General features: G+C 64.5%; 45 protein-coding genes and 9 pseudogenes (1 of these 54 cut by a window edge). 18 read left to right on the plus strand and 36 right to left on the minus strand.

Going from position 1 to position 57671, the window contains the following annotated elements; all coding sequences use genetic code 11:
- Positions 1–212: 212 nt before the first annotated feature.
- From ACF0H6_RS15265 to ACF0H6_RS15275, 3 genes are all read left to right on the plus strand, one after another.
- Positions 213–938, plus strand: a complete 726-nt coding sequence (locus ACF0H6_RS15265; RefSeq protein WP_395250436.1) for a M23 family metallopeptidase — start codon at positions 213–215, stop codon at positions 936–938.
- Positions 939–1252: 314 nt separating this feature from the next.
- Positions 1253–1447: a hypothetical protein gene (locus ACF0H6_RS15270; RefSeq protein WP_395250437.1), complete on the plus strand. Its 195-nt coding sequence runs from the start codon at positions 1253–1255 to the stop codon at positions 1445–1447.
- Positions 1448–1536: 89 nt separating this feature from the next.
- Positions 1537–2034 carry a glutathione peroxidase gene (locus ACF0H6_RS15275; protein ID WP_395250438.1) on the plus strand — a complete coding sequence of 166 codons (498 nt, stop codon included), beginning with the start codon at positions 1537–1539 and terminating at the stop codon, positions 2032–2034.
- On the opposite strand, the gene ACF0H6_RS15280 is transcribed toward ACF0H6_RS15275, so the two are convergent.
- Genes ACF0H6_RS15280 through ACF0H6_RS15290 form a run of 3 tightly spaced genes read right to left on the minus strand, consistent with a single transcriptional unit; the run spans position 2031 to position 5894 of the window.
- Positions 2031–3716, minus strand: a complete 1686-nt coding sequence (locus ACF0H6_RS15280; protein WP_395250439.1) for an amidohydrolase — start codon at positions 3714–3716, stop codon at positions 2031–2033. The genes ACF0H6_RS15275 and ACF0H6_RS15280 overlap by 4 nt on opposite strands.
- A gap of 47 nt (positions 3717–3763) precedes the next feature.
- Complete coding sequence (locus ACF0H6_RS15285; RefSeq protein WP_395250440.1) at positions 3764–4399, minus strand: TetR/AcrR family transcriptional regulator; 636 nt, start codon at positions 4397–4399, stop codon at positions 3764–3766.
- A 22-nt stretch (positions 4400–4421) separates the two neighbouring features.
- The gene (locus ACF0H6_RS15290) at positions 4422–5894 is read right to left on the minus strand and encodes an APC family permease (RefSeq protein WP_395250441.1); all 1473 of its coding nucleotides are present in this window, start codon (positions 5892–5894) and stop codon (positions 4422–4424) included.
- A 225-nt stretch (positions 5895–6119) separates the two neighbouring features.
- On the opposite strand from ACF0H6_RS15290, the pseudogene ACF0H6_RS15295 reads away from it, so the two are divergent.
- A pseudogene (locus tag ACF0H6_RS15295) lies at positions 6120–7062 on the plus strand (phosphodiesterase).
- 31 nt (positions 7063–7093) lie between these two features.
- Here the strand turns inward: ACF0H6_RS15295 and ACF0H6_RS15300 are convergent.
- Positions 7094–8677, minus strand: coding sequence for a stealth family protein (locus ACF0H6_RS15300; RefSeq protein WP_395250442.1), 1584 nt, complete (start codon positions 8675–8677; stop codon positions 7094–7096).
- 42 nt (positions 8678–8719) lie between these two features.
- On the minus strand, positions 8720–9631 hold the full coding sequence (locus ACF0H6_RS15305) for a hypothetical protein (protein WP_395250443.1): 912 nt from the start codon (positions 9629–9631) through the stop codon (positions 8720–8722).
- Positions 9632–9801: 170 nt separating this feature from the next.
- Here ACF0H6_RS15305 and ACF0H6_RS15310 point away from each other — a divergent pair, with 170 nt between their 5' ends.
- Both ACF0H6_RS15310 and ACF0H6_RS15315 read left to right on the plus strand, forming a co-directional pair.
- Positions 9802–10101, plus strand: coding sequence for a type II toxin-antitoxin system VapB family antitoxin (locus tag ACF0H6_RS15310; protein ID WP_395250444.1), 300 nt, complete (start codon positions 9802–9804; stop codon positions 10099–10101).
- A complete protein-coding gene (locus ACF0H6_RS15315; RefSeq protein ID WP_395250445.1) occupies positions 10094–10822 on the plus strand; it encodes a LytR C-terminal domain-containing protein in 729 nt (242 codons plus the stop codon). Before ACF0H6_RS15310 ends, ACF0H6_RS15315 begins: the two co-directional genes overlap by 8 nt.
- A gap of 50 nt (positions 10823–10872) precedes the next feature.
- Here ACF0H6_RS15315 and ACF0H6_RS15320 read toward each other — a convergent pair whose 3' ends face one another.
- The 16 genes and pseudogenes from ACF0H6_RS15320 to ACF0H6_RS15395 all read right to left on the minus strand — a co-directional run bounded on the left by ACF0H6_RS15320 (position 10873) and on the right by ACF0H6_RS15395 (position 25049).
- Positions 10873–11514 carry a TetR/AcrR family transcriptional regulator gene (locus ACF0H6_RS15320; RefSeq protein WP_395250446.1) on the minus strand — a complete coding sequence of 214 codons (642 nt, stop codon included), beginning with the start codon at positions 11512–11514 and terminating at the stop codon, positions 10873–10875.
- 114 nt (positions 11515–11628) lie between these two features.
- Entirely contained in the window at positions 11629–12327 is a 699-nt protein-coding gene (locus ACF0H6_RS15325; protein ID WP_395250447.1) for a DsbA family protein, read from the minus strand.
- A 240-nt stretch (positions 12328–12567) separates the two neighbouring features.
- Positions 12568–13098: a GNAT family N-acetyltransferase gene (locus ACF0H6_RS15330; protein ID WP_395250448.1), complete on the minus strand. Its 531-nt coding sequence runs from the start codon at positions 13096–13098 to the stop codon at positions 12568–12570.
- Between the two features lie 95 nt (positions 13099–13193).
- Positions 13194–13928: a sugar phosphate isomerase/epimerase family protein gene (locus tag ACF0H6_RS15335; protein WP_395250449.1), complete on the minus strand. Its 735-nt coding sequence runs from the start codon at positions 13926–13928 to the stop codon at positions 13194–13196.
- A 13-nt stretch (positions 13929–13941) separates the two neighbouring features.
- Entirely contained in the window at positions 13942–14079 is a 138-nt protein-coding gene (locus ACF0H6_RS15340) for a hypothetical protein (RefSeq protein ID WP_395250450.1), read from the minus strand.
- 16 nt (positions 14080–14095) lie between these two features.
- The gene (locus tag ACF0H6_RS15345) at positions 14096–14830 is read right to left on the minus strand and encodes a TolB family protein (protein ID WP_395250451.1); all 735 of its coding nucleotides are present in this window, start codon (positions 14828–14830) and stop codon (positions 14096–14098) included.
- Positions 14831–14845: 15 nt separating this feature from the next.
- Positions 14846–15631 (minus strand): polyphosphate--glucose phosphotransferase, encoded by a 786-nt coding sequence (gene ppgK, locus ACF0H6_RS15350; protein ID WP_395251323.1) that lies wholly within the window; start codon positions 15629–15631, stop codon positions 14846–14848.
- Between the two features lie 128 nt (positions 15632–15759).
- Positions 15760–16758, minus strand: a pseudogene (locus ACF0H6_RS15355) (sugar phosphate isomerase/epimerase family protein).
- 31 nt (positions 16759–16789) lie between these two features.
- A pseudogene (locus tag ACF0H6_RS15360) lies at positions 16790–17968 on the minus strand (Gfo/Idh/MocA family protein); the annotation flags it as partial.
- A gap of 9 nt (positions 17969–17977) precedes the next feature.
- On the minus strand, positions 17978–19114 hold the full coding sequence (locus tag ACF0H6_RS15365) for a Gfo/Idh/MocA family protein (RefSeq protein ID WP_395250452.1): 1137 nt from the start codon (positions 19112–19114) through the stop codon (positions 17978–17980).
- A pseudogene (locus tag ACF0H6_RS15370) lies at positions 19111–19873 on the minus strand (sugar phosphate isomerase/epimerase family protein). Before ACF0H6_RS15370 ends, ACF0H6_RS15365 begins: the two are co-directional and overlap by 4 nt.
- A gap of 45 nt (positions 19874–19918) precedes the next feature.
- Positions 19919–20812: a carbohydrate ABC transporter permease gene (locus tag ACF0H6_RS15375; protein ID WP_395250453.1), complete on the minus strand. Its 894-nt coding sequence runs from the start codon at positions 20810–20812 to the stop codon at positions 19919–19921.
- Positions 20812–21774: a carbohydrate ABC transporter permease gene (locus tag ACF0H6_RS15380; RefSeq protein WP_395250454.1), complete on the minus strand. Its 963-nt coding sequence runs from the start codon at positions 21772–21774 to the stop codon at positions 20812–20814. Before ACF0H6_RS15380 ends, ACF0H6_RS15375 begins: the two co-directional genes overlap by 1 nt.
- A 104-nt stretch (positions 21775–21878) precedes the next feature.
- On the minus strand, positions 21879–23096 hold the full coding sequence (locus tag ACF0H6_RS15385) for an ABC transporter substrate-binding protein (RefSeq protein ID WP_395250455.1): 1218 nt from the start codon (positions 23094–23096) through the stop codon (positions 21879–21881).
- A gap of 106 nt (positions 23097–23202) precedes the next feature.
- Positions 23203–24003, minus strand: a complete 801-nt coding sequence (locus tag ACF0H6_RS15390; protein WP_395250456.1) for a hypothetical protein — start codon at positions 24001–24003, stop codon at positions 23203–23205.
- Positions 24000–25049, minus strand: coding sequence for a Gfo/Idh/MocA family protein (locus ACF0H6_RS15395; RefSeq protein WP_395250457.1), 1050 nt, complete (start codon positions 25047–25049; stop codon positions 24000–24002). Before ACF0H6_RS15395 ends, ACF0H6_RS15390 begins: the two co-directional genes overlap by 4 nt.
- Before the next feature lie 225 nt (positions 25050–25274).
- On the opposite strand from ACF0H6_RS15395, the gene ACF0H6_RS15400 reads away from it, so the two are divergent.
- A complete protein-coding gene (locus ACF0H6_RS15400; RefSeq protein WP_395250458.1) occupies positions 25275–26495 on the plus strand; it encodes an ROK family protein in 1221 nt (406 codons plus the stop codon).
- Positions 26496–26618: 123 nt separating this feature from the next.
- Positions 26619–27815, plus strand: coding sequence for a CynX/NimT family MFS transporter (locus tag ACF0H6_RS15405; protein ID WP_395250459.1), 1197 nt, complete (start codon positions 26619–26621; stop codon positions 27813–27815).
- 227 nt (positions 27816–28042) lie between these two features.
- Here the strand turns inward: ACF0H6_RS15405 and aceB are convergent.
- Together aceB and aceA are read right to left on the minus strand one after the other, a co-directional pair.
- Positions 28043–29695, minus strand: a pseudogene (gene aceB, locus ACF0H6_RS15410) (malate synthase A).
- A gap of 234 nt (positions 29696–29929) precedes the next feature.
- Positions 29930–31259, minus strand: a pseudogene (aceA, locus tag ACF0H6_RS15415) (isocitrate lyase).
- 156 nt (positions 31260–31415) lie between these two features.
- Here aceA and ACF0H6_RS15420 point away from each other — a divergent pair.
- Positions 31416–32927, plus strand: a complete 1512-nt coding sequence (locus tag ACF0H6_RS15420; protein WP_395250460.1) for a helix-turn-helix domain-containing protein — start codon at positions 31416–31418, stop codon at positions 32925–32927.
- Between the two features lie 33 nt (positions 32928–32960).
- Here the strand turns inward: ACF0H6_RS15420 and ACF0H6_RS15425 are convergent, their stop codons facing one another.
- Positions 32961–33326, minus strand: coding sequence for an iron chaperone (locus ACF0H6_RS15425; protein WP_395250461.1), 366 nt, complete (start codon positions 33324–33326; stop codon positions 32961–32963).
- A gap of 293 nt (positions 33327–33619) precedes the next feature.
- Between ACF0H6_RS15425 and ACF0H6_RS15430 the strand changes: the two genes are divergently transcribed.
- Genes ACF0H6_RS15430 through ACF0H6_RS15440 form a run of 3 tightly spaced genes read left to right on the plus strand, consistent with a single transcriptional unit; the run spans position 33620 to position 36529 of the window.
- Positions 33620–34321, plus strand: coding sequence for a queuosine precursor transporter (locus ACF0H6_RS15430; RefSeq protein ID WP_395250462.1), 702 nt, complete (start codon positions 33620–33622; stop codon positions 34319–34321).
- 43 nt (positions 34322–34364) lie between these two features.
- Complete coding sequence (locus tag ACF0H6_RS15435) at positions 34365–35051, plus strand: ATP-binding cassette domain-containing protein (RefSeq protein ID WP_395250463.1); 687 nt, start codon at positions 34365–34367, stop codon at positions 35049–35051.
- A gap of 2 nt (positions 35052–35053) precedes the next feature.
- Complete coding sequence (locus ACF0H6_RS15440) at positions 35054–36529, plus strand: DUF6297 family protein (protein WP_395251324.1); 1476 nt, start codon at positions 35054–35056, stop codon at positions 36527–36529.
- Positions 36530–36706: 177 nt separating this feature from the next.
- On the opposite strand, the gene ACF0H6_RS15445 is transcribed toward ACF0H6_RS15440, so the two are convergent.
- From ACF0H6_RS15445 to ACF0H6_RS15465, 5 genes are all read right to left on the minus strand, one after another.
- Positions 36707–37636: a hypothetical protein gene (locus ACF0H6_RS15445; protein ID WP_395250464.1), complete on the minus strand. Its 930-nt coding sequence runs from the start codon at positions 37634–37636 to the stop codon at positions 36707–36709.
- Between the two features lie 48 nt (positions 37637–37684).
- Positions 37685–39106, minus strand: coding sequence for a tRNA guanosine(34) transglycosylase Tgt (tgt, locus tag ACF0H6_RS15450; RefSeq protein WP_395251325.1), 1422 nt, complete (start codon positions 39104–39106; stop codon positions 37685–37687).
- 63 nt (positions 39107–39169) lie between these two features.
- Positions 39170–39895: an SRPBCC domain-containing protein gene (locus ACF0H6_RS15455; RefSeq protein WP_395250465.1), complete on the minus strand. Its 726-nt coding sequence runs from the start codon at positions 39893–39895 to the stop codon at positions 39170–39172.
- Positions 39896–39955: 60 nt separating this feature from the next.
- A complete protein-coding gene (locus ACF0H6_RS15460) occupies positions 39956–40924 on the minus strand; it encodes a DUF6707 family protein (RefSeq protein ID WP_395250466.1) in 969 nt (322 codons plus the stop codon).
- Between the two features lie 85 nt (positions 40925–41009).
- Entirely contained in the window at positions 41010–41549 is a 540-nt protein-coding gene (locus ACF0H6_RS15465) for an NUDIX hydrolase family protein (protein ID WP_234754938.1), read from the minus strand.
- Positions 41550–41723: 174 nt separating this feature from the next.
- Between ACF0H6_RS15465 and ACF0H6_RS15470 the strand changes: the two genes are divergently transcribed.
- Complete coding sequence (locus ACF0H6_RS15470; RefSeq protein WP_395250467.1) at positions 41724–42332, plus strand: YdeI family protein; 609 nt, start codon at positions 41724–41726, stop codon at positions 42330–42332.
- Between the two features lie 23 nt (positions 42333–42355).
- Here the strand turns inward: ACF0H6_RS15470 and ACF0H6_RS15475 are convergent, their stop codons facing one another.
- A complete protein-coding gene (locus ACF0H6_RS15475; protein WP_395250468.1) occupies positions 42356–42865 on the minus strand; it encodes a hypothetical protein in 510 nt (169 codons plus the stop codon).
- A pseudogene (locus ACF0H6_RS15480) lies at positions 42862–44092 on the minus strand (glycoside hydrolase family 76 protein). The gene ACF0H6_RS15475 and the pseudogene ACF0H6_RS15480 overlap by 4 nt, the downstream one beginning before the upstream one ends.
- 111 nt (positions 44093–44203) lie before the next feature.
- Between ACF0H6_RS15480 and ACF0H6_RS15485 the strand changes: the two are divergent.
- The gene (locus ACF0H6_RS15485; protein WP_395250469.1) at positions 44204–44995 is read left to right on the plus strand and encodes an SDR family NAD(P)-dependent oxidoreductase; all 792 of its coding nucleotides are present in this window, start codon (positions 44204–44206) and stop codon (positions 44993–44995) included.
- 59 nt (positions 44996–45054) lie between these two features.
- On the plus strand, positions 45055–46281 hold the full coding sequence (locus ACF0H6_RS15490) for an acyl-CoA dehydrogenase family protein (RefSeq protein ID WP_395251326.1): 1227 nt from the start codon (positions 45055–45057) through the stop codon (positions 46279–46281).
- A gap of 61 nt (positions 46282–46342) precedes the next feature.
- Here the strand turns inward: ACF0H6_RS15490 and ACF0H6_RS15495 are convergent, their stop codons facing one another.
- The gene (locus ACF0H6_RS15495) at positions 46343–47179 is read right to left on the minus strand and encodes a DUF1684 domain-containing protein (protein WP_395250470.1); all 837 of its coding nucleotides are present in this window, start codon (positions 47177–47179) and stop codon (positions 46343–46345) included.
- A 166-nt stretch (positions 47180–47345) separates the two neighbouring features.
- On the opposite strand from ACF0H6_RS15495, the gene ACF0H6_RS15500 reads away from it, so the two are divergent.
- The 3 genes from ACF0H6_RS15500 to ppc all read left to right on the plus strand — a co-directional run bounded on the left by ACF0H6_RS15500 (position 47346) and on the right by ppc (position 53050).
- Complete coding sequence (locus tag ACF0H6_RS15500; protein WP_395250471.1) at positions 47346–48986, plus strand: zf-HC2 domain-containing protein; 1641 nt, start codon at positions 47346–47348, stop codon at positions 48984–48986.
- 197 nt (positions 48987–49183) lie between these two features.
- Complete coding sequence (locus tag ACF0H6_RS15505) at positions 49184–50086, plus strand: ATP-grasp domain-containing protein (RefSeq protein WP_395250472.1); 903 nt, start codon at positions 49184–49186, stop codon at positions 50084–50086.
- Positions 50087–50251: 165 nt separating this feature from the next.
- Positions 50252–53050, plus strand: a complete 2799-nt coding sequence (gene ppc, locus ACF0H6_RS15510) for a phosphoenolpyruvate carboxylase (RefSeq protein WP_395250473.1) — start codon at positions 50252–50254, stop codon at positions 53048–53050.
- Between the two features lie 165 nt (positions 53051–53215).
- Here the strand turns inward: ppc and ACF0H6_RS15515 are convergent, their stop codons facing one another.
- The 4 genes and pseudogenes from ACF0H6_RS15515 to ACF0H6_RS15530 form a co-directional block, all read right to left on the minus strand.
- Positions 53216–53851, minus strand: a complete 636-nt coding sequence (locus ACF0H6_RS15515; RefSeq protein ID WP_395250474.1) for an ABC transporter ATP-binding protein — start codon at positions 53849–53851, stop codon at positions 53216–53218.
- Positions 53844–54735, minus strand: a pseudogene (locus ACF0H6_RS15520) (FecCD family ABC transporter permease). Before ACF0H6_RS15520 ends, ACF0H6_RS15515 begins: the two are co-directional and overlap by 8 nt.
- A 258-nt stretch (positions 54736–54993) precedes the next feature.
- The gene (locus tag ACF0H6_RS15525) at positions 54994–56154 is read right to left on the minus strand and encodes an ABC transporter substrate-binding protein (RefSeq protein ID WP_395250475.1); all 1161 of its coding nucleotides are present in this window, start codon (positions 56152–56154) and stop codon (positions 54994–54996) included.
- 144 nt (positions 56155–56298) lie between these two features.
- Positions 56299–57671 (minus strand): annotated as a pseudogene (locus tag ACF0H6_RS15530) (DUF222 domain-containing protein) (it continues 430 nt past the right edge of the window).

A 57671-nucleotide genomic window follows, 5' to 3' on the forward strand; every position in this document is an offset into this window, starting at 1 on the left:
ACTGGGGAGGAGCGCCCGTCTCAGGAGTGGCTGTGGGTAAGCATCATGAGTCTGACCAGGTCGTCGGCCTGGTACTTTCAAATACATTCGGCCGGGCCCTTTCGGCTTGCTTCCTCGCTGCCATGCTGATCCTGGCCTTTGGGTTCCAGGGCCCCGGCCTGGGGAGACAAACAAGCGACGGATCGCTAGCCACGGGCCAAGTTGAACCCAGCATGCTCCCCACCGATGGTGCCGCTCCCGGCGCGCAAGACAGCTCGCCCCAAGGCCCGTCGTCGGCTCCGGTTCCAGCGGGTGACAACGCGACCGTGTCTTTCGAACGTTCCACCGTCCAGACTCTCGACAAAAACGGCGTCGGCACCCTCAACGTCGCGTCGAGTTCCCTTGACCGGCCCCCCGCCGGGAAACTCTACGCGCCGCTCGAAGTGCTGGTTCCGAGCTCTCCCTTCGGGTTGAGGATCGACCCCTTCACCGGATTGCCGGGGGAGTTCCACTGGGGTCAGGACTTCTCCGCGGCTTGCGGCACGCTCGTTTACGCAGCCGACTCCGGCGTGGTCCGGGCCGTCGGCTGGCACCCGTGGGGTGGCGGCAACCGCGTAGAAATTGATCATGGCAACGGTCTGGTCACCACGTACAACCACCTGCAGGGAATCGCGGTCGTCAAAGGGGAATCGGTCCGGGTGGGCCAGGTGATTGCCAAGATCGGCGCCACGGGTGCCGCGACTGGTTGCCACCTGCACTTTGAGACGATCCTCAACGGCGTCTACAAGGACCCGATGAACTGGACCTTACTGCCAACCAAGCAGGTGGACCCGCTTGGCGACATCCCGATGGTCAGCTACCAGCCGGGGTCGGCAACCGCGACCTCGGCCGGGTCTGTCTGGTCCATCCCCGGGGCCGTGCCCACTGACCCGGGTGCCGTGCCCTCGGGCAGGCGGTGACCGGCGGGGTCCAGGAGACGAAGGTGGCGCCACCAAGTCCGTCAGCAACTGCCACACAAACGCCGACGGCGACGGCGAGCCCCAGCGTGACGCCGACCCCGAGTGTGAAGGCGACGCCGAGCGTGACGCCGTCACCGTCTGGTAGTGCCAGCAGGACGCCGACGCCGAGCCCCAGCGTGACGCCGACCCCGAGTGTGACGCCGACGCCGTCGCCGACTGGCACGCACCGGCTGACGAACTCGCCTAGCACCACCCCCACACCCAGCGCGACCCAAAGCAGCGCGCCGAGCCAGTCGGCGTCGCAGCCTCCTTTAGTGACGCATGCGCCCGTCGTGACGCACGCGCCCACGGTGACCGTCGCGCCGACGGTGGCTCCCACGGTCGCGCCGCTGCCGACTGTGACGCACGCGCAGTCAACCCCGCCAACGCCGGTGCCAGTGCCGTCGACGCCCGCTAGCCCCACGCCGTCGGCCACTTCGCAGAAGGCGACGCCGGGCACCAAGCCGTAGGGCCACCTCGGGAACAACTAGGAACCGCTTCCGCGCGTAGACTCGAATCCGGCAGTATGCCAGGTTCGACGTCGTAAGGAAGCGATTCAATGACCCCGCTTTACAGCATCCCGCTCACGTTAAATGACGGCTCCGAGGCCGACTTCGGGCAGTTCGCGGGCAAGGCCGTGCTGGTTGTCAACGTGGCCTCGAAATGTGGTTTCACGCGCCAATATTCGGGCCTTGAAGAGCTTTACGGCAAATTCCGCGATAGCGGATTCGAGATCCTTGGTGTGCCGTGTAACCAGTTCGGCGCCCAGGAAAGGGGTTCCGACGCTGAGATCGCGGACTTCTGCCAGCGCAACTTCGGCGTTTCCTTCCCGCTGTCCAGCAAATCCAAGGTTCGCGGCAAGGCGCAGCATCCCCTGTACGCCGAGCTGACACGGACAGCGGACGGTTCCAAGCCGCAGAAAGTGAAGTGGAACTTCGAGAAGTTCCTGGTGAGCCGCGAAGGCGAGGTACTCGCCCGGTTCCCGTCCGCCGTCGAGCCCGATTCCGCAGAACTGATCAGCGCGATCGAAACGGCACTTGAAGAGGCGCAGGCCTAGGCCATCTGCGATTCCTGGCCGGGGTGATGGTTTCCAGTCGCAAGGGCCGGGCGGTTGTCCACGACAACTTCGCCGTCAACGACCGTCAGGACTACCGTGGTCTGCGCGAATTCGTCGGGCCCCGTGGTCAGGGGATCGTGCCGGACTACGGTTAGATCGGCGCGGGCCCCCGCCTCCACGATTCCGCCTTCTTCGCCCACTGAGCGCCAATATTGGCTCGTGTAACCTTCCAGCGCTGCACGCGCGGAAAGTGCCTGCTGCGGTTGGACGGGCTCGACGTCGGGCCTTCCGGCCGGGCGACGTGTCTGGGCTGAGGCGATGATCGCCCGGGGGTCGAAGGGGGCGATGGGCCAGTCCGAACCGAGCGCGACGACCGCCCCGGCCTCGCGGAGATCCCGGGTGCGCCATGCTTGGTTGGCCCGGTCGCTGCCCAGCCTGCGGGACCAGTTGTCGGTGTGGTCTGCGCGGCTGTAGAGGGTGCAATGGGTCGGCTGCAGGCTCGTTGCGGCGCCAGCGCTGATAATTTCCGCCAACACCGAATCCGGGATGGACTCGACGTGTTCAATCCGGTGGACCGTGTGGTTAGGGGCGGTGTTGTTGGGAAGGGCCCCGATGGTCCGTGCCGCGAAGGAGACCGCCTTGTCGCCGATAGCATGTGTGGTGGTGGGGATCCCGTGTTCGTGGAAGAACTCCATGGCTGCGGCGAGGGCCTCGGGATCGCGCCAGAGCGGATGGAGGGATTCTCCGTGGCTGTCCGGTTCGAAGAGCCAGGCGGTTCCGTTGTCTATTGTTCCGTCCATCATGAGTTTGATGCCGCGTACGTGCCAACGCCTGCCATGCCGGCCCTGCATCGCCAGCATGACCCGCAGATCCTCCTCGGTGGCACCGGGCATGACCCACGGAGAGATCCGCAGCCGGATGGCGAGCTCGCCCTGAGCTTCGAGTGCCTCAAGTACTTCCAGCGAGTCCGGGGCGCCAAGGTCGAGCATCTGGCCTGCTGCGAGCCCTGATTCGGCCATGGAACGGAGGAGTTTCCCGACGTCGTCAACCCGCTGCTCGAAGGAGAGCGGCGGGAGGATGCGGCGGACCAGTTCCTGGGCAGCCAATTCATAGAGCATGCCGTTGGGCTTGCCGTGTCGATCGACACCGACATAGCCGGTGCTGGGGAGATCTTCCGTTCCGGTGACGCCTGCGAGCATGAGGGCGGCATCGGAGACGAGTGAGGCATGGCCATCGAAGAGGGTGATGAACACGAGTTCGTCGTCGAGGATGCCGTCGAAGAGGGAGTTGCTGAAGGTCACGTCCCCGAAAACGGCCGGATCAAGGCCCCAGGCGAACAACCAATCGGAACCGACAGCATGGGCCGTGGAGGCGGCGTGTTCCGCGAGGGCGGTGCGGACGGCGTCGAACTCGGTGATCCCGCTCAGGTCGAGGCCTCGCGCAATGTCCACCCCGATAATGGGGTGGATGTGGGCGTCAATCAGGCCCGGGCAGACTGTTGAAGCCCCGACATCGATCACTTGTTTGGCTTGTGATGTCCAGTCATCGGCGGCCTCGGTGGGTCCGACGTGCACAATGCGGCCGCCGGAGACTGCGACGAATCCGGCAGTCTCCGTCAGCGTCTCACCGTGGAGGATGCGGGACGAGAGGATGACGAGATCGACGGGCTGGGGCGTGGTCAAAGTATGACTCCTTGCTGTATTCGGGGTTCGACGCCGGCCCGGGAGGATCAGTCGTCGATGGCCGCCCGCAATCCTGCTGAGAGGACATCTGCGAGGAACGCGAAGCGGTCTACGGAGTGGTCTGCCACGGCTTTCTTCGCCGCGAACAGGTGGGGATAAGTGCTTTGGTCCTCCTCTTCGATGCTCCACGCGGACTCCATGGTCATTGCGTCGAGACTCGCCCCGATCGCGGCGCTGTCAAGGGTTTCCAAAGCTGGAATGACGAGATGTTTTGGCATTCCGGCGAGCTCCAAAGCCTCGACAAACCGGTCGTAGAGTTCAAGGGCCGCCGGGTGCGACACCGGTTGCGTGAGCAGGAGGGGGAGAAGGGCCGGAACCTGGCTGTACGCCTTCCTGAGGACGTCGAAGATCTGGCGGATGACGCCGTCGAGGCCGCCGGAATTCAGTTCCGGCAGCGGAGCCTTCTCGACGAGCGCGCCACGGGCCAGTTCGATGATCTCCTGCCGACCCGTGACGTGCTTGTAGAAGGAAGACTGCCGGACTCCAAGACGCTCCGCGAGCCGGGGGATGGAAAGGCTTTCTTCCTCTTCGAACATCGCCAGCGCTGCGCGGCCGATTGCCTTCCGCGAAAGCCTCGGTGTCAGGGGCCGCCCTAGCTGGCTGGTTTTGCTGGGAGTCTGCATCTCTCAAGACTAGGCTCCGGACTCATTCGGCGTGCCCGATGCGTTGATACGCGGCCGGTTTTGCCCTGCGTAGCACGAGGGCCAGCACGATTCCGGCTCCAAAGAGAATCGGTGCGAAGACTAGGAGCGTGGTGTTGATCGGGTCCCCGGCGGGGAGGCCTGTGAGCAGTTGGGCATTGTTGACCATCAGGTAGGCCACGACGCACATGATGATGGTGGCGGCCACTGCTGAAGGGATGACGTACCACGGCAAGGTGCGGTCCTTACGGCGGGCGAAGAAGACCACGACGCCGATTCCCGTGAGTGCTTGCAGGAGGAGGATGCCGAGCACTCCTGGGGTGTTGGTCCAGATAAGGAACTGTGTGAACGGATCGAGCTTGAACAGTGCCGCGCCGACCACCAGCGCGAGGGCGAGGAGGGTTTGGTCGAAGCCGGCCATCGAAGGGGTGCGATAGCGGGGGCTGATGCGGCCCGAGCGTTTCGGGAAGATGCCCTCTCGGCTGAGGGACAGGGTGTAGCGGTTGATGGTGTTGTGGAAGGACAGTTGCGCGGCGAAGATGCTGGTGACAATCAGCACGCTCATGAGGTTCACGCACCACCCGCCCGCAAAATTACCGGCTGCGATGTAAGCGGTGTCGCCGGCGTCCAGGTGGCCTGCGGCGCACTCCTGGACCGCGTTCGGGCCGAAGGCTTGGACGATGATCCACACGGCAAAGGCGTAAAACGCGCCAATGAAGGCAATGGAGATGTACGTGGCGCGCGGGACGCTCCGATCAGGGTCCCTGGCCTCTTCTCGGTACAGGGCTCCTGATTCGAATCCCATGAAAGCCGAAAAGCCGAGGCCCAGAACTGCGGCGAACTGCGGGGAAAAGATGGCCTGCGGGCTGAATGATTCGAAGCCGATACCGTGCGCGCCGCCTTGGGCCAACACAAACGCGGCGACGAGGACCACTATCGCGGTTTCAAGGGTGAGCAGGACCGCCAGGACCTTCGCTCCGACGTCGATCCCGCGCCACCCCAGGTACCAAACAGCTCCGATCGCGACGATCGCGTAGAGCCACCACGGAAGTTCGACGCCGGTGAAGGACTTGACGGCGAGGTTGGCTTGGATGCCGAGCAGTCCGTAGATGCCGATCTGCAGCCCGTTGTAGCTCATCCAGGCGGTGAGGCCGGAGCCGAGGCCAATGACCCGGCCGAGGGTTTTCGAGATGTAGCCGTAGAAGCCGCTGTAGGACTGGACATGCCGGGTAAGGGCCATGAATCCGATCGCGAACAATCCCAAGCCCAGGGCCGCGGCGATGTAGATCGAGGGAGCACCCACTCCGCCCACAGCGAGGGCGAGCGGGGCGATGCCCACCACGATTGTCAGCGGCGCCGCGGCTGACACAAGCATGAACACGATGTCGCGCGTTCCGATTGCGTTCTTTTTCAATCCGCCGTCAACGCTGACGGGCGGGGGCGAAACCAAGGTCGCCTCTTCATTAGTGAAAGCCATTCACTTATTGTGAGGGGCGGCACACGAATGAGTCAATAGGCGAGTTATTCGGAGTCGCTCGCTCACGTTTGGTGCCCCCATAGGTGAGCGAGGATCGGAGGGCGAGGCGAGGAATTTTCCAACTTTCCCACCGTAAGTTACCCACCGTTAGCCTTTTGTCTGGTTGGATTGGGTCTATTGGGACTGAAACTGGAGGCGCCGTCTCCTACCGACCCGAAGGTAGTAATGGAGCTCATCGAGGCCGAGCACCCTCGGCCAGGACACGTCCTTCTGCACCTTAGCGACTCCCATTTGTTGGGAGGTTCGGAACGCCTTCACGGAGTGGTCGATAGCGAAGCCCATCTCAGGCAACTCTTTTCGGAAGTGCATGCCTCAAAGGTCCGCCCCGACGCCGTGATCTTCACCGGCGACTTGGCCGATCAAGGCGAACCCGGTGCCTACGCGAAACTCCGCTCGATCGTGGAACCTGCCTGTCGCGAGATGGGAGCGCGGGTGATCTGGGCGATGGGGAACCACGACGACCGCGCCAATTTTCGTGCCGGCCTGTTCGACCAGGACGACAATGACGCCCCGGTGGACCACAGCTACTTCGTCAACGGACTGCGGATCATCACACTGGATACTTCCGTGCCCTGGTTTCCATCATGGTGAACTGAGCCAGGGGCAGCTCGACTGGCTGGAGTCCGAGCTCGCAACGCCTGCCCCCGATGGCACCATCCTTGCCCTCCACCACCCGCCGGTTCCGAGCGTTCTGGACCTCGCCATCCTGGTGGAGCTGCGCGGCCAAACCGCGCTGGCCGACGTCGTACGCCATTCCGATGTGCGCACCATTCTTGGCGGGCACCTTCACTACTCGACCAATGCCACTTTCGCTGGAATCCCGGTGTCCGTGGCTTCGGCGAGCTGCTACACGCAGGACCTCAACGTTCCGCAAGGGGGCACCCGCGGAAGGGATGGTGCCCAGGCATTCAACCTCGTCCACGTCTTCGAGCAAACGATTGTGCATTCGGTGGTGCCGTTGGGAAAGTCGCCGACCGTGGGCGAGTACGTCAGCCCGGAAGCAACGAGGCGCCGGCTGGCCGAAGCGGGCATTCGGATTCCCCAGCGGCCTACCCATGAGCACGGCGTCAAGGCAACCGCGAAACACCCGGAGATGACCCGCCGCTAGGCAACGCTAGCGGACTATTTCTCCTGGCCCCTTACTTTTCCCACGGTGCCTTGACCGGGAAGTACTTCTCCATGAAGTCCGTCACGAGCCCGGCCCGTTCGTCGGCGGCCACCTCGGGAAAGCTGCCATCGTTGAGGCAGAAGAAGTCCACATTGCGTTTGGCCAACAGTACGGGCAGGTAGTGCAGCCCGGACCACAGGGTGGTGTCCACATACCTGACCTTGGCCGCCGTTTGTGTGACTGCCCGGCCCGTGAGCAACGAGTAGTAGTGGTAGAACGAGTTGGTCACGGAGATATTGTCAGCCGCACGGAACCTGCTGCCCGCCGTCTTGCTGAACTCAGACGGAAACTCACGCTCCATCTCTGCGATCACGCTGCGGCGCAACGGCGCGGCGGTGTGCTCCAGGTGGCGCGTGGTGATGCGGCCGAATCGCTCCCACAGGAGCTTCCGGTTGACGCGCGCGGCGTTCTCGAAGCCGCTGCGTTCGGCGTCGTTCTCTCCCAGTCCAATTCGGGTGGAAGCCTCGATGAACTTGGTGATCCCGCCCGGAGTGAAGAACATGTCCGGTGCTACGGGGCGGCCGAAGAACATGTCGTCGTTGGAATACAGGAAGTGCTCGGAGAGGCCCTCAATGTGGTGCAACTGGGATTCCACGGCCTGGGAATTGTGCGTAGGCAGCACCGAGGGGTCCTTGAAGAATTCTTCGCTGCGCACAATCCTGACGTCCGGGTGCTCGCCGAGCCACTCCGGCACGGGGGAATCCGTGGCGATGTAGATCCGGCGAATCCAGGGTGCATACATGTAGACAGAGCGCAGGGCGTACTTGAGTTCGTTGATTTGCCGGAACCGGGCCTCGTGGGCGTCACCCTCGCCCACCACAGCGTCCTTCATCTGTTCGCGGCGCGCCGCAATGTACGCGGGGTCGTTTCCGTCCACCCACGAAAAGACGATGTCGACGTCGAACTCGATGTCGCTCGCATGGTCCGCGAACATGTTCTCGATGGTCGGCCAGCTCAGCCCATGGCGTTCCACCGTACCCCGGATGGCGTCCTGGCGGAGCATGGTTCGCCGGGTCAGGGAGTTCTCCACCGGCAGCACGAGTTGTTCGCCGGCGAACTCCCACAATTCCAGCTGCACGCCAAGGGAAGGCCCGTAGGTCAGCCCGCCGTCCGGTTCTACCCGCGGGCGGAAGAGCCGGAAGATCCGGGCTTTCCGGTTGCTTGAGAGCTCGCCGTCAGCCACGAGCAACGTGGATTTCTTCCGGGCATCCACCGTCATGGAGTAGAACGGCTCGTTTCGGAAAGCGGCGACCAAAGCCTGGCGCAGTTTCTTGCGGAGCTTCCAGTCCACCGCAATGACGGGCCGGTGGTCATTTCCTCGGACCAGAATGAAGTCGAGCCCGGCGGCATCCAAGGAGGTCCGGATGAATAGGAGGTCCTCGACCATCGCCTGCTGCGGCGTGCGGTTCTGGTTCAGCAAGCTGTAACGTCCGCGGTGGCGGACGACGTCGGCGCGGTGCTTGAGGCGTGCATCAACGGCGGGGGACGTCGGTTCCGGAACCACCGCGTCGTCGTCGGAGGCGGGGCTACCAAAGTAAATCGCTTGCTGGTCCATGACTGTGATGGCTTTTCTCCGAAATGTAGTGATGAAGCGGGCTCAGCCCACCAAGGCTTCACGCCAACTGCGCAGGAACGCGCCGCCGGCGTCGTCGTGAATGACATCCTCGCCCAGGCCGAGGTCTGTGGCTGTAAGGACATCGTATGGCTTGCTGGGCACGCCGTCCGCGGGGCGGACGTCGATGTGCTTGACGCTGTGGTCGTTGTGGTGGAGCCAGTCGGCCATCGCGTAGTCGGTGCGCGAATCTCCCACCGTCCGCCAGGCCTGCGGGGTAATGCCTTGGGCGGCGAGGAGTTCCACTGCGCGGCTGGCGCCGAGGTCCTTGCCGAGCTGGACGGACTCGATGTCCGTGGAAATGATGGTGGGATCGAGGCGGTAGTCGGCGTCGTCGTCGGACTCCGGTGCGTGGTGGTCCAGGATCGCGGCAGAAAGGCCGTGCCTGCCCATGAGCTCCAGGGCATCGGCGTCGAAGAGCTTCTGCTCGGCCAGGTAGTCCTCGCTTGAAACGTCCAGATGCTGCTCCACGGACACCATGGCGCGCTTTGTCTCGTCGAAGAACATGTGCGTTGCGTAGTCCTCTGCCACCATGCGGCGAACGTCGTCGCCATAGGCCTTGGGAACAGCCAGTTCATGGTCCACGTGGATGGGTCCCGGGCCGCCCGAGGTGTAACTGAACCACACCGCCCCCTTCTCGCAGATCGCATGGACCACGGTTCCCGCGGGCATTCCGGCGGCGATCATGGGTGCCATGACCTGCTCGCGGATGAAAGCGTCCGAGCGGCCGGTGTTGAAAATGACAGGGATGCCAGCAGACGCCAGACTCACAAGATCGGCGACGATTTCCGGCTTCACATCGCGCGTCACCGGACTCGCGACAGGGCCGTCGACGTCGAGAAGGAGTGCGAGCGCGGGAGCCGCCGGGTGCGTGGTGCCTGGCATTGGAGCAGTCATGATCCCATTCTGTCAGTCCTGCCTCCCGGCGGCAGCGGTGTGACGGACGACGGCGGATGGCGGGGCCGTTTCAGCGCGCACCGTCCGTCAACGGTTACCTTTTGGCCACAACCTTGGTGGCCGACTTCTCACAAGTTCCCTTGGACGCCTTACTTCTTTAGGCTTGCACCGTGATCTTCAAAGCTGTGGGCGAGGGACGCCCGTACCCTGACCATGGTTTTTCCACGCCCAAGGACTGGGCCTCGCTGCCGCCGCGTCCGGTCCGGCTCGATGAACTTGTCACCACCAAGCGCACGCTTGACCTGGAAGCGTTGTTGGCCGAGGACTCCACCTTTTTCGGCGACCTTTTCCCGCATGTAGTGCAATACCAAGGCGTGTTGTACCTCGAAGACGGGCTGCACCGTGCCGTCCGGACCGCACTCCACCAGCGGACGGCCATTCACGCCCGGGTACTGGTGATAGGTGGTTAACGAGACAATCCCGGAAGAGCAGGCGGCCGTGCCCGAGAATGCCGATCCGGGCAAACCCCGGAAGCGTCCTGGTCGTCAGAAAGACCCGACGCGCCTGCACGGGCATCGCGTTGTTACCGGGCCGGAGCTGCGGGCCACCTTTGCTGATGCCCCGGGACCCGAGGATCATCCGGGTTGGTTCAGCCGCCGGCTTTTGCACGGGATTGTGTTGGCGTTGCTCGTCGGAGTGATCGTCGCCGGAGCCGTTGGCGCGTGGGCCGTCATGAACGGCGTGATCCGTTTTCCTTCCACCGTCGCCAGCCAGGCGCCCGCGCCGCTATGCCCGGCGACCGTTTTCGACTATGCGCCGAACAATAAGGTCAACATCAATGTCTACAACGCTGCGGGTAGGCCCGGTCTGGCGAAGAGCGTGGCTGACCAGTTGAAAGCCCGGGGATACAACGTCGGCGGCGTCGACAACAGCACCACCAGCTACACCGGTACTGCCGTGGTTGTTTCCGGTTCTGGCGGGCAGGCTGCGGCGTTCAACATCCAGCGGAATGTTGCCGGCACCGACTATTTCCAAGACCAGCGTACTGATGCCTCCGTAGACATCATCCTTGCGCCGGGTTTCTCTGCGCTGGTGCCTCAGGAACTGGTGGACAACACTCCGGGCAAGCTCGAGCTGTCCCCACGAGGACCAGCGGATTGCCGACAATTCGAAGCTGCCGGTGATCCCTAAGTCTTAGCGTCAGCAATTCGGGCCGTCCTAGTGCCAGCCCAGCGGCAGGGTCACGCCAGACGCGCGGGCCGGCCGTCGTCGTCGAACCTTGCTCCGGCGCCCAACTGGATAAACCGGACGGTCTGGACCAGCCGCTCCTCGAGTGCCGCCGGCTCTCCCTCGATTGCTGCACCGCCGCGCGCCGCGCTGGAGGAGAGGGTCCCGTGGATGAGCCGCGCGAGCTGCGAAATGTCCGTGGCCGGGAAATAGCCGGCCGCGATGCCGTCGTGCAGGATGTCCTGGAGCAGGATATTGAGTTCGCCCACGTGATCCGCCAATTGCGCGAAAGATGCGGGGGAGAGGACTGCGGCCATTGCGGGACCCGGAGGGAGGTGCCGGCGGCTGAGATCTTCCACCTGCGCGCGGACGTAGAGGGCCAGCCGGTCCACGGGGTTCTGAAGCGCACCGAGGGATTCGCGCAGATCGCCGAGGAAGCGCTCGGTCTCGTTCAGGGCGTACGCGATGAGGAGCTGTTCCATGTCCGCGTAGTAGTTGTACACCGCGGTCCGGCCGACGCCGGCGTGACGCGCGACGTCGGTCATGGTCAAGCCGGGCAGGCCATGGGTGAAGAGCAATTCGCCGAAAGCTGTCAGGATCCGGCGTCGGGTTTCAGCGCGTTGCTTCGCATTGGTGGCGGCCGTAATCCTTGGCATACAGACACTTTACAGGGATCTGTCAGCAAAGCGGCGCCGTTCCTTGCGCCGAGCTGGCAGCAGATGACCTCTCCACGTGGTTTTGGGGGCATCTGCTGCCAGTTCGCGCCGGGGTTAGATCGCGCAGCCGTCCGGACCGCAGGCTTCGGCGTCGGAGCTGCCGACGGCGACCAGCGGGTTCGCTTCCTGCCAAGCCTGCGTCAGTGCCTGGGTGAAGACCTCGGCGGGCTGTGCACCGGAGAGGCCGTACTTGCGGTCGATGACAAAGAAGGGCACGCCGGTCACGCCAAGGGTCCGCGCCTCGGCAATGTCACCGCGGACGTCGTCGGCGTACTTTTCGGTGCTGAACAACTCCGCGACATCGCCTTCCGGCAGGCCCAACTCGCTGCCGAGCGTGGTCAGGTAGTCCTGGCTGCCAATGTCCTTGCCGTGTTCAAAGTGGCCGCTCAGGAGCAGTTCCTTGGCTTGGTCCTGCTTGCCGTGGGATGCGGCGAGGTGGATGAGGCGGTGTGCGGTGAAGCTGTTGGCCACCACGACGTCGTCGAAACGGTAGTTGAGACCTTCGCCCTTGCCTTGCAGCGCGACGTGATCGAACATCTGGCTCACCTGCGCCGGGTCCATGCCCTTGCGCTTGCTGAGGTAATCGAGCTCGGAACCGTCGTAGTGTTCCGGGACGCTCGGGTCCAGTTGGTAGCTGCGCCACTGGATTTCCACTGAGTTGCGGTGCGGGAATTCGGCCAGGGCGGTCTCGAACCGGCGCTTTCCGATGTAACACCAAGGGCAAGCAACGTCGGACCAGATCTCAATCTTCATGATGACGACAACCCTGAGGGCGGGCCCGTCATTCCCGGAATGGCCTGTCGATCTGGTCACACGGCACGCTCATGACGCGCACACGACGCGCTCATGACGCGCAAAAAGCCCTGCGACGCGGAAAGGGGATCTCGCACACGGAATTCCCGCGTCGTGGGTCTAAATGCGCGTCGCAGAACGTATTGCGCGTCGCCGGACCCGTTGTGCGTCGTCAGACCCGTTGCGCGTCGCGGGGGACGCCTAGAGCGCCCGCTCCATGACGAAATCGTGCTCCACGGTGTCACCCAGGCGGAACGACTTGGTCCCGACCTTCCTGAAGCCGCTCTTCTCGTAGAAACGTATTGCCTTGGCATTCTGGCTGTTCACGCCAAGCCATACACCCGCCGCTCCAGACGAAACTGCGTGCTCCAAAGTAGCCTTCATGAGTTCCGCGGCAGCGCCCAGGCCGTGGTGTTCCGGGTGGACATAGCACTTGCTCAGTTCCGCGGAAGGAAGCACGGTAAGCGCCGAGGATACGTCCAAATCCGCCGCGGGGCGGGCCACGAGCATGCTGTAGCCACGGAGTTCACCGGCCGCGTCGATGGCCAGGATGGTGACGTCCGGATCCGCGAGGTATTCCGTGAATTTCTCCGCGCTGAGCGTTCGGCGTAGGTGTGCTGCGATGTCCTCAGGCGAGGAGTCCGGCGGGCAGGCGAGCGGAAAGGTGACGGCTGCGAGCTCAGCCAGCCGTCCGGCGTCGTCCGCTGTTGTTTCGCGGATTTTCTGGCTCATGCGGTCCTCTCAGGAAATCTGGCGCGAAAATGCCCCTCAAGACTGATCTTAACGGGCATTCCGAGAGGGATCACGACGGCGGGCGAAGGAAAGTTCTAAGCCCCGCGTTCGTCAAGCCAACGCTTGCTGCGCAGTACAGCGGCGAGGGAGTCACCAGCGAACATGTCCAGTCCAATGACGCGTGGAAGCGCGGGATCGAGCGCATCGAGGAAGCTGTCCCACCCCAGCTCGCCGTCGCCGAGGGCGAGCTGATCGGAGTTGGTGCCCCGCAGCGGCCCGTCCTTAAGGTGCACGGCGAAGATCCGATCGCCGAGCGTTGACATGAGCTCAAGGACGTCGGCGCCCCCGATGGTCGCCCAGTTGGGGTCGAATTCGACGCCCACGTTCGGTGCGACCTCGTCCATCAGGGCCGCCAGGGCAGGCCGGCCGTCGATCATGGTGCGCACTTCGTCGTCGTGGTTGTGAAACGCGATTCGCATGCCGTATGGCCGGGCCGCCTCGGCTGCGCGATTGAGGTCCTCGGCGATGCGTCGGACGCCGTCGCGGTCCCGCCACCGTTCGGCGGGAAACATCGGTTGCATCAGGAGTTCGACGCCGGACCCGACGGCGGCATCCAGGGTCGCCGCTAACTGGTCCCCGACGATCTCGCCGTGGCCCGTGGGAGTCGTGATCTCGTTGCGCTTGAGCGCCGGTAACAAGAGTGGGGCCGTTTCCGAGATTCCGAAGGGTTCGACGTGCTTGAAGCCTGCGCCGGCGAGGGTATCGATCACAGGGTCCCAACCGAGGTCGAAGATTTCCTTGCGGAGGCTCCAGAGCTGCACTGAGATCATCAGGTGGCCTTTCTCACGTGACCGGGTAGGCGACGAAGGCGAACCTGCGGCTGTCCGGGGACCAGCTGTTCACGTTGATGGTTCCTTGGCCGCCGAAGAGCGGGTAGCGCTGGACAGCCGTTGACCAGCCGGAGGTGGAAACAACCCGCACCTCGACGTCACGGTCTTCAGGGTGCCCGAGAGTGCCGGCAGGAAAGGCGATGTACGAGGCCCATTGCGCGTCCGGGGACAGGTGCGGGAACCAGTCGACCGTGTGGCTGGTGACAAGGCGTTCGACGGCGCCGCCCGCGTCGGGGATGCGGGCGAGCTGGGCATGTCACTGGCGTATCCGTGAATCCCTCGGTGTTGAAATAGATCCACCGGCCGTCAGGTGACCATTCGGGGCCGTCAATGTGTCCCTCGCCGGTGTCAACAACAACGGAGGGGCCATGCGGCTCCATGACCGCGAGTTTCCCGGGATTGGCAAAGTCATTCATCTGGACGTAGGCGAGGCGGGAACCGTCTGGAGACACGCCATGCAGAAAGTGCCACTGCCCTTCCTCGTGCGAGACCCGTTCCGCCGTGCGCGCATTAAGCGCTCCGCCGTGGAGCGAGCCGCGATAGATGTGCCCGTCCGTCGCGGACATGTAGATGTGCTCGCCGTCGGGGTCCAGGACATGGTCGTTGTTGATTTCCGGAAGGCCGTTAAACCCGACCGGCGCGAGGCCGCGTTCGGGTGAGTCGACGTCGAGCCGCCAGAGTCGGCCGTCTCCGTTCACCAAGAGGGAAGCACCATCGACGGACCAATTCGGTGCCTCGACGAGCATTTCATCAGTTTCGAAGAGGAGCTCGGGAGTTGGCAGTCCGGGTCCGCCGATCCAGATCTGTGCGCGCTGGCCGCGGCTGAGCTTTCGATAGGTCATGTGTACTTTCGCTCCTCAGTTGTGCGCGATGTCGACGACGGCGCCCACGATCCCGGCGTCGTTCATCAGCTCCGCCGGAGCTATCGGAGTGCGCAATTTCAGTTGGGGCAGGTATTCGTCGGCGCGCTTGGAGATGCCACCCCCGACGATGAAGAGCTCGGGTGAGAACAGGAACTCCACGTGCGAGAAATAGCGCTGCAGGAGCAGGCTGTACTCTTCCCAGCTGAGGCCGTCGCGTTCACGGGCAACAGCCGACGCCTTGGTTTCTGCGTCGAAACCATCGATCTCCAGGTGGCCGAGCTCGGCGTTGGGAACCAGCTTGCCGTTGAAGATGAAGGCCGAGCCGATGCCGGTTCCCAGCGTGATCACCAGCACCGTCCCGGAGACTCCTTCACCCGCGCCGAAGCGGGCCTCCGCCAGGCCGGCTGCGTCGGCGTCGTTGATGACCCCGACGCGGCGGCCGAGACGCTCCGTCAGGAGTGCGTCAATGTCGGTTTTCAGCCAGGACTTATCCACATTGGCGGCCGAATGGACTACGCCGTGCCGGATGATCCCGGGGAACGTGACGCCCACGGGGGAGTCCGCAACCGACGCGTCCGGGCGAGCTGAGAGTTTGGCGACAACCTGGGCCACGACTTCGGCCACAGCCTCCGGAGTGGAAGGTTGCGGGGTAGGGACATGGACGCGATCACCGATGAGTTCGCCCTTTTCCGGATCGACGAGCCCACCCTTGATGCCGGTGCCCCCAATGTCGATCCCAATCAAAGGGGAGTGCTTCGATTTCTCGTCCTGCATGGCCAAGTGTTCGTTCCGTTCGTTATTGCGGATGGCTAGGCGCGAACTGGCAGCAGCTGCCCGCAAAATCGGATTTTGAGGGCATCTGCTGCCAGTTCGCGCGGAAGGGAAGGGAGGGCGGAGGGAGGGTGGGGTTAGTCCTGGCTGAAGGCGGCGTCGAAGGAGGTGTTCGACGCCGGAAAGTCGAATTTTTTGAGGGCGGCGAGGGCTTCGGGTGCGCCGTGGAGGCGGTCCATGCCGGCGTCTTCCCATTCGATGCTGATGGGTCCGTTGTAGCCGATGGCGGTGAGGGCGCGGAAGGAGGATTCCCAGGGCACGTCGCCGCGTCCGGCGGAGACGAAGTCCCAGCCGCGGCGGGGGTCGCCCAGGGCAGGTGGGAGCCCATGACGGTGTTGCGGCCGGTGGGGCGCAGCTTGGTGTCCTTGCAGTCCACGTGGTAGATCCGGTCTTTGAAGTCCCAGATGAAGGAGACGGGGTCGATGCCTTGCCACATGAAGTGCGAGGGGTCCCAGTTCAGCCCGAACGCTTCGCGGTGCCCGATGGCTTCCAGGGTGCGGACGGTGGTCCAGTAGTCGTAGGCGATTTCGGAGGGGTGGACTTCGTGGGCGAAGCGGACCCCGCATTCGTCGAAGACGTCCAGGATGGGGTTCCACCGGTCGGCGAAGTCCTGGTAGCCGGCCTCGATGACCTTCTCCGGGACGGGCGGGAACATGGCGACGTATTGCCAGATGGAGGAGCCGGTGAACCCGACCACGGTGTCCACGCCCAGCGCGCGGGCGAGCCGGGCGGTGTGTTTCATTTCCTCGGCGGCGCGTTGGCGGACGCCTTCGGGGTCCCCGTCGCCCCAGACCTTCGCGCCGACGATTCCCTGGTGGCGGAAGTCAATGGGGTCATCGCACACGGCCTGGCCCTTGAGGTGATTGGAGATCGCCCAGACCTTCAGGTTGTACTTCTCCAGGATGGCGAGCTTGGATTCGACGTAGCCGGGTTCGTCCCAGCGCCAGGCGTTCCAGGTGGTCGCCGGAGACGGCGATTTCCAGGCCGTCGTAGCCCCAGCCGGAGGCAAGCTTGGCGACTTCCTCGAAGGGCAGGTCGGCCCACTGGCCGGTGAACAGGGTGTACGGGCGGGGCATTGGTTCTCCTTGGGAAAAGTTTCGGTCGGCCAGCAGTGCGGGTTAGTGGCCGGCGCACCTGGATGATCGCGCTTTTGGCGTCGGCGGATTCTTCGATGGCGGCCAGGACCCGCTGGACGGCGAGTCCCTCGTCGAACGACGGCGACGGCGGAGTCCCGGCGTCGATGGCGGCCAGGAAGTCGCGGATTTCGTGGGTAAAGGTGTGTTCCCAGCCGATCACGTGACCTTGCGGCCACCACGCGCCCATATATGGGTGTTCGGGTTCGTTGACCATGATTCGGCGGAAGCCCTGCTCGCGGACGGGCACGGTGGCGTCCAGGAACCCGAGTTCGTTGATGTTCTCCAGGTCGAAGAGGATGGAACCTTTGTCGCCGTAGATCTCCAGTTTCAGGGAGTTCTTTTGGCCGGTGGCCATGCGGGAGACTTCCACCGAGGCGAGGGCCCCGGAAGCGAGGGTCAGCGTGGCCCAGGCGGCGTCGTCGACCGTTACTTTTTCCGGACCGTTCGCCCCGGGGCGGCTGTTCACAAAGGTGTGCAGCCGCCCCGAGACCTCGGTGACCGTGTCCCCGAGGAGGAACAGGACCTGGTCGATCGCGTGCGAGGCGATGTCGCCCAGGGCACCGGACCCGGCGGTTTCCTTGTTGAGCCGCCATGTCATGGGCGAATCAGCGTCCACGAGCCAGTCCTGCATATACGAGGCCCGGACGTGCCGGACCGTGCCCAGCCTGCCCTCCGCGATCAACTCGCGGGCGAAGGCGAGGGCAGGTACACGGCGGTAGTTGAAGCCGATCATGGACTGGATGCCCCGGGCCCTGGCCTTTGCTGCCGCAGCTGTCATGAGTTCGGCTTCGGCCAGGGTGTTGGCGAGGGGCTTTTCCACCAGGACGTGCTTGCCCGCTTCCAAGGCCGCGATGGCGATTTCGGCGTGCATCCAGCCCGGGGCGCAGATATCCACGATGTGGATGTCTTCGCGCTCCAGGACCGTACGCCAGTCCGTGGCGGACTCACTCCACCCGTACTTGACCGCGGCCTCGGCAACCTGTTCCGGGTCCCGGCCCACGAGCACTTTCTGCTCGAAGGCCGGAACGTCGAAGAAGCTGGCCACGTTCCGCCACGCGTTCGAATGGGCCTTGCCCATGAACGCGTAGCCGATCGCGGCAACACCGAGGGTTTTCGGGGGATTCGTGGGGGCAGGGGCGGAGCTTGTCATGAGTGATTCCTAGAGGGTGGCGGCCATCGGGTCCCAGTCCTCGGGGAGGGCCTGGGAGGTCACGGCGGAGCTGTCGACGCCTACAAAGGTGCCGGTTTCGGCGGACTCGGCGATGGAAACCAGGGTGTCCACCACATGGTAGGCGAGGGCTCCCTGGGCGCGGTGCGGAACACCCGCGCGCAGCGAACGTGCCATGTCCAGCACGCCCATGCCGCGGCCGTTGGCCGGACCTGTGGCCGGAATGATTTCCGGTTCCTCGGCACCTGCGCGCCACAGCTTGAGCTCGCCGTCGAAGTTGTTCGGGTCAGGCAGTTCGAGCATGCCTTCCGTGCCGCTGATCTCTACGAAGCCCATCCGCAGGCGGGGGGATTCGAAGCTGAAGACGCTGTGCGAGGACGCGCCGCCCTCGAACTGGAGCATGGCCGAAACATGGGTGGGGACCTCGACGGGGAATTCCTCGCCGGCCTTGGGCCCGGAACCGACCACGCGGATTTCCTTGGACTTGGACCCGACGGCGGCGACCTTGCGGACCGAACCGAACGTCTGGACCAGGGCGGTGACGTAGTACGGGCCCATGTCAAAGAGCGGACCCGCGCCGTGGGCGAAGAGGAACGACGGGTTCGGGTGCCAGGACTCCGGTCCGGGGGTCTGGAACATGGTCAGGGCGGTCAACGGGGTGCCGATCCCGCCGGCTTCGATGATCCGGCGGGCGGTCTGCAGGCCTGCGCCCAGGAAGGTGTCCGGGGCGGTGCCGAGGCGGATGCCGGCGGCGTCGGCCGTCTTGAGCAGGGCCAGCCCGGATTCGCGGTCCAGGGAGAAGGGCTTCTCGGTCCAGACGTGCTTGCCGGCGTTGACGGCCGCTGTGGCCACCTCGACGTGTGCGGCCGGGATGGTCAGGTTGACGATGATCTCGACGTCGGGGTGGTTCAGTGCCAGCTCCGGTGAACCCCACTCCGGGATGCCGTATTCCTTCGCACGCGCTTCCGCAGCTTCCTCGAACAGGTCAGCGATCACGTGGACTTTCAAGTCAGGGAAGACCGTCAGGTTGTCCAGGTACGCCTTGGAGATGTTGCCCGCCCCGATCACGGCGACGCCGACCGGCCCGCGGCGGGTGGACGGAGTGGTCTGGTGCGTAGTGGCGCTCATGCGTTCACGTCCTGTGCTCCTGCTGCTGAAGCGGAGTCCTGAAGGAACGCGAGGCTTTCGGCGATGCCTTCGAAGATGTCTCCGGCGTAGTCGTCGAACTCCACGACGCCGACTTCAAGGGACTTCGCGGCAGCAACGACGTCGAGCACCGGGATGGTGCCCTGGCCCGCCGGCTGCTGAGCCTTGGTGTCCGTGGTGCCGGGGCCGTCCTTGATGTGGATGAACTTCACGCGGTCACCGAGGCGGGCGAGCAGTTCCACGGGGTTCTGGCCACCGACAGATGCCCAGTAGGTATCGACTTCCAGGACCAGTTCCGGGTCAAGGAGGCCTTCGAAGTACTCCAGCGCGGTCTGGCCCTCGATGATGGACTCCAGTTCCCAGGCATGGTTGTGGTAGCCGACGCGGATGCCGTATTCGGCACCCTTCTTGGCTGCCGCGTTGAGCTTGGCGGCGGTGGCCTGGATGTCCTCGGCGTTCTGCCAGTGCTCGGCGGGCAGGTATGGGTCGATGACCGTGGCGATGCCCAGTTCCTTGGCTGCTGCGAAGATTTCGTCCTGGTCCGTGGCCCAACAGAGGAGCATGTCCGGACGGAGCGGTGAGGCCGTTCTCCTTCAGGGCAGCGCCCAGCTCCTTCGCGGTTGCGACGAAGTTGTAGGGCTCAACCTGCGTGTAGCCGATCTCGGCAACCCTCTTGATGGTGCCCGGCAAGTCTTCCTGGATGGCATTGCGCAGGGTGTACAGCTGGATGGAGTAAGACATGGTTTTCCTTTGCGTTGTCAGTTGCGTGAGAAGTTGTGGGTGGCTTTAGCGGCCCGCGAGGGAGCCGCCGATGCCGCCGACGCTGAAGTACTTGTTCAGAGTGGCGAAAACGATGATGGGCGGGAGCATCATGATGACCGCGAGGGCCATGACGCCGGACCAGTCGGTGGCGTTTTGCTGGAAGAAGGACTGCACGCCCATGGGCAGGGTGAAGATCTCGTTGGAGCGCAGGAACACGATCGCGACGAGGTAGTCATTCCAGGCCAGGAGGAAGGCGAAGATCGCCGTAGACAGGATGCCGGGGAGCGAGTTTCGCAGCACCACCTTCGTAAACGATCCGAACACGGAGCAGCCGTCGATCCAGGAGGCTTCCTCGAGGCTGACCGGGATGGAATCGAAGTATGCCGCCATCATCCACGTGGCCACGGTCATTGTCGAGCCGACGTAGATGATGATCAGGCCAAGGAGGTTGTCCACGAGTCCCAAGCCCGCGAACAGGATGAACAGCGGCACCACGGAGGTGATGATCGGCAAGGACTGCATGACGAACAGCAGCAGGGAGTAGCCGGAGACGGCCTTGGAGCGGCCGCGGGAGAGCACGTAGCCGGCGGGTGCGGCGACAGCGACGGAAACGATCACCGTGGAAAGGGTGGTGATGAGGCTGTTCTTGAGCCAGGTGGTGGCCAGGGTCTTGGAGAAGACGTTGCTGATGTTTTCGAACGTCAGGCCCGTGGCGGTGCTGTTGGGGCCCGGGGTCAGGGCCAGGACTACAGTGACCATGATCGGAACGAGGACGATGGCTGTGATAGCCAGGATCAGGACGAACCGCCACCAGCGTCCGCGGAGGCCTGCTTCGGAGAGGACTCGGCGGGATTTTTCCGGACCTTCCACGCCGAGGGCGGGCCCGGATGTGGGGTGTGCGTGGAGTACTGCGCTCATTATTCGACGCTCGACTTTCGGATCTGGCGGTACAGGAAGACCGAGACGACGACGAGGGTGACGGTCATGAGGAAGGCGATGGCGACGCCGGGTCCGGTCTGGAAGTCCTGGAAGACCGTGCGGTAGGCGAGGACCACGAGGGAAGTGGTCGCATCAACGGGGCCGCCGCCGGTGAGGAGGTAGATGGTGGGGAAGTCGTTGACGCAGAAGATCGTCATCAGGATCCAGCTGATGTAGGTGGACCGGGCGATCAGCGGCAGGGTGATCTGGCTGAACTGCTGCCATTTGCTGGCGCCGTCCATGCTGGCGGCTTCATAGACGGTGGTGTCCACGGAGGCCAGGGCGGCCGAGATCATCATCATCATGAAGGGGAAGCTGACCCAGACCTTGAACACCATGACCATGACCGCGGCCAGAGTGGGGTCCGCCAGGAAAAGGGGCGTGCCTAGGCCAAGGCCGCGGAACAGCGAGGGGATGAGGCTGTCCGGGGTGGCCACGAGCCAGTTCCACGCGGTGGATGAGACCACGATCGGTACCACCCAGGGCAGGAGGAGCAGGACCTTGAAGGTGCCGCCTGCCGGGATTTTGGTGCGCAGCAGCAGGGCCAGGCCAAGGCCGACCAGCCAGGAGCCGAAGACGCCGACGATGGTGAACCACAAGGTGAACTGAGCGGCCTTCCAAAACGCCGGCGAGGACAGGACATGGCCGAAGTTCTCGACACCGACGAAGTTGCCGGTGTCGATCAGGGAGCCGTCGTGGGTTGCCTGGACGCCGGCGTAGATCAGCGGGTAGCCGTGGATCAGGACGAGCAGGATGACCGAGGGCAGCAGGAGCCAGAAAAACGTCCGGCGGGTCTGGCCTGACAGTTTGCTCTTGCGATTCAACGACCCGCCCCCGGGCCCGCCGGGGGCAAGCCCCCGGCGGGCCCGGGCCAGGCCGGATTGTGCTGTGGTGGTTGACATGGTGACGGCTTACTTCTTGATCACGGATTCGAGGCCGGTCTTGAATGCCTGCAACGCTGTTTTGGCGTCAGTCTTACCCGTGAGAATGGTCTGGGTGAACTGGTTCAGGGCTTGGCCGCCGTCGAGGACAGCGAGGTTGGCGTTGAGGGTGCTTCCTGGGCGGCGAAGGTCTTTGCGATGGGCTGCCATTCCTTGACGATCTTTACGTTGTTCGCATTGCTCGCAAACTCGGGGAGCTCGGTGATGGACTTGAAAACGGGCAGGGCGGCCATGAGCTTCTGGCGCCAGAGCTCCTTGAGCTGGCCCATGTAATACACGAGGAACGCTTCTGAGCTTTCCTGTGAGGGGGTGTTCTTGTACATCATGATGTTGTTCGGGAACACGAGCGTTCCTTTGTCACCGTGCGGTCCAGCGATCGGGCTCGCAACGGCGAAGTCACCTGACGTGTCCCCGATTCGTTCCGCGGCACCGGCCTGGAAGACCCCATATCCGATTTTCTTGTCTTTCCACTGGGCAGACATGTTGTCTGTGGTGTAGCTGACCGCAGCGGGGTCGATGATCCCGTTCGAGTGGAGTTCCAGGAGGAACTCGATCGCTTCGACATTGCGGTCGTTCATGACGTCCAGTTGGCCATCCTTGGTGAAGACGCCACCGCCGTTGTTGACCATCATCATGATCATCGAGTGGTTGCCGAAGTTGTTTCCTGCACCCGCGCCCGTGCCGAAGCCGACGGCGCCGATCCTTTTCAGGGCCTTGCCTGCCTCGAGGAGGGAAGCCCAGTCCGTCGGCAGGGCCACGCCCGCCTGGTCGAAGAGGGACTTCCGGTACCAGAAGACCCGCATGTCCAACTGCCAAGGAATAGCAACATAGCCCTTGTCCGACTTGAATGGCTCCAGCACGCCCGGCAGGAAGTCGTCGAACTGGCCGTTCTTCTTGAGCGCGTCGACCACCTTGTCGGCGTAGGCGATCTGGCCTTGCTGCTCGAACTGGAACGCCTGGAAGCCACCACCGGTGGACACCGCGGGGCCGGTCTTGGACGCGATGGCCGAGGAGAACGTCTGGTAGAAGTTGTTCCACTGGATGATCTGGTAGCCGGCCTTGCTGTTGTTGGCTCCCGAGAAGCCCTCAGTGATCTTCTTGGCGGCATCGTTGTATGCCGGGGTTGCCCACGGCATGTCCCAGAACTTGATCGTGCCGCCAGCGGAGCTCGAGCTGGAGCCGCCGCCACAGGCAGCGAGCAGCGGGACAGCCGCTGCTGCCGCCGTGAGGCCGAGAAAACCGCGGCGGGAGAAATTGCGGCTGGTTTCGGATTGAACATTCATGATGATTCCTTTCGGGACCGCTGCGCTTGAGGCGCTTGGTTTGCGGTCCAGCTCGTCGTCGAGAAGGTAATGATTGCTTTGGTGCTCTTTTGTTCCGGATCAGGGGTTATGAGAGGTGCGCGAGGGATTCCGTCAGCCGTGCAAAACCGGCCAGATCGGAGGGGAAGGTGCCGGCGTCGAGATGTTCCTTGAGTCGGCGCCAGGTGGTGCGGTGGGCGGATTCATAAAGGGTGGGCAGGAGGAGTTCCCCTTGTTGTCCCGTCGCCCGGATTTCCGCCGGCCAGGCGGCCAGAGGTTCCGGGACTACGACGCTGACGCCGCCGTCGTCGGTATAGAGGCGGAGGTCGACGCCGGCGGGCCGGGAGTTGCTCAGCACGCCGTGGAGCGAAACCGGAGCGCCGTTAGCGAGTCGGCCGGAAACCGTGTAGCCGTGCGCTCCTCGGCGCACGACGCGGAGCCCGTCCAGTTGGCCGGTGATGCGCACGACGGCGGCGAGGTGTTCCGTGAGCAGTCGTTCCGGATCCGTGCCTGCCGCGGCAGTGGCGACGGTATCCAGCATGGCTGCACGGCCGGCTAGCGAGCGGACGGCGTCTTCGGCGGGGACGAGCCCCGGGTTGGATGCCCAGCGCTGGTCCAGGACCACAGCAGTGCCGGCGGCTTCAGCGGCATCCCGCAGGGCTGCGGTGTTTTCCGGGGCCGGATTGATCACGACGATGCCCGATGCTCCGCCGTCGATCGCCTTGATTGCCTCGGACGTCCATCCGGGGGCGCCGTCGATGGCTGAGATGGCTGCGGTTTCGCCGGCCGGTGCGGGACCGAAGCTCACCGGCAGCGACGCGACGGCGAGGCCCACCGCTCCACTCTCTTCGGCCTGCACGGAGGCGGCGACCGTGTACTGGGTACTCATGAGTGGACTCCTGCATGCTCGGCGGCGGCGAGGTTCACCGTTGCGTCGGCGATGTCGATCGCGAAGGTGAGGTCGTTGATGAGGGTTTCGGCGGACGGCGGCTGCTTGGTTCCGAGGGCCAGCTGCGCGAGTTCGCGCCACTCGCCCTCGTATCCGTTGTGCTCGAACGGCCCGTAGGTGGTGCTCGTGGTGCCGTTGGTGATTGTTGCGGTTGCCGAGCCTGCCTGAACGTAGGAAGGGGTGAAGTCGACGCGGAGGGCGGCATCGTCCGAGATCGCTTCGAAGACCCATTCCGGCTTCCAGGTCTTGTTCATCGCTGCCCTGAGCTCGATGGTCCGATCGCCCGCACGGAGGGAGATTACGTAGCCGAAGGGGCGGACGTGGCGTGCCTGCAGCACCTCGATGTCTTCGAAATCCGGGGTGAAGCGCCTGACGAGCGGAAGGTCGTGGATGGCGAGTCCCATGATTCCGCCGCGGAGGGCGTTCTTGATCACCTCGATGTCGCTGTAGTCAGGGGTGCCGTCTGCAGGCCGGGTGATGATCTCGGTGGCGAAGTCTTCGAAGCGGGCATTGGGCGGGAGAACGATGGAAGAACGGATGGTGTGGACATTCTCAGGGAGATCGCCCCAGCTGGCTTCGGCTGCGAGCCAGCCGGGATCGAAGGTGTGCATGGCGCCCACAATGATCGGCACGCCGGTTTCGTCGCTGACGGCTGAAATCCGCGCCGCTTCGTCGCCGCTCATTGCGAACGGCTTTTCGCAGAGGACAGCCTTCTTGCCTGCGCGGCAGGCCGCGATGACTTGGTCTGCGTGGAACTGGTGGGGGCTGCAGATGGCCACAATGTCGACGTCGGGATCGCCTAGGAGCGCGTCCATGCTGGTGCTGTAGGTGGCGCCGACGCGGGCTGCGACCGATTCGGCCACTGCGGGGTCTACGTCCATGATGTGCCGGACTTCCAGAATGTCCCGAAGCCGGGCGAGTGAGGGCAAGTGGATTGCTTGGGTGACGGGACCGGCGCCAAGAATGCCGACGCCAAGGGGCTGCATTGAACCTGACGGTGTTGCCGGTGAATGGCTGGACAAGATCAGTTACCTCTTCGTAAACGGAGTCTCTTGGATTATCAACGTCGCTTCGTGGGCTGCGTGATCCTCCTCACAACTAACTAAGAACAACGTACGGCTACTTTTGTCGATGAGCAAGCAAAAGCTGATAATCTTTCGACAATCTTTTGATGCGTGACACCCATAAGCAATCGTGCTATCACTGGATGCATGACCACAGCACCCGAAAAGGCCCCCAGCAAGGACGGCTCCGCACAGGACGCCGGGAGCCTCTCGCGTGCAGGAGACTTGTTTCAGCTACTTCGCGACGGCCAGGCACGGACCCGGGCCGAGCTCGCCATCACCACCGGACTGGCCCGTTCCACTGTCGCCTCGCGCATCGACGCCCTCATGAGCTCCGGGCTCGTGGGACCGGCCGGCGAGGCGAGTTCCAGTGGCGGCAGGCCGCCGTCGCGCTTTGCCTTCAACCCCGCGGCCCGCGTTGTCCTGGCGGTCGACGTCGGAGCGACGCACGTGATCATCGCGGTCACCGATCTCGGCGGCGCCGTTCTCGCCGAACGCCGGCTGGCACAGGAAGTCGCCGACGGTCCGGAGGCGGTGCTTGGCCGCGTCGTGACGGCCGGGCGGGAGCTCCTCGCCCAAGTGGGCCGCAAGCTCGAGGACCTGGCCGGAATCGGCATAGGGCTGCCGGGACCGGTGGAGCACGATACCGGCAGGCCGGTCAAGCCGCCGATCATGCCCGGTTGGGACGGATTCGACGTCGTCCGTTACATGCAGCGTTCGCTGCGGGTTCCCGTCTTGGTGGACAACGACGTCAACATCATGGCCTTGGGCGAGCGCACGGCGTATTGGCCGGACCACGACAATTTGCTCTTCATCAAGATCGCCACGGGCATCGGCGCGGGCATCATCAGCAGCGGCCAGCTGCAACGCGGCGCCAACGGCACGGCCGGGGACCTCGGCCACGTCAGGGTTCCCCGCGGCGACGACGTGTTGTGCCGTTGCGGGAACTACGGTTGCCTCGAAGCCCTCGCTTCAGGTCCGGCAGTGGCCCGCCAGCTGCAAACCCTTGGTCTGGAGGCCGTCAACGGCGGCGACGTGCTGCGGCTCGTGGCTGAGGGCGACCTCCGGGCCATCCAGGCGCTCCGGCAGGCCGGACGCGACGTGGGCGACGTCCTCGCGACCGTGGTCAATTTGCTCAACCCTTCGATGATCGTGATTGGCGGGAGCATGGGGGAAGCGGGCGAACACCTCGTTGCCGGCATTCGCGAAGTGGTCTACCGGCGCTCGCTGCCTCTGGCGACCTCACACCTGCGCATCGGTATCTCGATGGCGGGGGATCAAGCCGCAATCCTTGGTGCAAGCCAGATGGTCACGCAGCACGTTTTGTCCCCGGCAGTGATTGAAGCCACGCTCCAAGCGACGGGATGAGCTTCCTTTCGCGCGAGCTGGCAGCAGATGCCCTCAAAACGCGCGGTAGGGGTCACCTGCTGCCAGCTCGCGCGTGATAGCAATGAAGGTGATGCCTACTTTCGCCGCCCTTCACTGCGCCCCATGACCGGCCAATTCCTCTCCAAGGTTCCGCGGGGCTGGCTCATCCTTGCCTGCATCGGCCTCATCGCCCTCAACATGCGCGGGCCCTTCGTCGCAGTGGCCCCGGTGGTGGATTCACTGAAACAGGACCTTGGATTCTCGCCAGTGCAACTTGGACTCCTGACAAGCATTCCCGTGCTCTGCTTCGCGCTCGCCGCACCGTTGGCTTCGATGGCCGGGCGAAGGCTCGGCGCTGAATTCGCGGTAATGCTCACCCTCCTGGGTGTCCTGGCCGGCGTCGTGATCCGCTCCACTGGCGGCGGACTTACGGTCATGGTGGGCACTGTCATCATCGGCGTGGCTATCACCATCGGCAACATCGCCGTGCCGCTCATCATTCGCCGCGACTTCGCCCCGCGACGCCAGGCAACCGCGATGGGCGTGTACACGGCGGCGCTGAACATCGGGTCCTTCCTGACTTCCGTTGCCACAGCCCCGCTTGCCGAACTTGTGGGCTGGCGGCTTGCCCTCGCCGCGAGCGCGGTTTTGGCGTTGGCTGCCATTCTGTTCTGGATACCGACGGTCGGCGCCCGCAGCGCGTTCATTCCGGCCGCAGTCCCGGCCAGCGACAGGTCGCGAGCCGGCAACGCCTCTGGCGTGGGCTGGCTGACCGTCGGCCTGACGCTCGGATTCGCCGGCCAGGCATTTTCGTACTACGGCGTAACCGCCTGGCTGCCGAGCTTCCTGTCCGATGAGCTGCACATGGGCACCGCACAAGCCGGGGCAGGGTCGTCGCTCTTCCAGATTTTCGCGATTGTGGGCGGCCTCGGCGTGCCGCTGCTCGCCCGTTTTGCCAGTACGACGGCGGTCGCGGCCACCCTGGGTGCACTGTGGCTCACCGTGCCCTTGGGCTTGTTGTTGGCCCCGGGCGAGTGGTGGCTGTGGTCGTCCCTGGGTGGCGTCGCGCAAGGCGGTGGCATCACGATCATTTTCATTGCCATCATCAAGTTCGCCCGCGACCAAGCTTCGGCAGGGAAGATGTCCGCGGTGGTGCAGGGGGTCGGCTACTGCTTTGCCGCACTCGCTCCCACGATCATCGGCTACGTGCACAGCCTCTCCAACGGCTGGACCGTCCCGCTCCTGGTGATCCTTGGCTCCGTAATCGCGTTCTGCGTCTGCACGACTCTCTCGGTGCGCTGGGTGGCCCGGCAGCGCTAGGCCGGTTTGAAACGCTAGGTGCGCGCCGCCGTCGTACTCCCCTTAACCACGCGCCTTAACCACGCGCGAACTGGCAGCTAATGACCTCAAAACGCTTATTTGGGGTCATCTGCTGCCAGCTCGCGCGGGTGGTGGTACTCCGTCGCTGGGCTGCCTCCCCGGCCATCGGGGTCACTTGTTGCGAAGAGTGTAGGCAGCCCAGCGGACGGGGGCTTTTATCTCCGGGCTTAGGCGGCGACGAGTTCTTCCTTGGTGGCTTCTTCGCGGGCTTCCGTGAGGTAGCGGGCGTAGGCCGGGATGGTGAGGAAGGTGGGGAATTCCTCGGCCAGGGTGACTTCCTCGAAGATGCTGCGGGCATCATTGAAGCGGTCGTCGTCGAAGCGTTCCAGGCGTGCGAACTCTTCGTCCAGGAGATCGGTGACCCATTCGCGGCTGATGAGCTCGCCGGTGTCCGTGATGGCGTGGGAGTAGATCCACTGCCACAGCTGCGAACGGGAGATCTCCGCCGTGGCCGCGTCTTCCATGAGGTTGTGGATAGCCACGGCTCCGTTGCCGCGCAGCCAGGACTCGATGTACCGGATGCCCACCTCGATGTTGTTCCGGATGCCGGTCTCGGTGATGGTGCCGGTGGTGGAGGCGATGTCGATCAGCGCGCGGTCGTCCGGGGTGACATCCTCGCGTGAGCGGTCCAGTTGGTTCGGACGATCGCCGAGTACGCCGTCGAACACTTCGCGGCACACCGGAACCAGGTCCGGGTGTGCGACCCAGGAACCGTCGAAACCGTCGCCGGCTTCGCGGGTCTTGTCCGCGCGGACCTTCTCGAACGCTGCCGTATTGGCGGCCTCGTCCTTGCGGTTGGGAACGGCTGCAGCCATGCCGCCGATGGCCATGGCGCCGCGGCGGTGGCAGGCCCGGACCAGTTGCTCGGTGTAGGAGCGCATGAACGGCTGGGTCATGGATACTTGGCCGCGGTCCGGGAGCACGAAGCGGGGGCCGCGGGTGCGGAAGTTCTTGATCACGGAGAAAATGTAGTCCCAGCGGCCGGCGTTCAGGCCCGAGGCGTGATCGCGCAGCTCGAAGAGGATCTCCTCCATCTCGAACGCCGCGGTGATCGTCTCAATCAGCACGGTGGCGCGAATGGTGCCCTGCGGAATGCCGAGCAGGTCCTGGGCCATGACGAAGATGTCGTTCCAGAGGCGGGCCTCGAGGTGGTTCTCGATCTTCGGCAGGTAGAAGTAGGGGCCTTTGCCCTGGGCCATGGAGGCGGCGGGCGTTGTGGAAGAAGAACAGGCCGAAGTCCACCACGCCACCGGCAACCGGCTTGCCATCGATGAGCATGTGCTTCTCCGGCAGGTGCCAGCCACGCGGCCGGACCACGATAGTGGGCAGATCCTCGGCCGCACGGAGCTTGTACTCCTTGCCTTCCGGGGAAGTGAAGTCGATACGGCGCTCGAGAGCGTCCGTGAGGTTCAACTGGCCCTGGATGACGTTGCGCCACGTCGGCGTGGAGGAGTCTTCCATGTCGGCCAGCCATACCTTGGCGCCGGAGTTGAGCGCGTTGATGGTCATCTTCCGGTCAACCGGTCCGGTGATTTCCACGCGGCGGTCTTCCAGGCCTGGGCCGGGGGAGCCACGCGCCAGTTCGGATCGTCGCGGATTTCGGCGGTTTCCGGGAGGAATCGGGGATCCTGGCCGCTGGCGATTTGGCCGCGGCGCCCATGCCGCGCCTGCATCAGCTCCTGGCGCCGCTCCGCCGTCGCACGGTGCAGTTTTGCAACGAACTCCAAGGCATCCGGGGTGAGCACCTCGTTCTGCCGGTGGATAGGCTGTGCGGTCAGCGTGATGCCGTTGAGCGTGTAATTGTCAGTGAAGCTGTTCATTTCAATACTCCTCAAAGCAAGAAGGAAAGTTCGACGGCGGTTGGCCGGTTTAGGTGCGGGTGTCGCCGCGCCGTCGGGAAAGGTGATCCGGAAGCGTGCGTAAAAGGGGCCCTGTCCCCGTCCTCGGCCGAGCTTTGCGAGGCCATAGGACGGGGATGGGGAATAGCACGCGGAGGATTGGCTTTTTCGGCACCCAACCGCCAGCAGGAACCGGGCCCAACCGCCGTCGGAGGTTTAGTGGAACTGGCCTTCTTCGGTGGATCCCACCAGGGCCAGGGTGGACGCGTTCGGGTTGAGCGCGGTAGCAATGTCGTCGAAGTAGCCGGTGCCGACTTCGCGCTGGTGCTTGGTTGCGGTGTAGCCGCGGGACTCGGAGGCGAATTCCTTCTCCTGGAGCTCGACGTAGGCGCTCATGCCTTCACGGGCGTAGCCGTGGGCAAGGTCGAACATCGAGTAGTTCAGGGCGTGGAACCCGGCCAAGGTGATGAACTGGAACGTGAAGCCCATGGCGCCGAGTTCGCGCTGGAACTTGGCGATGGTGGCGTCGTCCAGGTGCTTGCGCCAGTTGAACGACGGCGAGCAGTTGTAGGAGAGCATCTGGTCCGGGAACTCGGACTTGACGGCTTCGGCGAACTTGCGGGCCAGTTCCAGGGTCCGGGGTGCCCGTCTCCATCCAGATGAGGTCGGAATACGGTGCGTAGGCCTTGGCACGGGCGATGCAGGGTTCGATGCCGTTGCGGACCTTGTAGAAGCCTTCCGCGGTGCGAACCGGCTGTCCCTCTTCGCGGAGGATGAATTCCTGGTCGCGCTCGTCGACGTCGGAGGTGATCAGCGTGGCTGCCTCGGCGTCGGTGCGGGCGATGACCACGGACGGGGTGCCCGCGACGTCGGCTGCCAGCCGGGCCGCGTTCAGGGTCCGGACGTGCTGCTGGGTGGGGATGAGTACCTTGCCGCCGAGGTGTCCGCACTTCTTCTCGGAGGCGAGCTGGTCCTCCCAGTGCACACCCGAAGCGCCGGCCTGGATCATGGATTTCATGAGTTCGTAGGCGTTCAGCGGGCCGCCAAAACCGGCCTCGGCGTCGGCCACGATCGGAACCAACCAGTCCTCAACAGTCTGGACGCCTTCGGAGTACTCGATCTGGTCAGCACGGAGAAGGGCGTTATTGATTCGGCGGACAACGGTGGGTACCGAGTTGGCCGGGTAGAGCGACTGGTCTGGGTAGGTGTGGCCCGAATTGTTGGCATCAGCGGCAACCTGCCAGCCGGAGAGGTAGATGGCCCGCAGCCCGGCCTTGACCTGCTGCACCGCCTGGTTGCCGGTCAACGCACCAAGCGCGTTGGTGTAACCGCCGGTCGCGGCCTCCTCGGTGAGCTGCTTCCACAGCTTCTCGGAACCGCGCTTGGCCAGGGTGTGTTCTTCGGAGACCCGGCCACGGAGGCGAACGACGTCGGTGGCTGAGTAATCGCGAGTGACGCCTTCCCAACGCGGGTTGGCAGCCCATTCGAGCTCCAGTGCGGCGGCCTGCTCGGTTGCTGTCTGCTCTGGTTCAAATGCTGCGGTCATTGTTCTGTCTCCTTAGACGCTACTCTGCGTGTTTCCTTGTATGTCGCCCCGGCCGATCTTCGCTGCGCCTTTGCAGTTTCCGTCCAGCCGGGGCTTCCGTAGTTCTTACTTTTCAGCACTTCCAAGAAGCTTTCTAGATGAAAACCATGGAAAGAAATGCACTTCTTCGCGTATTCTCAAGAAATGTCACCCGTGAGCTGGAACCGCGAAGTACCGCCGCCGTCGTCGTCCGCTGCTAACGCCGAACTGGACGTCATCAGCCTCGGCCGCCGCGTGCGGCACCTGCGCAAGCAGGCCGGGCTGACGCTTGACGGCCTGAGCGCCGCCGTCGGGACCGCACCGAGCCAATTGAGCCTCATCGAGAACGGCAAGCGGGAGCCTAAACTTGGCCTGCTGCAGCAGCTCGCGGCGGCCCTGAATGTGAGCATCGACCAGTTGCTGGGAGCGGAACCGCCCAGCCGGCGCGCGGGCCTGGAAATCGAGCTGGAGAGATACCAGCGCGGGCCGCTGTACGAGTCCCTGAATCTGCCGAAAATCCGCATCAGTTCGCGGCTTCCGCTCGATGTTTTGGAGTCTCAAGTGGGGCTGCTGCAGGAGCTTGAACGCAAGCTCAACGAGCAGGTCGCGACGCCGGAAGAGGCCCGCCGCGCGAACGGCGAGCTGCGTGCCATGATGCGCGAGCGGGGCAATTATTTTCCGGAGTACGAGGCCGAGGCGCAGAAGGTGCTTGGCCTGGTGGGGTACAGCGCCGGTCCGCTGAGCCAGCACGTGATCGCGGACATCGCCGAGAAGCTCGGATTCACGCTGCACCACGTGGGCGACCTGCCGCATTCCACCCGTTCAGTGACCGATCTAAAGAATCACCGAATTTATCTCACGCAGAGCCAACGGCAGGACCACGATCCCCGCTCGGTCCTTCTGCAGGCCTTGGGCCACTACGTCCTGGGCCACTCGACTCCGCGGAACTACGGCGATTTTCTGGCGCAGCGCGTGGCCACGAACTACTTTGCGGCGGCGCTGCTCCTGCCCGAGCAAGCCACGGTTGAGTTTCTCCAGCGGGCGAAGGCCGCCAAAGAGATCGCTGTGGAGGACATCCGCGATGCCTTTGCCGTCTCCTACGAAACCGCTGCGCACCGCTTCACCAACCTGGCCACGAAACACCTGGGCATCACCACGCATTTCCAGAAGACCCATCAGAGCGGCATCATCTACAAGGCCTACGAGAACGACGGCGTCGCCTTCCCCCAGGACCATACCGGCGCCATCGAGGGACAACCGGCGTGCAAGGCCTGGACTTCGCGGGCCGTGTTCGACGTTCCGGACAAGTTCAGCGCCTACAGCCAATACACCGACACACCCTCCGGTACCTACTGGTGCACGGCCCGCACTGAGCGCTCCGCTGCCGGGGAGTTTTCGCTCAGCATCGGGGTGCCGTACCAGCATGTGAAGTGGTTCCGTGGGAGGGAGACGACGGCGCGGGCTACTTCGACGTGTCCGGACCCGAACTGCTGCAAGCGCCCGCCGGCATCGTTGGCTTCATCCTGGGCCGGCAACGCCTGGCCGTCCGCCCGTGCCCATTCGCACCTGTTGGCCGCGATGCCTCCAGGGGCCTTCCCTGGCGTGGACGAGACCGAGGTGTACGCGTTCTTGGAAGCGCACTCGGGGTAGGTGGAACTTCCCCTGGAATACCGGGACCGTTGATCAGTCCAGGTACCAGCGCTGCTCCCGTTCAGCGAGCAGCGAAGCTACCTTTTCGATGAGTTCATACGGAATCGGTTTCCCGAGGGGAAACTTCAGAGTCCCCTTCGATGCCCGGTACGGGGCGATTCCCCGCTCGAATTCTTCGTCCCCGCCCGGCGCGGGGTAGACCGAAATATGGTGTTTCCAAGCCGCAAAGTACACAACGGAGTGGCCGTCGAAGGTGATGGTCGGTATGCCGTAGCTGATGGTTTGCCCTGCTCCGGGCACGGCTGCGTATGCACGCCGACGAATCTCCCGAAGGATCGTTTGCACCTCGTCGGGTTGCGCCGCGATGTAGTCGTCCACCGTCTCAAAGTGCTCCGCCATGCGCCTGCCCTCGATTCGTCCAGTACCCACCGCCCGGCTCCGCCGAGAACCGCAGCCGACTGCCGCCGTCGTGCTCCTAGCTTGCCTTAGCTCCCGCCGTCCTGCCAGAGGGCGACGATCCCTCCGGGAAACTTGACGACCGCGGATTGGAGGGTGATGTGTGAGGGAGCGTTGGGGCCCACGGTGGCAGAATAGGGGAGGCCCTGCGGTTTTCAGGCGGGTCCACCAGTGCTAATACAGCGGGGCTCAGTGCTCAACCCGGCCGCCCGCGAACCACTACGAACGGACACCCGATGACCTCGCCTTCCGACCCGCAGACGCTGGCCAAGCCCGCAGTTAGATTCGCCTCGATCGGCTCCCAGTACTTCGGCATCATGCTGGCATGCATGGCCGTAGTGCTGATTCTGTCCAACATCGGTGCGGCGAAGGGCGTGGTCTTCGGCCCCATCATCACTGATGGCGGGTTCTTCCTCTTCCCGCTTGCCTACATTCTTGGCGACGTCATGAGCGAGATCTACGGCTTCAAGGTGGCCCGTAAGGCGATCATCACCTCGTTCGCGCTGTCAGCATTCGCATCACTTTGCTACTGGATCATCATTGTGCTGCCCGGTTTTGGCGACGATTACGGCAACGCCAAGCAGGCTGCCATCGAAGGTGCGCTGGGGCCGGTCCCGTTGATCGTCCTTGCATCGCTGCTCGCGTTCTTCGCAGGCCAGACCATCAATTCCTGGATTCTGGTCAAATTGAAAGCCCGCACAGGTGAGCGGACTCTCTGGGCGCGGCTCATGGGTTCATCCGGCGTGGGCGAGTTTGTGGACACGCTCATCTTCTGCAGCATCGCGGCCTCGATCATCGGCATCACGGACTTCGGAAGCTTCCTCAACTACTTCCTGACCGGCTTTCTCTACAAGACCGGCGTCCAGTACATCTTGGTGCCCGTGACCTCGTTGGTCATTGGGTGGATCAAAAAGCGCGAGCCAAGCTACTGGGCGTGAGCACGCCGTAACTCACCGCAGGGAAGTCGGGTAGTTTCGAAGCATGAAGTCGAAGACTGCCGTGCTGACGGCCGAGAAACTTGTTGCAGGCTACGGTGAGCATGCAGTCTGCGGGCCGCTCGACGTCGAGGTGCTGCCAGGTCAAGTGCTGGGGATGGTCGGCGAAAATGGTGCAGGCAAGTCCACTCTGCTCCGCACGATGATCGGCGCCCAAGCTGCCATCGAAGGCGAAGCCCACGTGCTCGGCTTGATGCCAGATGACCGTTCGGCCTTGTTCCGCAGCAAGGTTTCGGTGCTCCTGGACGAGGACGCCTACTTCGACTCGCTGACTGTCCGCGAACACCTTTCGCTGGTGGCCCGCGGTCATGGTGTCGCCAACCCCGACTCGGCTGTGGAGGGGGAGATTGACTTCTTCGAACTCCAAACCGTGGCGGAGGCTTTCCCCGATCAGCTTTCTTCGGGACAGCGCCGCAAGCTCCTTCTGGCCTCGGCGTTCATTCGGCCTTTCGACCTTCTCATCCTGGACGAACCGGAGCAACGGCTCGATACCCGCATGCGCGGCTTGCTGGCGCAACGGATCGCCCGGACCGCCAAGCAGAATGCCGCCGTCGTCATGGTCACGCATGATGCCGACGTCGCCCAGGCGGCCTGTACGCGCGCGGTGATTGTCGACGACGGCGGTGCGCGCGTCGTTGGTACGGACGAGGCCGTGGCGAGGATCCGCAGGTGAGCATGTCCACTGTTGCCGTGCCGGAACCGGAGTTCGTGGACTTCGATCCCGAGCGTGCAACACGGAGTGTCATTCGCCCGCGTGGCCAGTCGCTGCTTTCCAGGCTCGGAGAGCTCTACATTCAGTTCCTGACTTTCGGGGTCTCCCTGATCTACGCGACAGGCCTGCTCAACGGACTCACCTCTGCGGCGCAGCACGGCTTCGGCGGTCATCTGCTGTCGGATAGCTACGGTGTGGTCCCGGTTGAGTACGGGCTGATTGCCGCGTTCGGCCTCTTGGGCTTCGCGGCCTATTGGGTGGCCGGCAGGCTTGGGCCGCTCGCGATCACGGCGAATCAGCGGCACTGGTGGTACTCCCTTGCCATCAACCGCGAGCCGCTTTTGGCCCGGGGCTTGCGCCGCTCAGTCGGGGCTGGCGTCGCGGTGGGCGCCCTCGCCACGATTCCTGTCGCAACCCTCAGCGGCTCGAACGCTGTGGTGCTTGCTGGGCAGGTTCTGGCGGCAGGACTAACCGGGGCTGCGATGCTGGCTCTGGCCGCCTTCGCCCAGACCCGCTTGGCGGCGTCGGGAGTCCAGAAGCCAGCCCGGAAGGAGCGTCCGGGCCGCCAGCAAGGCCGGGCGATCAGATGGATATTGGCGGTGCCCTCGGCGGCACTCGGAGCAATGCTTTTCGGGACGCTGCAGGGCAACTGGATCTTCGCCGTCGCTCCTGCCGCCGTCCTCATTGCGGCGGCTCTCGGAATGCGAAACAAGCTATCCAGCATCCGGACGGTCTCGCTGCTCAAGGCAGGGTCGGCGAGGGGACATGTCCAGGCTGCGCTGACGCTGATGGACACAGGGGAACTGAGCGCCTCACTCTCCAGCGGTGGAAAACGCAGTAGGGTCAGGCTCCCCGGCACACCTCGCACCGCAGCGGGCGCGTTGTTTCACGCCGAGGCAACGGTACTCGCGCGGCAACCCGGCCGGTTGTGGCGCTGGGGCTTGGGTCTCGCCGTCGTGCCCCTGACAGGCCTCATTCGGACGTTCGATTCGCCCATCATCCTGCTCCCGGTGCTGCTCGTCGCGGCGATTTTCTCGTCCACAGCAGCGGCCGGACCACTCTGGCAACTACGCATGGCCCCGAGCCTCGACGCGCTCCTGCCGATTTCCCGGACGGCCTCGCGCTGGGTTCACGTCGCGCTACCGGTACTGCTCATGGCGTTGTGGACGACGGCGGCTGCCGGATTTTTCGTGCTGGCCGGCGGCTTCCGGGTTGAACTGCTAGCCCTGGGTGCGGTCGCGGGAGGCGGACTGGGGGCGGGGATGTTGCGACGCGCCTTCCGCCAGCAGGAAGACCTGACCAAGCTGGTGTACCTCATGCAGCTCGGACGGAGCGGACCGGCCATGCTGGGAACGAGGATCAGAGGCTACGTTCTGAGCCTCTTCGCGCTGGTGCCCTTGGCCTTGGGCATGCTGTTCAACGCGCCGGAGCTCCTGTGACCCCCGCCGTCGTGCTCAACGTTGTGCTCCTGGTGATCGGCGTGACGACGGCGGACCGCCCCTGAAGTCTCCCGGGCGCGAGCTCGCCGGAACGGTGCCAGCTCGCCCAAGCCTTTCGGCGACCGTGGCGCGTTCCGGCGATCTCGACGACGGCGGCCGGCTAACGACGGAGGGCGGCTAACGACGGAGGGCGTTCAGTATCCGGGTCTTGAACTCCTGCTCACGAAAGAGATGCTTCCATTCCACGCGGACGAAGCGCCAGCCGTCCTCGCTGAGAGCCTTCTCCCGCCGGCGCTCCTGGAAAATCACCTCGGCCGTTGGCTTGAAATCGAAATACTTGACCTCGCCGTCGAATTCCAGGGCGACCTTTTCCTCCCGCCAGGCAAAGTCGAGCCGATGCCGACCCGCCCGGCTCCGCACTTTAACCTGCGGTTCCGGCATCGGTAACTTCAGCCGCGAGATGAATTCGCGGCACAAGGTTTCGCCGGCCGACTCGGATCGTGGATCAGCGTTGACCAGGGCTTTTCGAAGGTTCCTGATGCCGTGCCGGCCATCCAGTGCATCGGCCATGGCCTGCAAGAGCGCTCGATCAGCGCCAAGCCTGAGTGCATGGTCCATGATCACCAGTGCCTGCTCGTAGCTGAGCAGCATGGCGCAATCCACCACTGTCCGCTCCAAGGACGTGACCCTCAAGTTCCCGATTGCCACAACGTCTGTCTCGTCGAAAGGCCTTGTGTGTCCGCGGACGTCCTTGCCGAGGCGCTCGTTGGACGGCCTGACCCGCAGCAGGATATGGATCAGGTCGTCGACATTCCAGAGGAAGAGGCGGTGCAGCCGCGCCGCCGAGGTATGGCTATATACGAAGTCTCCGGCCGACGTCGTAAGTGTTCCATGCGCATGTGCGTAGATCAGTTGCGTACTTCGGAGCCAAGGGGATTGCTTCTCCCAGAGCGCGGCCCGGATGTAGCAGCCGTACCGTAGCCGGACAAGCTTGCCCTGACGCACCAAGAGCTGGATTGCACGGGAATTTAGTCCCTGTGAGTGGAGTTGGTCGGTACGCCAAACGTTTCCCTTTTCCGGGAGCGAAGGTGGTTGGGAAGGCCTCATTGCTCCAGCCTCGCCAGCCGCCGGGGACCGCGGAAGCCATCTACTCGTCTATGTGGAAAACGTGGGCTCGCCGGAACTGTGCCGGGTCGCCCGGACGCTCCGGCGAAGCGGCACCGTTCCGGCGACCTCGACGGGACGGGACGGGCGGCTAGGCGTAGTACCGCCCAGGGTCTCGGCCTTGAACTCGAGGAAGTCGCCGGATTCGATGGCCAAGCGGGCATCGTCCACCATCTTCACCACGAAGCGCTCGTTGTGGATGGATATGAGCGTGGCCGAGACCATTTCCTTGGCCTTGTACAAGTGGTGGATGTACGCCCGGGTGTAGTTGGTGCAGGTGTAGCAATCGCAGCCGTCCTGCAGGGGCCCGAAGTCCGACTTGTACCGTGCCCCAGACAGGTTGAAGCGGCCGGCCGGGGTGTAGAACGCCGAGTTGCGGGCAACCCGCGTCGGTGAGACGCAATCGAAGGTGTCTGCCCCGTTTTCGATGGCCGTGAAGATATCGTCCGGCTCGGAGATGCCCAGGAGATGCCGGGGCTTGTTCTCGGGAAGCTCTTCGTTGCACCAGCGCACAATGGTGCCGAGGTTCTCTTTCTCCAACGCGCCGCCTATCCCGAAACCGTCAAACGGCATTCCGCCAAGGTCCCGGCAGGCCTTTCGGCGAAGGTCTTCGTATTGCGCTCCCTGAATCACGCCGAACAGCGCCTGGTACGGCTTCCCCACGCGCTCCAAAGTCAGGCGCTCATGCTCGACGACGCAGCGCTCGGCCCAGCGACGCGTCCGTTCCAGGGATTCCTCCTGGTAGCCGCGGGAGTTCTGCAGGGTGGTCAGCTCGTCGAAGGCAAACATGATGTCGGCGCCGATCTTGTGCTGCACCTGCATGGATATTTCCGGCGAAAACCTGTGCCGGTCCCCGTTCAAATGGGACTTGAACCAGACGCCGTCCTCGTCTACGTGCGCCAGCCGCTCCTTGCCCGGGGCCACAGCATCGTCCGGGCCTGATGCGTCCACCGAGGTCATGTCGATGACCTTTTTGAACCCGGAACCGAGGCTCATCACTTGGAAACCACCCGAGTCCGTGAAAGTGGGCCCGTCCCAGTTCATGAACGCCCCGAGGCCACCCGCGGCGTCCAGGATGTCCGGACCCGGCTGCAGATACAGGTGGTATGCATTGGCCAGCAGCGCCTGCGCGCCGAGCTCCTTCATGGATTCCGGCAGCACGGCTTTCACTGTGGCTTTGGTCCCGACGGCGATGAACGCCGGCGTCTGGATCTGGCCGTGCGGCGTGGTGATGGTGCCGGTGCGGCCCAGGAAGTCTCCGCCGCTCGCGTCCCCGCGGTTGGGGTTCAAACGGGCCGACGACGGCTGGCACGTTTCACTGAGCCGCGCGCCCACCTCGAAGGAGAACGCCGACTGCTGGGCAGCTACAAGCGAGGAAGGACGGGACGCAGGACTGGACGCAGGACTGGACAAAGAATGAGGCAAGGAAGAATCGGCTGGCACCGTTACAGTCTGCCAGCCGCCAGGCCTGAATCGTCAGTGCGAATGCACCTCTGTGGGATAGTTCTCAGCCTTCCAGCCGTCCCAGCGGGAGCGGATCGAGTCTAGGCTGGCCGCACCCAAGCCGTAGGTCGAAGCGATGACGATAGTGCCGCCGTCGGGCCTCTTCTCCGGAATCACCGGCTGGTCAGCCACGATCAGCAGCCCGTCCCCGTGCTCTGCATAGCTGTGCACGGTGAGTCCCACTTGGTGGTTGCTCCGGAACCAGACCTTGCCGGAAACAGCCTCGCCTGTAGACAGCGTCAGGGAGTATTCCTCCCCAGGTGCCGGGACCTCTCCGAGACCCAGCTTCTGGATGCCTGAGCCACCGCCGCCGGGCAAGGAAACAAAATGCGTGCGTCGGTGGCCATGCGGATGGCGTTCCAGCGCGAACCGGAGCTGATGCAGGAACGTCAGCCAACCCTGGGTGATGTCCTCGTCCCATGCGGCCCACTCGGAATCGTGGTCCAGGGCGGCCCGCGTCACCCTGACCTGGGTGCCTCCGCTGACAGGGGTGAGCTCGAAAACGTCCCCGGCGTTCACTGTGAGGCTGGTATGTTCGGGACCCTCAACCACCGCGGTGCTGAAGTAGATTTCGTTGATTTCGTCGCCAAGCTCATCGGCCTCCCAGCCGTGCCATTGAGCCACGAGCGACGGTTCGCGCAGCATCGTCCAAACCTGCTGCGCGTCGGCATTAACAACAACGCTCAGATTGTTCGTCATGGCAGGAATCTACCGCCGTTGACGCCGGTGCGACAGGCCTTGCGGATTCCTCGGAGAACGCTAAGCCCGGACAGCCTCGAGTTCGTTGACGATCCGGTGATCGAGCTCGCCAATGCCAATGGTGTCCGAGCCGCCGTGGGAGCGAAGGAACAGCAGGGTTTCGAGCCGGAGCAGGCGCCATTCGCGCTCGGCATCGCGGTTGCCGTTGTCGATGGAGCGGAAGATTTCCTTGTCGTACAGATTGGGTTCGTTGAGCTCGCGCTGACGGACTTTGGCGTTGATCCGGGCCTTGAACGGGTCTGTCTCCAGCGTGTCCGGCGCCTGCAGGAGTTGATCGTAGACGCCCGCGCGTTCCGTCTTGCCGAGCTCGCGGCAGATGAAGCTCGAAAGGGCGAGGGAGCGTTCCACGGACATCCAGCGGTCCCGGTTTCCGTCGTAGGGGAGCACGTTGAGGATGTCCGCCACGGCCAGGGCGTGGTCCGGATCCCGAAGCTCGATGAACAGATCGTGCGCTAAATCGCTCACGTCCCGGAGGCAGCTTCCGGATTTCGTGTTGATGCCCTTCACGAGCCGCTCGCTCAGCACCGTGATGCCGTTTCTGCCGGGGTGGGCTTCGGCAGCCGCGGCCACCACGTTCTCGGGCGAATCTGTTGGTTCCGGGATCAGCGCGAATTCGGCGGCACTCGGCCCGCTGACGGTCGGTGCCGTCTCCGGCAGAGGGGGTACGACGACGGCGGGAACCGCCTCCGCGGGCGCGTCGCCGCCGTCGGGAGTGCCGCCGTCGGGCGCTTCACTTGCGGTGACTGCAGCTTCACCGACCGGAACATTGGAACCGATGGCGATCCGCACGATTCCGTGGTTGAGAGTGGTCACTAAGACGAGGGCTGGGGCACCAAAGTCGTCGTGTTCGAGCTCGATATGGGTGATTTCCTCCGCGGGTCCATCCCCGGGAAGGAACAGGTAGTCGCCGATTTGCAGGGCCCCAGCCTGCTTTTCACGGTACTGCTGGTCGGCTGGGCTGTGAGTCATCACCAAATCCTTTGGTTCTCTTGGGGTCCGCCCAACAGTCTATAAAACCCCGCCGGACAAATGGGGAGGCCGCGACGCGCGCTGCCTACTGACCGACTCCCGCGAAGGCCAAGGCCTGGCGCACGAGGTTGCCGCGACCGCCGCTGAATTCCTGCTGGACATCGTCGCTGAGGATCTCCTGCGGTGTCATCCACGTCAACTCGAGTGCGTCCTGGCGCGGCTCGCATTCGCCCGTCACGGGAATGACATAGACGAGGGACACGGCGTGTTGGCGATCGTCCGTGAAACCGGTCTGCGACGGGGCCGGGAAGTATTCGGCCACTGTGAACGGCACGGGGCTGACTGGCAGTTGCGGGAAGGCCAGCGGGCCGAGGTCCTTTTCCATGTGCCGCAGCAGCGCGGCCCGGATGGTTTCGCGGTACAGCACACGGCCGGAAACGAAGGAACGGACCATGGCGCCATCGGCATCGCCCTGCAGGAGGGTGCCTACCTCGTTGACGAAGCCGAGGGGGTCCAAGCGCACGGGAACCGCCTCCACGTAAACCATCGGGAGGCGGCCGCGGGCTTCGAAGAGGTCTTCATCGGAAAGCCAGCCGGAGTACGGGTCAGGGGTACGAACACTCATGGTTAAGTTCTACCCCATCCCATGCCATTCCATGCCGGACGCGTCAGACCGTCAGGATTTCGTCGAGCCCGAACCTGGAACGCTTGCTCTCTTCTTATGCAACGCGGGGTCACTTAGCGCCCATCCTGGGCCCGAATATGGGCCGTAAGTGACCCCGCGTTGCAGAATGGGGCCATGGCTGTTGAACTCGAGGAACTGATCGTCAAAAATGCTGCCGAATGGCGGTCCTGGCTCGAAACGAATGGTGCCGATAGCCCCGGCGTCTGGCTCGTGCTGCACAAAAAGGGCGGCAACGTGACGGAACTCGATTATGCTGCCGCGTTGGACGAAGCACTTTGTTTCGGCTGGATCGACGGCCAAGGCAGACGGCGCGACGACGAAAGTGTCTTCCAGAGAATGACCCGCCGCAGCCCCAAGAGCCCATGGTCCAAACGAAACGTGGGGCATATTGCCCGTCTGGACGCTGAAGGAAAGATGACTGCCCGGGGATGGGCCGCGGTGGACAGCGCCAAGGCGGACGGGCGCTGGGAGGCAGCCTATGTGGGCCAGGCGGACGCAGAAGTCCCGGAAGACCTCGCGCTCGCTATAGCTGCTAGTCCCGAAGCCCAGGCGATGTTCGAGGTCCTGACATCAGTGAACCGATACGCCTTGATCTACCGCACTAATTCGGTGAAGACGGCGGAGACCCGCGCCAGGAAAATCGCTGGTTTCGTCGAGATGTTGGCCCGGCACGAGACCCCGCATCCGCAGAAGAAGAAGCCCGCCCCCGCTGTGGAGGAGTAGTCGCCACGCGGCGGGCAGAGCCCCTACTCGGGCTTCTCCTGGGACAGCGCGACGATCCAGCCGGGGGTGGTTTCGGCGAGCCGTTGGTCGAGGGTGACCCGTGCTTTGGCGGCGGCGATCTGGACCTTTCGGTCCTCCGGACTGACCGAGGCTGGGCGTGGCAACGGTGCAACGACGTGGCTTTGAATTGCTTTGCCGGCCGCCTCCAGCGCGTCCTCGGTGCCGACCTTCAGAAGTGCGAGTTCCTCCGGCGACGCGAGCTCGCTACGGCCGAGAAGGCCGATGGCTCTCTGGCCCATTTCAGCCTCCGAGCGGCTGCGGGACAGGGATGCGTCCAGCGCCCATTGCGCGCGACGCCACCACTCGGACCTGTCGTCCGCCCGCGCCTTCTGCCGCAGGGACAAGAGACCGACAACCGCAGCGACGATCGCGGCCACAAGGACCGCCAACGGGCTGAGCGCGCCGAGGATCTGCCACCACTCCGCCGGCGGGGTGACCAGCGTGACAGGAATCGGACTCGGTACAGGATTCACGGCTCCAGCCTAAGCCGGGGTGCTGACAAAGTGAGCCGCGCCGCCGCCTCCAGTGTCATCCAGGCCTGAAGCTGCGTGGAGAGTTCGACGCCGGTGCCCGCCGGATACGTTTCGGCCGCCGGGCGCTGCGGTTCGAGCGAGAAGACGAGCCAACCGCCGTCGTCGTACTTTCCGGAAGTCTTGTTGGCAGCGTTGGTGCGCACGCTGCGCCCCTCCCACAAGGCCGCCGCAGTATCAATCACCAGTCGCTGGGCTGTAGCGCGGACGACGGCGGACAACCGCGGGTCCGCGGCGGCGGGCGCAATGTAGCGGACAAGTATCCCCGTGAAGAGTCCGCCGTCGCCGGGCCCCTCACCGCGGAGAACCAGTTTCCCCTGCGAGCCGTAAAGCTGGTGGACAGTCAGATGTTCCGCCACCGAGCCCACCAAGGTAGCCGCCCGCGCCAAGTTCGCGTCTCCACCCAGCTCGAGCAAGGCGCCGAGCACCGGACCTTGGTTGTAGGTGTAGATCTCCTCCGCCAGGACGATCTTGCCATCGCTGGATCCGGGCGCCGTCCAGGTAGAGGCCGCGGGCGGGGTCGAAGAGTTTCGCGTCGAGCCAGTCGAGCAGCCCCTGGCCCCGCTGCGGCTTGCCGGTCCGGGCGAAATGAAGGGCTACAGGGGCTGTGGCCGGGGTGTTCTTGTAGTCGCGCTTGGTGCTCCAGAAAGTGCCGCCGCCAAGATGGTCCGTTGAAGCCGACTCGAATTGCGGAGACAGCGTCTCCTGCAGCCGGGCGTTGCGTCGGCGGCCCGGCTTGTGCGCCCGCCCGGCCAAGGCATCCAGGCGCAGGGCGGCGAGGGCCAGCCAGGCCATGTCGTCGTAATAGCTGTTCACGTAGCGCAGGCCATTGCGCAGCCGGATGGTGGTGACAAGACGTGAAGCCAGGCGGCCGGCGCTCGGACGATCACCGCCGTCGAACCTTGATCCCGAGGCCAGTTCGCGGAGGCCGGCGTCCACGAGGCAATCGACGTAGTGTGCCTGCCACCAGTAGTTCCAGGGCTGAAACGGAGAACGGCTGGACGGCCGGATCGACGCGGCGAGGTGCGTTCCGGGAAGGCCGAGAAGCCGCCGCCCGAAATGCCGCGTCACCGAACGCGCGGCCTGATCAGCCCGCGCGGCCCAATCCGGAGTCCCGGACGCCGAATCCGGCGTTCCGGAAGTGCCTGGCGGGGCATCGGGGGCAACCATGGGGAGAGCTTAGCGCGGGCAGGCGTGGTCCCGGACTCCTCCGCAGTGCACAATCAGCGTGATTCAGTTAACATTCCGTTAACGGATTTGGTTCTGCATCGAGGAGGATGAATGGACATCAAGGGCGCAGTGGCGTTGATTACCGGCGGGGCTTCAGGACTGGGGGCCGCAACGGCCAGGCGAATGCTCGACACCGGAGCATCGGTGGTGCTGCTTGACCTCCACTCTTCTCCCGGTGAGGCTTTCGCTGCCGAACTGAATGCTTCGGGGGCCGCTGGCACAGCCGTTTTTGTCCCGGCCGACGTCACCAACGAAGAGCAAGTGCAGGCCGCCGTGGATGCCGCCGTCGCGCTGGGCCCGCTCCGGATTGTGGTCAATTGCGCCGGTATCGCAACGCCAGGCAAGGTGCTCGGCAAAGACGGAGTGCTGCCGCTGGAGAAGTTCAACAGGGTCATCCAGATCAACCTCGTGGGCACATTCAACGTCATCCGGCTCGCTGCTGCGGCGATGGCCCAGAACAAGCCTGTGGCAACCGAACTGGGCGGCGAGGAACGCGGCGTCATCGTCAACACGGCCTCCGTGGCGGCCTTCGACGGCCAGATCGGGCAGCCTGCGTACGCCGCGTCCAAGGGGGCCGTTGCTGCGATGACGCTGCCCCTGGCGCGTGAATTTGCGCGCTCGCTGGTGCGCGTGATGGCCATTGCGCCGGGCATTTTCGAGACCCCCATGCTGGCCGGACTGCCCCAGGACGCGCAGGACTCCTTGGGCCAACAGGTACCGCACCCCGCCCGTCTTGGCCGCCCCGCCGAGTACGCCAACCTCGTGGCACACATTGTGGAAAATGCCATGCTCAACGGCGAAACCATCCGCCTCGACGGCGCAATCCGGATGGCACCGAAGTGAGCCAACGCAGCGATGGCGCGGCCGCCGTCGAAGGTTTGAATGATTCCTTGCCTGGTTCTTTGCCTGTTTCCTTGCCTGGTTCCCTGCCTGCGGCGGATTTTTTCGATTTCGAGTCGCTCCTCAGCGTCCAGGAACAGCGCAAGCTCAATGAGCTCCGGGAGTTTCTTGCCGCGGAAATCGCGCCCTATGCCAAGGATTGGTGGGACAAGGCCGAGTTCCCGGCGCACATCCTGCCCAAACTAGCCGCGCTTCGCTTGAGCACTCCGACACACCGCGGCTACAGCAACCTGTTCGCAGGGTTGGTGATCGCCGAAATGACCCGCGTGGACACCTCCATTGCCACTTTCTTCATGGTCCACCACGACCTTTTCATCGAGGCTCTCTACGAGTTCGGTTCCAAGGACCAACAGGACCGCTACCTCGACGACGCCTCCAACCTCCGGACCACCGGAGCCTTCGCGCTCACTGAACCGGACCACGGTTCCGACGTGGCCGGCGGCCTGCAGACCGTGGCCCGCCGGGTCACCGGGGGAGCCGACGACGGCGGCGACTACTGGGTGCTGAACGGCGCCAAACGCTGGATCGGCAACGGGACGTTCTGCGACCACATGCTGGTCTGGGCCCGGGACGAGGCCGACGGCGCCATTCGCGGCTTCATCGTGGACGGCACCCTGCCTGGCGTGACTCGCACCAAGATCGAGAACAAGATCGCCCTGCGCACAGTGCAAAACGCAGACATCGTCCTGAAGGACGTCCAGGTTGCCGAGGCGGACCGTTTCTCAGGCATCAACAGCTTCGCCGACACCAACCACCTGTTGCGCGGATCCAGGCTCATGGTGGCCTGGCAGGCCGTTGGGCAGCAGTTGGCGGCGTTCGACGTCGCGCGGCAGTATTCGCTGGAACGCGTGCAGTTCGGACGACCGTTGGCGAAATTCCAGCTCATCCAGCAGCAACTGGTGGACATGCTCGGTAACGCCGTGGCAAGCATGGGCATGATGGTGCGGATCGCCCAGCTGCAGGAGGACATGTACACGGACAGTAAGGGAATCCGGCACGGAGGCGCGCAGATGGCCCAAGTGGCCCTGGCTAAGTCGTACTGCAGCGCCAGGATGCGGGAAACCGTAGCGATGGGAAGGTCCATCCTGGGCGGCAACGGCATCGTGACGGATTACCGGATGGCCAAGATCTTCGCCGACGCTGAAGCGATCTACACCTACGAGGGCTCGTACGAGATCAACTCGCTCATCGTAGGCCGCGCCGTGACCGGGGTTTCCGCGATCGTTTGAGGGCACAGCCGGCGCTCGCTCACTTTCGCGGGGGTTCCCCCTTAGACGATCCGGCCCGCCCTTAGACGATCCGGTCCGCCGGCAGTTTCTCCCCCGCCTCGACCGCCACGTCGATCGAGTTCCCGGCCACCGGCATGGGGCACGTGCCATAAGGGGTGAAGGCGCTGGGGTAGTTGATGGAACGGTTGAAGTCCAGGACCACCGAACCATCGGGCCGCGGGCGGGCGACCGCCAGCTTGCGCCATTCGTCGGTGGTGTTGCCGTTGGTTTCGTCGTGAAAGGTGACGTTGAGGGCCCCGAGCTTCTCGGCCTCGGCATGCAGACGGATCTCGTGGGGAAGGCCCGGCACTCGGAAAACGATCTCGCCTACGGAACGGTGCACCCCGTCCACCAAGGGATTGGCTGTCCCAATGGGTACGTCCACGGGCTCGGGGTGGGCCTCGAAGCGGCCCTCGATCACCCAGCCGGGGTTGAAGTCGTACGTGGGAACGGCGTCGAACTCTGTCAGCACCGGCGAGGAATTATCCCTGGTTCGGATGGCGTATTTGTCCGCGCGCATGGCGAGTTCCACCACCACCTCCGTGCCGTCCGCGCCCCCGAACTGCACCCACATGAGCGATTCCTCATCCTCAAGGGTGGCCGAAATCGTGCCATCCACCGGAGTTCCGGTCTCCACGAGCGTGAGTCGATCGTCCGCGCTCGCAGTGAGGGTCGCCGTCGTGCCGTCGGTTGACCAGAGTCCCGGGACGAGTTCGACGGCGGCGGGTGTGGATTCGAGCCACTGGAAGGAGGTGAGCGTCAGCCAGCCGTGGTCCGCCGCGAGGGCATCGTTGCGGCCGTTGCGAAAACGCTGCCAGCGTTCCAGCTGGGCGTTGTGTGCGGGGGCTGTTGAGCTCATGATTCCTCCAGCTGCTTGGACGGTGTCATTGCCTTAACCATGCACTATTCCCCGCCATTCCCAGTTGGGCCTGTAGGGGACTCGTTCAGAAAAAAAGATTCCGAAACCGCGTCATGAAATGCCACTGCCGCCCACTAAACACATATGGTCAAGAATTTCTACGCTCGTGGTGAAGCCGGTAATGGCGCCTAGTTCTGCCTCGTCACCAGCCGGCGCGCCCAGCGATGGTCAACTTATCGCGATGGTCCGCAGCGGGGACCTGGACGCCTATGGCGGGCTATACGCCCGGCACGTATCCATCGCTTCCACGGTGGCTCGCGAGAACGTCGACAATCCCAGCGACGCCGACGACGTCGTCGCCGAAGCATTTCAGTCGGTGCTGCAGAGCCTGGTTGCGGGCAAGGGGCCCGAGCACTTCTTCCGGGCGTACTTGTTGTCGGCCGTGACACGCCTTTCCCACCATAAGAACCGGAGTGCGGGCCGGACGCTGCCCACCGGGGACGAGACCGTCCTGGACCAGAATATGACCCCGGACGATCCCGTCATCCAGGCTTTCGAATCAGAAACGGTGGCCCGTGCCTTCCAGTCATTGCCGGAACGATGGCAGTCGGCGCTGTGGTACCTGGACGTGGAGCGGATGAAGCCCGCCGCCGTCGCGCCGATCCTGGGGCTGTCACCCAACGCAGTCTCGGCCCTTGGGGTTCGGGCGCGGGAGGGGCTGCGGAGACAGTATTTGCAAATGCATGTCAGTGAGACAAACCAGGGGGTCTGCGCGGAGTTCCTCCCTCTTTTGGGATCGTACGTGCGCGGCGGTTTATCCGCCTCGGCCGAGGCAAAGGTACGGGATCACTTGGACGGCTGCGCCAAATGCACGGCCGTGCTGCTGGAACTCAAGGACGTTCAGGGAACCATGCGGGCTGTGCTCCTGCCCTTGATCACGGGCATCCCGCTGGCTGCGTGGGGAGGCAGCGCCTCAGGACTGGGCATCGTGGGGCAACTACCGTCCGTGCCGGTGGTATCCGGAGGAGTCGAGATCTCGCAGGCTTGGTTGATGTCCATCGTGGCCGCGCTCGCCGTGGGACTGGTGGTGGGAGCCGTCGGCTTCGTCGATGTCCTGACTGGCCAATCCGCACCAAAGGCATTTCAGGGCACCGAGGTGCAAACCACCCCGCCGGGCCGCCCGACGTCGGTGCCGTCACCGCCGTCGTCGACGCCGACGGAGCTTACTCCAACCATCTCGGCAGCGCCCGAATCGCTGCCGCTTCCGTCGTGGCCAGGGGAGCCGGAGCCGCTGGCTCCCGTTGTGGCGCCGGTCTCGGCTCCGGCGGCGGCCCCCGCGCTCATTGCAGTGCCGGCCCCCACCCGGACGAGCGTCCCGACCTCGGCCCCAGTGCCAACCCCGACGCCGACGCAAACTCCGACGCCCACCCCCACCCCGACGACAAATGGTGCAAAAGTCAGCGGCACCGCGCGCCGGACGGACTCGCGGACTGATCCCACGACGGCCACCTTGGAAACCGTCTTCACCCTGTCGCGGGCGAACGGACTCGGGAAGGCCACCGCCGATTTCTCAGTCAACAAGCGCGGTTCGATTTCGAGCAGTTCCGTTACTGCGCCCGCCGGCTGGGCCTGCTCGGCGAAGCCGTTGGATCCGTCCAGCATCAGTTGCACCACGGATTCCGTGCAGCCCGGAGAGCTCGAGTTCAGGCTCAAAGCCACCATTCCGCAGTACTGGAGTGGCCACACACTGACGTATGGCTTGCGCGGAACAGGGATTATGGCGAACACCTTCTCCTATGACTTCTGACGATGCTCCGCCGGTGACGCCCTACCTTCTGAAGGTTCCGTGCGTCATGAAGCGCCGCGCCGGTCCACTTATTTATGGGCAGTGCACTGGGTTGTCCAGCAGGCGGGTAGTAGGCACCAAACAGGTTTTAGGGGCGAGATGAAGGCATCGATGTTCGCTGTTTCTGGCTTTGCATGCCCGGCCGCGGGGACGTTCTGATGGCCAGGATTCTGGTGACCGGGGTTGGTGGGCTGGCAGGATCGTCGCTGGCGAGGCAATTGAGGGAGCGTGGCCACTACGTCCTGGGGGTGGACATGCAGGCGGTCCGCCCGGACGTGGCCAGCGACACGGTGGTGGTGCCCCCGGCCAGTTCGCCGGACTACTTGCCTACACTTTGCGAGTTGGCCGTAAGGCGCCGGGTGGACTTGGTGGTGCCAACCGTCAGCGATGAACTTCCAGGCGTATCCGAAAGCCGGCCGGTCTTCGGGTCCGGCATTGAGGTGTTGATAGCGCCACGGTTGGCCATCCACATTGCGAACGACAAATACCTGACCATGACGGCGCTCCGGTCAGCCGGGATCAGTATTCCGGACTTCGGGCTACCCCTGGATTTCGCGTCGGCACGGGACGCCCTGGACTGTCTGGGCGGAGCAATCGTGGTGAAGCCGCGCGTATCGCGCGGCGGAAGGGGCGTACGGCTCATTGAGCACGCCCACGACGCCGGGAATTGGGACAACCTGGACAGCTCGCTGATTGTGCAGCGTTTCGCGCCGGGCACCGAGTATGCGCCGGTGGTCCTGCGGAACGGACCCGACGGCGACCCGGACGACGTCGTGGTTGTGCTGGAAAAGACCGAGCTCAAGGAGGGACGTGTCGGCAACGCCGTCTCGGTCAAAAGGGTGGAGCCACCAGCCGCCGTGGACGTTGCGGCGCTCGCCGTTGCCGCCGTCGGGGTTCTGGGACTGATGGGACCGGCCGACGTCGACATCCGGCGGATGCCGGACGGCACCCCGGTGATCCTTGAGGTGAACGCAAGGTTCGGCGCCAACAGCGCGCAGGCTCCCGAACTCGTTGAGGGAGTCCTGCGCAAGCTCGGGCCGGCGAGTCCACCGGTGCGGTAGTGGGCAACAAACCAAGTGCGGCGGCACATGTCAGACGACAACATCTGAGACAGGTTGCCACCCCCGAAAGAGCTATGGGTAGGATTTCCTAGGAAACATTAGTAATCAGGCTCACAGTATCCAGCGCAGTGTACGGGCCACACCCAACGCCAGAAGGTATCTTTCATGGTTGACACTGCACATCTCAGCACCGATCTCGCCGCGGAATTGCGGGCCGACGTCCGCCGCGTTTCCACGCTTCTCGGAGAGTCGTTGGTTCGCCAGCACGGCCCGGAGCTGCTGGAGCTCGTGGAGCAGGTCCGCCTGCTCACCAAGGAATCCAAGGAAGCCGCCCGCGGCGGCGCTGATGCCACGGGCCCGTGGAGCGCGCACGACGTCGTCGCCCAGGTTCGGGAGCTCCTCGCCTCATTGCCGCTTGAGGAAGCCACGGAGCTGGTGCGCGCCTTCGCGTTCTACTTCCACCTGGCGAACGCGGCGGAGCAGGTGCACCGCGTCCGCGGACTGCGGACCCGACAGGAAAAGGACGGCTGGTTGGCCAAAGCCGTGGCCGAGATCGCCGACGAAGCCGGAACCCAGGCGCTGCAGGACGTAGTCAACGAGCTGGACGTCCGCCCCATCTTCACGGCGCATCCCACCGAGGCTTCGCGCCGTTCGGTGTTGGATAAGATCCGCAAGCTTTCCGATGTCTTGGCGGAATCCACGCATGAGGGCACCGCGGCGCGCCGACGCCAGGACCGTCAACTCGCCGAGATCATCGACCAAATGTGGCAGACCGACGAACTGCGCCAAGTCCGCCCCACCCCGGTGGACGAGGCCCGCAACGCCATCTACTACCTGAGCAGCATCCTGACTGATGCCATGCCGGAAATGCTCACGGACCTTTCCGAACTGCTCGGCGAGCACGGAGTGGTCCTGCCTGCGCACAACGCGCCCATCCGCTTCGGTTCCTGGATTGGCGGGGACCGCGACGGCAACCCCAACGTCACCGCCTCGGTCACCCGCGAAATCCTGCAGCTGCAGAACCAGCACGCCGTGCGGATCAGCATCTCCATGATCGACGAACTGATTTCCGTCCTCTCCAATTCCACTGCGTTGGTGGCCGCGGAACAGGACCTCCTGGACTCGACCGCCGTCGACCTCAAGAACCTCCCCGGGCTGGACAAGCGCATCCTGGAGCTGAACGCGCAGGAGCCGTACCGCCTCAAACTGACGTGCATCAAGGCGAAACTCATCAACACGGGCCGCCGCGTGGCCGCCTCAAGCCACCACGAACATGGCCGCGATTATGCCTCAACTTCAGAGCTTTTGGCCGAACTCGAGATGCTCGAAAACTCGCTCCGCAAGCACTCAGCCGTGCTCGCGGCCGACGGCGCCCTGGCGCGTGTCCGCCGTGCGATCGCGTCATTTGGACTGCACCTGGCGACCCTCGACATCCGCGAGCATGCCGACTACCATCACGACGCCGTCGGGCAGTTGATGGACCGGATCGGCGCCGGAACCCCTTACGGGGAGCTGAGCCGCGCGGAACGCTTTGAGCGACTGAGCGCGGAGCTGGCTTCGCGCCGCCCGCTGTCCGGTCACCCCATTAAGCTCGACGGCGACGGTGACCGCACTTACGACGTCTTCCGCAGCATCCGCCACGCGCTCCAAACGTACGGGCCCGACGTCGTCGAAACCTACATCATTTCCATGACGCGCGGCGCGGACGACGTCCTGGCTGCCGCGGTGCTGGCGCGTGAAGCGGGACTGATTGACCTCTTCGGTGCGGCTCCCTACGCCAAGATCGGTTTCGCTCCGCTCCTGGAGACCGTGGAAGAACTGCGCGCGTCGGCCGAAATCGCGGACTTGCTGCTCTCGGATCCTTCCTACCGCGAGCTGGTCCGGCTCCGCGGCAATGTCCAGGAAATCATGCTGGGCTACTCGGACTCCAACAAGGAATCCGGCGTGATGACCAGCCAGTGGGAGATCCATAAGACCCAGCGCAAGCTGCGCGATGTGGCGGCCAAGCACGGCGTGAGCGTCCGGTTGTTCCATGGCCGCGGCGGCTCCGTGGGCCGTGGTGGCGGACCCACCTACGATGCCATCATGGCCCAGCCGAACGGCGTGCTCGAGGGTGCCATCAAGTTCACCGAACAAGGCGAAGTCATCTCGGACAAGTACTCCCTGCCGGAGCTTGCCCGCGAAAACCTTGAGCTCTCGCTCGCCGCCGTGATGCAGGGTTCCGCGCTGCACCGCACCCCACGCACCTCGGACGACGAGCGCGAACGCTACGGCCACGTCATGGAGATCATTTCCGACGCCGCGTTTGCCCAGTACCGTACGCTGATCGACGATCCGGACCTGCCGGCGTACTTCCTGGCCTCGACGCCGGTTGAGCAGCTCGGATCCTTGAACATCGGCTCGCGTCCCTCCAAGCGCCCCGATTCCGGCGCCGGACTGGGCGGACTCCGGGCTATTCCGTGGGTGTTCGGCTGGACGCAGTCGCGGCAGATCGTTCCCGGCTGGTTCGGGGTGGGCTCGGGCCTCAAAGCTGCCCGCGAGGCAGGCAACAGCGGCGAGCTGGCTGAGATGATGAAGCGCTGGCACTTCTTCCAGTCGGTGATTTCCAACGTGGAGATGACCTTGGCCAAGACGGACCTGGACATCGCCGGGCACTACGTGTCTTCGCTTGTTCCAGAAGAGCTGCACCACCTCTTCAAGGCAATTCGCGCCGAGTACGAGCTCACGGTTGCCGAAGTGGAACTCCTGAGTGGTGAAACCGAGCTTCTGGAAGCCCAGCCCACGCTCAAGCGCTCGCTCGAAATCCGTGATCAGTACCTCGACCCCATCAGCTACCTGCAGGTGGAATTGCTGCGCCGCGTCCGCGAGGCCTCAATCTCCGGCGCCGAGATCGACGAACGCCTCCAGAGGGCCATGCTCATCACAGTCAACGGCGTGGCCGCCGGCCTCCGCAACACGGGATAGCCCCGCTTCCCCGCCCGACGCTCGCTCATGTGGGTGAGCGTCGGGCGGGACGCTCCTGCACATTTTCCCCGTAGTCCACCACGATCGTGGTGCGGGGCACGCCGTCGTCGGAATATTCCACAGTGCTGACGGGGACCCCGTATAGCGCGGAAAGCCGGGTGTCCGTCAGCAGCTCCGAGGCATTTCCGGCGCTCGCGCCGGTTCGTCCAGGAGGACTACCTGACCGGCCAGGTGCATCGCGTGGTCCGGATGATGGGTGCTCAGGAGCAACGCCATGCCGTCGGCCATGAGTTCGCGCAGGAGCTTCAACACCCTCACCTGGTTTTTCAGGTCGAGGCCGGTGGCCGGCTCGTCAAGGACCAGGAGGGGCGAGCCTGCGGCGATGGCGCGTGCGATGAGGACCAGTTGCTGCTCCCCGCCGCTCAAGGTCGGAAAGAGCCGGTCCTGGAGTTCAGCAGCACCCACCCGGTCCATCGCTTCTACGGCTGCGGCGCGATCGGCATTGCCCGGCGAGCGGAAGACGCCCACATGCCTCGCCCGCCCCATCAGCACCATGTCCAGGGCGCGGTAGGCGAACGTGCTACCGTGCGCCTGAGGCACATACCCCGCGCTCTGCTCCCGGAGCACTACTCCTTCCACAGGCGCCAGCAGGCCCGCGGCGCACCGAACCAAGGTGGTCTTGCCGCTTCCGTTGGGTCCTAGGACGGCGGTGGCAGTTCCCGGAGTCACCGTGAAGCTAACGTCCCGAAAGACCCATTTCCGCTGGTTGTAGCCAAAGCCCACCCGGTCCAGCTCAAGCACTTTCCCAAATCCTTTCCCGGTTGCGGCGAAGGAGCAGGAAGAACACAGGCGCGCCGATCAGGGCTGTGAGGACGCCCAGGGGTATTTCACCGGCGGTCGCCGTTCGGGCCACCGTGTCCACCAGGACGATGTACGCGCCGCCCAGTAAGAAGGACACCGGAAGGAGGACCCGATGGTCCGGCCCCACCCACATGCGGGTCAGGTGCGGGACCACGAGGCCCACCCAACTCACGGCACCGCTGACCGCGACCGCCCCGGCCACGATCAGCGCCACCGCGAGCAACACCACCCAGCGCAGCGGCCGCGGCCGCACGCCCAAGGCCGCCGCGTCGTCGTCGCCCAAAGAGAGCACGTTGATCCGCCACCGCAGGGCGAGGAGTACAACGGCGCCGCCCAGGATGGGGACCGCCGCCACTAGCACTTTGGTGAAGGTAGCCGTGGCTACGCTGCCGAGCAGCCAGAAGACGATGGCGGGCAAGGTGGTGTTGGGATCCGCGACGTAGGTCACCAAAGCGACGAGGGCAGAAAAGAACGATCCCGTGACCACCCCGCCCAGCACCACCATCAACATGGGTGTCCCGCCGCGGCCAGAGGTGATCAGAAACAGGGTTGCAAGGGCGATCATGCCGAACGCAAAGGATCCAGTCACCAGGAAGTGCGGACTCCAAGCCCAGAAGCAACGCCAGTGCGCCGCCGAACGAGGCCCCGGCTGAGACTCCAATGATTTCCGGACTGACCAGCGGATTGCGAAAAACGGCCTGAAGGGCAGCCCCGCCGAGCGCCAGACCGCCGCCTACCAGCGCCGCGAGAAGGATCCGGGGGAGCCGCACAAGCAACACGACGTTTTGCTCGGTGCCGCTTGCATCGTTGGGAAACGGAGCCACTTGAGAAACCAGGATCTCGACGACGTGCCCAGGGGAACGCTGTAGCGGCCGACGGCGAGCGCCAGCAGGCCTGCGGCCATCAATAACGTGGCAGCAAGCGCGATTGGCACGACCGCGGCCGGTTCCCGCCGTCGGTCGCGTGATCCCTGCCCGGTCCCTTCCGTCGAGAGCCGACGACGGCGCAAGCCGCCTAAGCCGCGGCGGTTCAGGCCGCGCCGCTTGAGTTCGTCGTGCTGCAGGCGGGGAGGGCTGGTTTCATCAAGCATTGAATTGCTGGTAGTTCGCGGACGCGTTGTTAGAGGTAGTCCACAGGATCTTGTTGAGTTCGTCGGGAGTGGGCTCGTGGTTGTAGAGGAAACGGAAGTACTCGCTGACTTTGCTCCGCAGCGGCGACTTGTCCTGCGGGAAGGCGATGTCTGCGAGCCAGTGCCACATGAGCGGCGATTCCTGCCCCGGCGGATCCCAGCGATACCCGCCGAGCGGGACCTTATAGACCCGGCGGGAGCGCACTGCGGAAACGTTCTGCCAAACGGGGTTCGAGTAGATGTCTTGGGGCATCGCGTTGTCGAAGTTGCCCAGCAGGATGACCTCGGGATCCCATTTGAGAACTTGTTCCACGTCCAGGCCCACCATCCCTGAGCCGGGCAGCGGATCCTTGCCCGTGGCAGGATTTGTGGCCCCTATGAGCTTGATGTAGAAGTCGTTATAGCTGGTGGCGCCCGCAACTTTGAGGCCTCCCGAGAACCGGTTGAAGTACAGGACGCTGGGGCCTTTGCCGCTTCGGGCGGCCGCCTGAGACTTGATGGCGGCCGATTCCTGATCGCTCCGGGCCTTGATCTCTGTGGCACGCTCAGGTTTTCCCAGCATTGCCGCAAACATCGTGATCCAGGCGTCCACATCCTGCTGGGTGCCCGTGTTTTTCAGGCCGATGACCGTGAGCCCGGCTTTTTCGAGGGGCTCGACGAGCTGCGCATCGGACCACTGGATCACGACGTCGGGGTTCAAGGCGCGGACGCTCTCCACGTTGGGCGTGAAATCCTGTGCAGCGATGTCGTGCGGGATGTCCAGGGCCCGGGGAAACATACTCCCCATGACACCGTCGCGCATCGCCACCCACGAAACGTTGTGCATGGCGGCCAGGTGATCCGGGCTTTGGTCCACCGCGACAAGAAGCGATGCCGCCGGCATCGGGATAGTCACCACGCGCGTCACGGGACGGGCGAACGTCGCCGTCTTGCCGCGCTGGTCGGTCACGCTGATGCTTGCCTTGGACGGCGCGGCGGACCCTGACGGCAGCGCAGAAGCGGAGGACGGCGACGCGGAGCCGGCTGAACCGCCGCACCCGGCAAGGAAGGTCACGGTGCCTCCAGCCACAAAGATCTGGAGGGCCGTACGACGGTCTAGCTCAGAGGTTCCCATGGTTTGATCCCTCGGTGCATCGGTCTTCACAGCATCCGCTCGTAGGGTGTGGCTGTCAACGATTTTGCCGCCGCCATGGACCTGAAATCCCCTCAAAGGGCCATGGCACGATCCCCGTGCGCCCTGTGTGAAGTTGCCGTGTGTTCAGACGCCTTGGTGCACGGCGTATTCGGAGATTGGGCCGTTCAGGGGCACGGACCAGCCGGGATCGTCGGCGTCGGGCGCGGACCAGCCAGGATCGTCGGCGTCGGGTGCGGGCCATGGATGTGCGGCAGTGAATGATGCCCATTCGGGGAAGGGGTCCGGGGGCAGGTCTTGGTCGCCGGGTGTGTGGGTGGTCGCGAAATGCTCTGGCCAATCCGGTGGCCAATGCGGTGGCCAGTGGGGTGGTTCCCAGTCTTGGTGTTCGCCGGGGTAGTGCCGTTGTGCCGGTGATGTCCACCCCGGGGGGTTGTCTTTGCCGGCTGGGGTGGGTGTCCATCCGGTCCGGTGTTTGAGGCGGTGGTGTTTGGGGCAGAGCTGGCCGAGGTTGTTGATGCCGGTGGTGCCTCTGTCGGCCAGGCCAGGAGGTGGTCTGCTTCGTTGTCCAGGGAGTGGTTGTTGCAACCGGGGAAGGAGCATTTGCCGTCCCGGAGCCGGAGCCATTGACGCATGGCCTTCGTGACACGGTAGCTGGTCCGCCCGATTTCCAGCGGGGCCCCGTCCCGGGGGTCCGTCAAAACACGGTGAAAGGAATCGGCGCCGTCGGCGATCAGGGCCCGGGCCGCCGAGGGCGGGATCGGCCCGTACCCGTCCAGCATGGCCGGTTCCTCCGTGACGCCCAGCAGCGACAGGACCGGGACGGTGATCAGGACCTGCGCCCGCGGAGACGGAACACGCGCGGCCACGCCCGCGCCGGTGCAGTCGGGCGAGCCGCCGTCGCCGTGGGGCAGGTCGCCGTCGCCGTCGGGCATGGCGCCGGTGGTGTGGCTGGCCACGTGGTTGGTGAGGAGCCAGGTGGCGGTGATGTCGGCGCGGAGCTGGGCCAGGGTGCGGGGCTCGTCCGGGCGTTGCAGGGCGCGGGCGGCCGTGGTGGCCCGGTTCCAGATCCCCGTCGCGGTGGCTGCCGGGAGGTAGATGGAGAGCCATGCCATGGCGTCCCGGTCCGGGACGCACTCGACCCGCCGGTCCGCGGCGCTTTTGGTGTGGCGTTCTTCGATGCTGAGCCGGTGGTGGCGTTCGCGCCATGTGCGTGCCTTGGCCCGGAACCGGGACGGGACCAGGTCCCCGGCGTGGCAGCCGCGGGCCGGGTCCGGGGCGCCCGGGTCCAGGAAGTGCGCTTCCAGGGCGGCTGCCCCGGCCGGATCCAGGGCTGCCGGTTTCGTCCACAATGATCCGGGCGTGCTGCCAGGAGATCCTCCCGGATTGAAGGGCGGCCAGGGTCAACGGCAGGACCGTGCTCAGTGTCCGGGCCTCGGACAGGAAGGCCCCCGCGGTCCGTTCGCTGACGGTCAGGACACAGGCGACCTCGGCGACCA

The sequence above is a fragment of the Arthrobacter sp. NA-172 genome (assembly GCF_043952055.1).
Lineage (GTDB): Bacteria > Actinomycetota > Actinomycetes > Actinomycetales > Micrococcaceae > Arthrobacter.

Bases quoted from the DNA above. Each gene is read 5' to 3' on its own strand.
- ACF0H6_RS15265 (WP_395250436.1), top strand. From the start codon at position 213: ATGCTCCCCACCGATGGTGCCGCTCCCGGCGCGCAAGACAGCTCGCCC.
- ACF0H6_RS15275 (WP_395250438.1), top strand. From the start codon at position 1,537: ATGACCCCGCTTTACAGCATCCCGCTCACGTTAAATGACGGCTCCGAG.
- ACF0H6_RS15285 (WP_395250440.1), bottom strand. From the start codon at position 4,399: ATGCAGACTCCCAGCAAAACCAGCCAGCTAGGGCGGCCCCTGACACCG.
- ACF0H6_RS15290 (WP_395250441.1), bottom strand. From the start codon at position 5,894: ATGGCTTTCACTAATGAAGAGGCGACCTTGGTTTCGCCCCCGCCCGTC.
- ACF0H6_RS15300 (WP_395250442.1), bottom strand. From the start codon at position 8,677: ATGGACCAGCAAGCGATTTACTTTGGTAGCCCCGCCTCCGACGACGAC.
- ACF0H6_RS15305 (WP_395250443.1), bottom strand. From the start codon at position 9,631: ATGACTGCTCCAATGCCAGGCACCACGCACCCGGCGGCTCCCGCGCTC.
- ACF0H6_RS15320 (WP_395250446.1), bottom strand. From the start codon at position 11,514: ATGCCAAGGATTACGGCCGCCACCAATGCGAAGCAACGCGCTGAAACC.
- ACF0H6_RS15325 (WP_395250447.1), bottom strand. From the start codon at position 12,327: ATGAAGATTGAGATCTGGTCCGACGTTGCTTGCCCTTGGTGTTACATC.
- ACF0H6_RS15330 (WP_395250448.1), bottom strand. From the start codon at position 13,098: ATGAGCCAGAAAATCCGCGAAACAACAGCGGACGACGCCGGACGGCTG.
- ACF0H6_RS15335 (WP_395250449.1), bottom strand. From the start codon at position 13,928: ATGATCTCAGTGCAGCTCTGGAGCCTCCGCAAGGAAATCTTCGACCTC.
- ACF0H6_RS15345 (WP_395250451.1), bottom strand. From the start codon at position 14,830: ATGACCTATCGAAAGCTCAGCCGCGGCCAGCGCGCACAGATCTGGATC.
- ACF0H6_RS15365 (WP_395250452.1), bottom strand. From the start codon at position 19,114: ATGAGCGCCACTACGCACCAGACCACTCCGTCCACCCGCCGCGGGCCG.
- ACF0H6_RS15375 (WP_395250453.1), bottom strand. From the start codon at position 20,812: ATGAGCGCAGTACTCCACGCACACCCCACATCCGGGCCCGCCCTCGGC.
- ACF0H6_RS15380 (WP_395250454.1), bottom strand. From the start codon at position 21,774: ATGTCAACCACCACAGCACAATCCGGCCTGGCCCGGGCCCGCCGGGGG.
- ACF0H6_RS15385 (WP_395250455.1), bottom strand. From the start codon at position 23,096: ATGAATGTTCAATCCGAAACCAGCCGCAATTTCTCCCGCCGCGGTTTT.
- ACF0H6_RS15390 (WP_395250456.1), bottom strand. From the start codon at position 24,003: ATGAGTACCCAGTACACGGTCGCCGCCTCCGTGCAGGCCGAAGAGAGT.
- ACF0H6_RS15395 (WP_395250457.1), bottom strand. From the start codon at position 25,049: ATGCAGCCCCTTGGCGTCGGCATTCTTGGCGCCGGTCCCGTCACCCAA.
- ACF0H6_RS15400 (WP_395250458.1), top strand. From the start codon at position 25,275: ATGACCACAGCACCCGAAAAGGCCCCCAGCAAGGACGGCTCCGCACAG.
- ACF0H6_RS15405 (WP_395250459.1), top strand. From the start codon at position 26,619: ATGACCGGCCAATTCCTCTCCAAGGTTCCGCGGGGCTGGCTCATCCTT.
- ACF0H6_RS15420 (WP_395250460.1), top strand. From the start codon at position 31,416: ATGCACTTCTTCGCGTATTCTCAAGAAATGTCACCCGTGAGCTGGAAC.
- ACF0H6_RS15425 (WP_395250461.1), bottom strand. From the start codon at position 33,326: ATGGCGGAGCACTTTGAGACGGTGGACGACTACATCGCGGCGCAACCC.
- ACF0H6_RS15430 (WP_395250462.1), top strand. From the start codon at position 33,620: ATGACCTCGCCTTCCGACCCGCAGACGCTGGCCAAGCCCGCAGTTAGA.
- ACF0H6_RS15435 (WP_395250463.1), top strand. From the start codon at position 34,365: ATGAAGTCGAAGACTGCCGTGCTGACGGCCGAGAAACTTGTTGCAGGC.
- ACF0H6_RS15440 (WP_395251324.1), top strand. From the start codon at position 35,054: ATGTCCACTGTTGCCGTGCCGGAACCGGAGTTCGTGGACTTCGATCCC.
- ACF0H6_RS15445 (WP_395250464.1), bottom strand. From the start codon at position 37,636: ATGAGGCCTTCCCAACCACCTTCGCTCCCGGAAAAGGGAAACGTTTGG.
- ACF0H6_RS15455 (WP_395250465.1), bottom strand. From the start codon at position 39,895: ATGACGAACAATCTGAGCGTTGTTGTTAATGCCGACGCGCAGCAGGTT.
- ACF0H6_RS15460 (WP_395250466.1), bottom strand. From the start codon at position 40,924: ATGACTCACAGCCCAGCCGACCAGCAGTACCGTGAAAAGCAGGCTGGG.
- ACF0H6_RS15465 (WP_234754938.1), bottom strand. From the start codon at position 41,549: ATGAGTGTTCGTACCCCTGACCCGTACTCCGGCTGGCTTTCCGATGAA.
- ACF0H6_RS15470 (WP_395250467.1), top strand. From the start codon at position 41,724: ATGGCTGTTGAACTCGAGGAACTGATCGTCAAAAATGCTGCCGAATGG.
- ACF0H6_RS15485 (WP_395250469.1), top strand. From the start codon at position 44,204: ATGGACATCAAGGGCGCAGTGGCGTTGATTACCGGCGGGGCTTCAGGA.
- ACF0H6_RS15495 (WP_395250470.1), bottom strand. From the start codon at position 47,179: ATGAGCTCAACAGCCCCCGCACACAACGCCCAGCTGGAACGCTGGCAG.
- ACF0H6_RS15505 (WP_395250472.1), top strand. From the start codon at position 49,184: ATGGCCAGGATTCTGGTGACCGGGGTTGGTGGGCTGGCAGGATCGTCG.
- ppc (WP_395250473.1), top strand. From the start codon at position 50,252: ATGGTTGACACTGCACATCTCAGCACCGATCTCGCCGCGGAATTGCGG.
- ACF0H6_RS15525 (WP_395250475.1), bottom strand. From the start codon at position 56,154: ATGGGAACCTCTGAGCTAGACCGTCGTACGGCCCTCCAGATCTTTGTG.